At 37.8% G+C, this 56,932-nt stretch carries 60 protein-coding genes, 1 other RNA gene and 1 pseudogene (2 of these 62 running past the window's edge); 35 read left to right on the plus strand and 27 right to left on the minus strand.

The genetic code is table 11. The features are described 5' to 3' along the window. Positions 1-1,052, minus strand: partial view of a patatin-like phospholipase family protein gene (locus LEP1GSC203_RS03260; RefSeq protein WP_002972646.1) — the 5' portion only. 706 nt of this gene lie to the left of the window's left edge; the window shows 1,052 of its 1,758 coding nt (coding positions 1-1,052); its start codon is at positions 1,050-1,052; its stop codon lies off the left edge, out of view. Between the two features lie 15 nt (positions 1,053-1,067). After that, complete coding sequence (locus tag LEP1GSC203_RS03265) at positions 1,068-2,384, minus strand: MATE family efflux transporter (protein ID WP_002972887.1); 1,317 nt, start codon at positions 2,382-2,384, stop codon at positions 1,068-1,070. A 56-nt stretch (positions 2,385-2,440) separates the two neighbouring features. Between LEP1GSC203_RS03265 and LEP1GSC203_RS03270 the strand changes: the two genes are divergently transcribed. The 9 genes from LEP1GSC203_RS03270 (at position 2,441) to LEP1GSC203_RS03310 (ending at position 10,174) form a co-directional block, all read left to right on the plus strand. Further along, the gene (locus LEP1GSC203_RS03270; RefSeq protein WP_039937068.1) at positions 2,441-3,751 is read left to right on the plus strand and encodes an amidohydrolase family protein; all 1,311 of its coding nucleotides are present in this window, start codon (positions 2,441-2,443) and stop codon (positions 3,749-3,751) included. 30 nt (positions 3,752-3,781) lie between these two features. After that, positions 3,782-4,474: a hypothetical protein gene (locus tag LEP1GSC203_RS03275; protein ID WP_002972297.1), complete on the plus strand. Its 693-nt coding sequence runs from the start codon at positions 3,782-3,784 to the stop codon at positions 4,472-4,474. After that, a complete protein-coding gene (locus LEP1GSC203_RS03280) occupies positions 4,471-6,288 on the plus strand; it encodes a TrkH family potassium uptake protein (RefSeq protein WP_002972393.1) in 1,818 nt (605 codons plus the stop codon). Before LEP1GSC203_RS03275 ends, LEP1GSC203_RS03280 begins: the two co-directional genes overlap by 4 nt. A gap of 8 nt (positions 6,289-6,296) precedes the next feature. Then, positions 6,297-6,992: a potassium channel family protein gene (locus LEP1GSC203_RS03285; protein ID WP_002972885.1), complete on the plus strand. Its 696-nt coding sequence runs from the start codon at positions 6,297-6,299 to the stop codon at positions 6,990-6,992. Between the two features lie 18 nt (positions 6,993-7,010). Next, positions 7,011-7,787: a cobalamin-binding protein gene (locus tag LEP1GSC203_RS03290; RefSeq protein WP_002972167.1), complete on the plus strand. Its 777-nt coding sequence runs from the start codon at positions 7,011-7,013 to the stop codon at positions 7,785-7,787. An 85-nt stretch (positions 7,788-7,872) separates the two neighbouring features. Beyond that, on the plus strand, positions 7,873-8,712 hold the full coding sequence (locus tag LEP1GSC203_RS03295; protein WP_002972539.1) for a MotA/TolQ/ExbB proton channel family protein: 840 nt from the start codon (positions 7,873-7,875) through the stop codon (positions 8,710-8,712). Positions 8,713-8,732: 20 nt separating this feature from the next. After that, complete coding sequence (locus LEP1GSC203_RS03300; RefSeq protein WP_002972397.1) at positions 8,733-9,152, plus strand: ExbD/TolR family protein; 420 nt, start codon at positions 8,733-8,735, stop codon at positions 9,150-9,152. 1 nt (position 9,153) lies between these two features. Further along, positions 9,154-9,576, plus strand: a complete 423-nt coding sequence (locus LEP1GSC203_RS03305; protein WP_002972391.1) for an ExbD/TolR family protein — start codon at positions 9,154-9,156, stop codon at positions 9,574-9,576. A 1-nt stretch (position 9,577) separates the two neighbouring features. Beyond that, entirely contained in the window at positions 9,578-10,174 is a 597-nt protein-coding gene (locus LEP1GSC203_RS03310; protein ID WP_002972279.1) for an energy transducer TonB, read from the plus strand. Between the two features lie 103 nt (positions 10,175-10,277). Here the strand turns inward: LEP1GSC203_RS03310 and LEP1GSC203_RS20120 are convergent. After that, positions 10,278-11,115: pseudogene (locus LEP1GSC203_RS20120) on the minus strand (LBF_0142 family lipoprotein). Positions 11,116-11,251: 136 nt separating this feature from the next. Continuing rightward, complete coding sequence (locus LEP1GSC203_RS03320; protein WP_002972640.1) at positions 11,252-11,623, minus strand: phasin-related domain-containing protein; 372 nt, start codon at positions 11,621-11,623, stop codon at positions 11,252-11,254. A 245-nt stretch (positions 11,624-11,868) separates the two neighbouring features. Between LEP1GSC203_RS03320 and LEP1GSC203_RS03325 the strand changes: the two genes are divergently transcribed. Next, complete coding sequence (locus LEP1GSC203_RS03325; protein ID WP_002972721.1) at positions 11,869-12,741, plus strand: AraC family transcriptional regulator; 873 nt, start codon at positions 11,869-11,871, stop codon at positions 12,739-12,741. A 71-nt stretch (positions 12,742-12,812) separates the two neighbouring features. Then, positions 12,813-13,262 carry a DoxX family protein gene (locus LEP1GSC203_RS03330; RefSeq protein ID WP_002972289.1) on the plus strand — a complete coding sequence of 150 codons (450 nt, stop codon included), beginning with the start codon at positions 12,813-12,815 and terminating at the stop codon, positions 13,260-13,262. A gap of 75 nt (positions 13,263-13,337) precedes the next feature. Here LEP1GSC203_RS03330 and LEP1GSC203_RS03335 read toward each other — a convergent pair whose 3' ends face one another. Continuing rightward, positions 13,338-14,630 carry a malic enzyme-like NAD(P)-binding protein gene (locus LEP1GSC203_RS03335; protein ID WP_002972388.1) on the minus strand — a complete coding sequence of 431 codons (1,293 nt, stop codon included), beginning with the start codon at positions 14,628-14,630 and terminating at the stop codon, positions 13,338-13,340. 134 nt (positions 14,631-14,764) lie between these two features. Here LEP1GSC203_RS03335 and LEP1GSC203_RS03340 point away from each other — a divergent pair, with 134 nt between their 5' ends. From LEP1GSC203_RS03340 to LEP1GSC203_RS03355, 5 genes are all read left to right on the plus strand, one after another. Continuing rightward, a complete protein-coding gene (locus LEP1GSC203_RS03340) occupies positions 14,765-15,481 on the plus strand; it encodes an MIP/aquaporin family protein (RefSeq protein ID WP_039937211.1) in 717 nt (238 codons plus the stop codon). Positions 15,482-15,754: 273 nt separating this feature from the next. Then, the gene (locus LEP1GSC203_RS20080) at positions 15,755-15,883 is read left to right on the plus strand and encodes a hypothetical protein (protein ID WP_002972299.1); all 129 of its coding nucleotides are present in this window, start codon (positions 15,755-15,757) and stop codon (positions 15,881-15,883) included. 194 nt (positions 15,884-16,077) lie between these two features. Next, positions 16,078-16,659, plus strand: coding sequence for a hypothetical protein (locus LEP1GSC203_RS03345; RefSeq protein WP_002972338.1), 582 nt, complete (start codon positions 16,078-16,080; stop codon positions 16,657-16,659). A 22-nt stretch (positions 16,660-16,681) separates the two neighbouring features. Then, positions 16,682-17,152, plus strand: a complete 471-nt coding sequence (locus tag LEP1GSC203_RS03350) for a hypothetical protein (protein WP_002972220.1) — start codon at positions 16,682-16,684, stop codon at positions 17,150-17,152. 3 nt (positions 17,153-17,155) lie between these two features. Continuing rightward, entirely contained in the window at positions 17,156-17,737 is a 582-nt protein-coding gene (locus tag LEP1GSC203_RS03355; protein WP_002972645.1) for a DJ-1/PfpI family protein, read from the plus strand. Here the strand turns inward: LEP1GSC203_RS03355 and LEP1GSC203_RS03360 are convergent. The 8 genes from LEP1GSC203_RS03360 to LEP1GSC203_RS03395 form a co-directional block, all read right to left on the minus strand. Further along, on the minus strand, positions 17,724-18,587 hold the full coding sequence (locus LEP1GSC203_RS03360) for an ATP-binding cassette domain-containing protein (protein ID WP_002972930.1): 864 nt from the start codon (positions 18,585-18,587) through the stop codon (positions 17,724-17,726). The genes LEP1GSC203_RS03355 and LEP1GSC203_RS03360 overlap by 14 nt on opposite strands. A gap of 17 nt (positions 18,588-18,604) precedes the next feature. Further along, positions 18,605-19,288, minus strand: coding sequence for a molybdate ABC transporter permease subunit (gene modB, locus LEP1GSC203_RS03365; RefSeq protein WP_039937072.1), 684 nt, complete (start codon positions 19,286-19,288; stop codon positions 18,605-18,607). A 55-nt stretch (positions 19,289-19,343) separates the two neighbouring features. Further along, positions 19,344-20,153, minus strand: a complete 810-nt coding sequence (gene modA, locus LEP1GSC203_RS03370; protein ID WP_002972468.1) for a molybdate ABC transporter substrate-binding protein — start codon at positions 20,151-20,153, stop codon at positions 19,344-19,346. A 131-nt stretch (positions 20,154-20,284) separates the two neighbouring features. Beyond that, entirely contained in the window at positions 20,285-20,479 is a 195-nt protein-coding gene (locus tag LEP1GSC203_RS03375) for a hypothetical protein (protein ID WP_039937074.1), read from the minus strand. 162 nt (positions 20,480-20,641) lie between these two features. Further along, the gene (locus tag LEP1GSC203_RS03380) at positions 20,642-21,034 is read right to left on the minus strand and encodes an LA_2478/LA_2722/LA_4182 family protein (RefSeq protein ID WP_002972871.1); all 393 of its coding nucleotides are present in this window, start codon (positions 21,032-21,034) and stop codon (positions 20,642-20,644) included. A gap of 167 nt (positions 21,035-21,201) precedes the next feature. Next, positions 21,202-21,939, minus strand: coding sequence for a flagellar motor protein MotB (locus LEP1GSC203_RS03385; RefSeq protein ID WP_002972326.1), 738 nt, complete (start codon positions 21,937-21,939; stop codon positions 21,202-21,204). Continuing rightward, a complete protein-coding gene (locus LEP1GSC203_RS03390) occupies positions 21,936-22,589 on the minus strand; it encodes an FFLEELY motif protein (RefSeq protein ID WP_002972225.1) in 654 nt (217 codons plus the stop codon). Before LEP1GSC203_RS03390 ends, LEP1GSC203_RS03385 begins: the two co-directional genes overlap by 4 nt. Before the next feature lie 6 nt (positions 22,590-22,595). After that, on the minus strand, positions 22,596-23,738 hold the full coding sequence (locus LEP1GSC203_RS03395; RefSeq protein ID WP_002972612.1) for an LIC13341 family surface-exposed protein: 1,143 nt from the start codon (positions 23,736-23,738) through the stop codon (positions 22,596-22,598). Between the two features lie 97 nt (positions 23,739-23,835). Between LEP1GSC203_RS03395 and ssrA the strand changes: the two genes are divergently transcribed. Further along, positions 23,836-24,187: a transfer-messenger RNA gene (gene ssrA, locus LEP1GSC203_RS19535) on the plus strand. Positions 24,188-24,394: 207 nt separating this feature from the next. After that, positions 24,395-24,778, plus strand: coding sequence for an MliC family protein (locus LEP1GSC203_RS03405; RefSeq protein WP_002972676.1), 384 nt, complete (start codon positions 24,395-24,397; stop codon positions 24,776-24,778). Between the two features lie 29 nt (positions 24,779-24,807). Here the strand turns inward: LEP1GSC203_RS03405 and LEP1GSC203_RS03410 are convergent, their stop codons facing one another. The 5 genes from LEP1GSC203_RS03410 to LEP1GSC203_RS03430 form a co-directional block, all read right to left on the minus strand. Continuing rightward, positions 24,808-25,185: a hypothetical protein gene (locus tag LEP1GSC203_RS03410; RefSeq protein ID WP_002972839.1), complete on the minus strand. Its 378-nt coding sequence runs from the start codon at positions 25,183-25,185 to the stop codon at positions 24,808-24,810. Positions 25,186-25,313: 128 nt separating this feature from the next. Continuing rightward, positions 25,314-26,057, minus strand: a complete 744-nt coding sequence (locus tag LEP1GSC203_RS03415; RefSeq protein ID WP_002972899.1) for a methylenetetrahydrofolate reductase — start codon at positions 26,055-26,057, stop codon at positions 25,314-25,316. 45 nt (positions 26,058-26,102) lie between these two features. Further along, the gene (locus LEP1GSC203_RS03420) at positions 26,103-26,684 is read right to left on the minus strand and encodes a YdeI/OmpD-associated family protein (RefSeq protein WP_002972208.1); all 582 of its coding nucleotides are present in this window, start codon (positions 26,682-26,684) and stop codon (positions 26,103-26,105) included. 151 nt (positions 26,685-26,835) lie between these two features. Continuing rightward, positions 26,836-27,321: a GyrI-like domain-containing protein gene (locus LEP1GSC203_RS03425; RefSeq protein ID WP_002972253.1), complete on the minus strand. Its 486-nt coding sequence runs from the start codon at positions 27,319-27,321 to the stop codon at positions 26,836-26,838. Between the two features lie 52 nt (positions 27,322-27,373). Beyond that, positions 27,374-28,255 carry an AraC family transcriptional regulator gene (locus LEP1GSC203_RS03430; protein WP_002972362.1) on the minus strand — a complete coding sequence of 294 codons (882 nt, stop codon included), beginning with the start codon at positions 28,253-28,255 and terminating at the stop codon, positions 27,374-27,376. Between the two features lie 270 nt (positions 28,256-28,525). On the opposite strand from LEP1GSC203_RS03430, the gene LEP1GSC203_RS03435 reads away from it, so the two are divergent. The 3 genes from LEP1GSC203_RS03435 to LEP1GSC203_RS03445 all read left to right on the plus strand — a co-directional run bounded on the left by LEP1GSC203_RS03435 (position 28,526) and on the right by LEP1GSC203_RS03445 (position 30,577). Next, entirely contained in the window at positions 28,526-29,284 is a 759-nt protein-coding gene (locus tag LEP1GSC203_RS03435) for an SDR family NAD(P)-dependent oxidoreductase (protein ID WP_002972521.1), read from the plus strand. Between the two features lie 191 nt (positions 29,285-29,475). Continuing rightward, a complete protein-coding gene (locus LEP1GSC203_RS03440) occupies positions 29,476-30,039 on the plus strand; it encodes a dihydrofolate reductase family protein (RefSeq protein WP_002972864.1) in 564 nt (187 codons plus the stop codon). Positions 30,040-30,076: 37 nt separating this feature from the next. Beyond that, a complete protein-coding gene (locus LEP1GSC203_RS03445) occupies positions 30,077-30,577 on the plus strand; it encodes a DUF1579 domain-containing protein (RefSeq protein WP_002972782.1) in 501 nt (166 codons plus the stop codon). A 39-nt stretch (positions 30,578-30,616) separates the two neighbouring features. Here LEP1GSC203_RS03445 and LEP1GSC203_RS03450 read toward each other — a convergent pair whose 3' ends face one another. Together LEP1GSC203_RS03450 and LEP1GSC203_RS03455 are read right to left on the minus strand one after the other, a co-directional pair. Then, the gene (locus LEP1GSC203_RS03450) at positions 30,617-32,035 is read right to left on the minus strand and encodes an OmpP1/FadL family transporter (RefSeq protein WP_002972342.1); all 1,419 of its coding nucleotides are present in this window, start codon (positions 32,033-32,035) and stop codon (positions 30,617-30,619) included. A 321-nt stretch (positions 32,036-32,356) separates the two neighbouring features. Further along, complete coding sequence (locus LEP1GSC203_RS03455; protein WP_002972226.1) at positions 32,357-32,935, minus strand: hypothetical protein; 579 nt, start codon at positions 32,933-32,935, stop codon at positions 32,357-32,359. Positions 32,936-33,040: 105 nt separating this feature from the next. Here LEP1GSC203_RS03455 and LEP1GSC203_RS03460 point away from each other — a divergent pair, with 105 nt between their 5' ends. Continuing rightward, complete coding sequence (locus tag LEP1GSC203_RS03460; protein ID WP_002972860.1) at positions 33,041-33,637, plus strand: TetR/AcrR family transcriptional regulator; 597 nt, start codon at positions 33,041-33,043, stop codon at positions 33,635-33,637. Positions 33,638-33,664: 27 nt separating this feature from the next. Beyond that, on the plus strand, positions 33,665-34,525 hold the full coding sequence (locus LEP1GSC203_RS03465) for an alpha/beta hydrolase (RefSeq protein ID WP_002972779.1): 861 nt from the start codon (positions 33,665-33,667) through the stop codon (positions 34,523-34,525). A gap of 24 nt (positions 34,526-34,549) precedes the next feature. Here the strand turns inward: LEP1GSC203_RS03465 and LEP1GSC203_RS03470 are convergent, their stop codons facing one another. Then, positions 34,550-36,115 (minus strand): methyl-accepting chemotaxis protein, encoded by a 1,566-nt coding sequence (locus LEP1GSC203_RS03470; protein WP_002972738.1) that lies wholly within the window; start codon positions 36,113-36,115, stop codon positions 34,550-34,552. 606 nt (positions 36,116-36,721) lie between these two features. Here LEP1GSC203_RS03470 and LEP1GSC203_RS03475 point away from each other — a divergent pair. From LEP1GSC203_RS03475 to LEP1GSC203_RS03510, 8 genes are all read left to right on the plus strand, one after another. Continuing rightward, on the plus strand, positions 36,722-37,132 hold the full coding sequence (locus LEP1GSC203_RS03475; RefSeq protein ID WP_002972396.1) for a hypothetical protein: 411 nt from the start codon (positions 36,722-36,724) through the stop codon (positions 37,130-37,132). Positions 37,133-37,299: 167 nt separating this feature from the next. Next, complete coding sequence (locus LEP1GSC203_RS03480; protein ID WP_002972489.1) at positions 37,300-39,291, plus strand: methyl-accepting chemotaxis protein; 1,992 nt, start codon at positions 37,300-37,302, stop codon at positions 39,289-39,291. A 350-nt stretch (positions 39,292-39,641) separates the two neighbouring features. Further along, positions 39,642-41,345 (plus strand): porin, encoded by a 1,704-nt coding sequence (locus LEP1GSC203_RS03485; protein ID WP_002972264.1) that lies wholly within the window; start codon positions 39,642-39,644, stop codon positions 41,343-41,345. Positions 41,346-41,356: 11 nt separating this feature from the next. After that, positions 41,357-41,830 (plus strand): LA_3150 family lipoprotein, encoded by a 474-nt coding sequence (locus tag LEP1GSC203_RS03490; protein ID WP_002972345.1) that lies wholly within the window; start codon positions 41,357-41,359, stop codon positions 41,828-41,830. A gap of 272 nt (positions 41,831-42,102) precedes the next feature. After that, positions 42,103-43,002: a bile acid:sodium symporter family protein gene (locus tag LEP1GSC203_RS03495; protein ID WP_002972762.1), complete on the plus strand. Its 900-nt coding sequence runs from the start codon at positions 42,103-42,105 to the stop codon at positions 43,000-43,002. Position 43,003: 1 nt separating this feature from the next. After that, positions 43,004-43,969 (plus strand): NAD-dependent epimerase/dehydratase family protein, encoded by a 966-nt coding sequence (locus LEP1GSC203_RS03500; protein WP_002972878.1) that lies wholly within the window; start codon positions 43,004-43,006, stop codon positions 43,967-43,969. Then, positions 43,959-45,740 carry a Vgb family protein gene (locus tag LEP1GSC203_RS03505; RefSeq protein ID WP_002972599.1) on the plus strand — a complete coding sequence of 594 codons (1,782 nt, stop codon included), beginning with the start codon at positions 43,959-43,961 and terminating at the stop codon, positions 45,738-45,740. The genes LEP1GSC203_RS03500 and LEP1GSC203_RS03505 overlap by 11 nt, the downstream gene beginning before the upstream one ends. Then, the gene (locus LEP1GSC203_RS03510) at positions 45,737-46,936 is read left to right on the plus strand and encodes an MFS transporter (RefSeq protein WP_002972631.1); all 1,200 of its coding nucleotides are present in this window, start codon (positions 45,737-45,739) and stop codon (positions 46,934-46,936) included. Before LEP1GSC203_RS03505 ends, LEP1GSC203_RS03510 begins: the two co-directional genes overlap by 4 nt. 1 nt (position 46,937) lies before the next feature. On the opposite strand, the gene LEP1GSC203_RS03515 is transcribed toward LEP1GSC203_RS03510, so the two are convergent. Both LEP1GSC203_RS03515 and LEP1GSC203_RS03520 read right to left on the minus strand, forming a co-directional pair. Beyond that, positions 46,938-48,167, minus strand: coding sequence for a DUF2804 domain-containing protein (locus LEP1GSC203_RS03515; protein WP_002972923.1), 1,230 nt, complete (start codon positions 48,165-48,167; stop codon positions 46,938-46,940). 144 nt (positions 48,168-48,311) lie between these two features. Next, complete coding sequence (locus LEP1GSC203_RS03520; RefSeq protein WP_039937080.1) at positions 48,312-49,487, minus strand: EAL domain-containing protein; 1,176 nt, start codon at positions 49,485-49,487, stop codon at positions 48,312-48,314. Between the two features lie 210 nt (positions 49,488-49,697). On the opposite strand from LEP1GSC203_RS03520, the gene LEP1GSC203_RS03525 reads away from it, so the two are divergent. Beyond that, positions 49,698-50,411 carry an RluA family pseudouridine synthase gene (locus LEP1GSC203_RS03525; RefSeq protein WP_002972725.1) on the plus strand — a complete coding sequence of 238 codons (714 nt, stop codon included), beginning with the start codon at positions 49,698-49,700 and terminating at the stop codon, positions 50,409-50,411. Continuing rightward, positions 50,401-51,042, plus strand: coding sequence for an HAD family hydrolase (locus LEP1GSC203_RS03530; RefSeq protein ID WP_002972854.1), 642 nt, complete (start codon positions 50,401-50,403; stop codon positions 51,040-51,042). The genes LEP1GSC203_RS03525 and LEP1GSC203_RS03530 overlap by 11 nt, the downstream gene beginning before the upstream one ends. A 7-nt stretch (positions 51,043-51,049) precedes the next feature. On the opposite strand, the gene LEP1GSC203_RS03535 is transcribed toward LEP1GSC203_RS03530, so the two are convergent. From LEP1GSC203_RS03535 to LEP1GSC203_RS19955, 3 genes are read right to left on the minus strand one after another with little or no spacing between them, the layout of a single operon-like run. After that, the gene (locus LEP1GSC203_RS03535) at positions 51,050-51,979 is read right to left on the minus strand and encodes a response regulator (protein WP_002972624.1); all 930 of its coding nucleotides are present in this window, start codon (positions 51,977-51,979) and stop codon (positions 51,050-51,052) included. After that, positions 51,976-53,019, minus strand: a complete 1,044-nt coding sequence (locus tag LEP1GSC203_RS19950) for a PAS domain-containing sensor histidine kinase (RefSeq protein WP_332248517.1) — start codon at positions 53,017-53,019, stop codon at positions 51,976-51,978. Before LEP1GSC203_RS19950 ends, LEP1GSC203_RS03535 begins: the two co-directional genes overlap by 4 nt. Beyond that, on the minus strand, positions 53,006-53,593 hold the full coding sequence (locus tag LEP1GSC203_RS19955; protein WP_002972825.1) for a PAS domain-containing protein: 588 nt from the start codon (positions 53,591-53,593) through the stop codon (positions 53,006-53,008). The genes LEP1GSC203_RS19950 and LEP1GSC203_RS19955 overlap by 14 nt, the downstream gene beginning before the upstream one ends. Positions 53,594-53,693: 100 nt before the next feature. Here LEP1GSC203_RS19955 and LEP1GSC203_RS03545 point away from each other — a divergent pair, with 100 nt between their 5' ends. Together LEP1GSC203_RS03545 and rlmD are read left to right on the plus strand one after the other, a co-directional pair. After that, positions 53,694-54,767 (plus strand): quinone-dependent dihydroorotate dehydrogenase, encoded by a 1,074-nt coding sequence (locus tag LEP1GSC203_RS03545; protein WP_002972344.1) that lies wholly within the window; start codon positions 53,694-53,696, stop codon positions 54,765-54,767. Then, the gene (gene rlmD / locus LEP1GSC203_RS03550; RefSeq protein ID WP_002972502.1) at positions 54,764-55,963 is read left to right on the plus strand and encodes a 23S rRNA (uracil(1939)-C(5))-methyltransferase RlmD; all 1,200 of its coding nucleotides are present in this window, start codon (positions 54,764-54,766) and stop codon (positions 55,961-55,963) included. The genes LEP1GSC203_RS03545 and rlmD overlap by 4 nt, the downstream gene beginning before the upstream one ends. Here rlmD and LEP1GSC203_RS03555 read toward each other — a convergent pair. Beyond that, positions 55,956-56,932 carry the 3' portion of an FAD-dependent oxidoreductase gene (locus LEP1GSC203_RS03555; RefSeq protein WP_002972209.1) on the minus strand. The gene runs 577 nt beyond the window's last position, so 977 of the gene's 1,554 nt are visible here — the last part of the coding sequence; its start codon lies beyond the right edge, outside the window — the gene reads right to left on this strand; its stop codon occupies positions 55,956-55,958. The genes rlmD and LEP1GSC203_RS03555 overlap by 8 nt on opposite strands.

Raw genomic sequence — 56,932 nt, forward strand, 5'->3', positions numbered from 1 at the left:
ATCACAGCCCCCATCGATGCACCCGATACAAAATCAAAATGAATTCCTTCTCGATGTAATACTTTTAATAATCCAACATGTGCAAGAGCCCTCGCTCCACCACCGCCTAACGCCAAACCTCTCGTTTTTGCCACAAGGTATCTGGCGAGAGTATCCTTTTGGTAAAAGGTTTTGAGTGACTGGTCTTGGGGAAGATAACTTTTACGAACGCCACTTTCCATCATACGAATGGCACGGCCTTCAAAGTTGCGAATTCGACTTTTCCAAAACTGAATGATTTCTTCTTTTTCCTTGTAGAATTTTTCCGGTTCATCTTCCCAAAAAACTAAGAAATCAGATTGAACCACAAGATAATGTAAATCCATTCTGGAAGTGGATTCATCGAAATATATATGGAGTAAGGGAGTTTTGTTTCTGAGATTAGTTAGATATTCAGAAATTTGTGTGGGATCCATTCCCTTAAAGGTGGAAATTGGAATGGCGGTAGAAAGTTTTTTGGTTACTTCTCCATATTCTTCTAAGAAGGATTTTACTTTTTCACCAAAATGATATTCTGGTTCTAAAGGAATATGTACACATAACCTTCGTAAGCCGATAGAATGGTCTTTCTGATTATGATTGGATCTATCTAAGTTCTCTCGCATTCGAGATCCCATCATTTGAATGATATTTTGGGCAAAGACCTTTTCTTGTGAGGCTAATTGTAAAAATAATTTTCCATTCAAAACATAAACAAGGGAATCGATAACAGCGATAGCAGAAGTAGAATGATTAGAACTGGAAATGAGTGAGTTCTCGGCTAACACTTGGCCGGAACCCACATATACATGACTTTGACCTGCTACATTTTCAAGAAGGATTTCTCCATACCGAACAATGTAGATGGACTCCGAAGACTCTCCTTTGTAGTAGAGAGCTTCGTGGCTTCGGATTAATTTTTCTTGGACATTATTCGCGAGTCGTAACAAAACAGAGGGGGGAAGTTTTTTGAACAAATCCACAGACTTTAAAAATTTTTGTATGGCCTGCCTTTCTAATTCAGTTCGTTTCATTTTTCCCTCGCTCTATTAAATTCGTATACTTACCCACTCCTTCCTACGAAATTTTCCGACAAAAAGCACTGCCATAAGTAAAATCCAAATAAAAAACGCAGACCAGATTCCAATCGTTCCCCATGCTAGGACAATCCCGAATAGATAGGCCAGTGGTAACATGACAAGAAAGGAAACGATGAGGTAAACAAACATTACATAGTACATCATCCCCGCACTTCGAAGAGCAGATCCAATCACCATATGATAGGCATCACCCACTTGGATGAGGGCCACAATACAAAGTGCCGGGTATGCTTCTTTGATTACCGCAGGAACATCCGTAAAAAGCCCGATGAGCCAAGGGCCTGCGATGATAAAAAAGAGGCCCATACTTCCCATAACAATTGCCGAAAAAGTGGCAGAACGCATGGTTCCTTCATAAGCCAAACGTATTTTGCCCTGTCCCATGGATTGGCCAAGTATGGTTGTCGCAGCAATTCCAAAAGAAAAACCAGGCATAAAAGACAAACTAAGGCATGTTAATACGACGCTTGCGGAAGCGAGTGTTGTTGTGCTAATCATACCTGCAATTTTATAAAATCCAGAAAAGGCAAAGTTCACGAGTGTCCCTTCCAGTGCTGGTGCAAACCCAACCATACAAAGTTCTTTGATGATGGCAAAACTAGGTGCAAAGATTTCGTATTGAAAAAATTTCATTACATCTTTGCGGAAAAAATAAAACAACACGATCAGTAGAGCAGGAACAGATGACAAACTAGATGCAATGGCTGCTCCTTTGACTCCCCAAGCTGGGAATCCCCAGTTTCCAAAAATCAGTAACCAATTGAAAAAGATATTTGTTACGGCAGCCAAGATAGAAGAAATCATACCCACTTGTACAATTCCAATTCCGTCAAAAAATCCGCGTAAGGCGAACCCTACAAAGAACAAGACTGTTCCTAAAAATCGATAAGATAAATACACACCAGCAACTTCGATCACTTGTGGATCATCACCAATCCAACCCATAAATTGTGGGGCATAAAGGAATCCAAAATAGGACAATAAAGATCCTAAAACTAAGGACAAATAAACTGAATTGATTAGGGTGATTCCGACCCCTCTGTCATTTTTTTCGCCAAATCGACGTGCTACGATGATTTGAACCGCCATAGATCCACCCATAAGAAAGGCAAAGATGGAAAAATAAACCATTCCACCGAATCCAACTGCGGCGAGAGGAACCTCTCCCAATTTACCAACCATAGCTGTATCTGCAACCATGATGGCTGTATAACTAATCATCCCAAAAAAAACAGGGATTGCTAATCCAAGAATTTTCTGATTCAATCGAGTTGGCTTCAAGATGCGTCTAATTTTGTGAAGCATAGTTTTGTCATTCTTATATGTATTGCGATCTACACAACCACCTTTATGGATGTTTACCCCCCGAAACTTTGTTTCGAATTGGAAAAAATAACCCAGAACCTCGTTGGCATTTGTATTTGGATTCCTATGAAAAAGCATACGGAATAAAAATCCGACCTTCGACTTTTTTTGAAGATTATGCTGACATTCAAAAGTTTTCTAAACTTTACCACTTTCGAGAAAAGGCTCCCTTTTTACATTTCCAAGCAAAGTTCAATTTAATCATCGCCTTAGTAAAGTTTGATGAAAGAGAAATTACTGAAGTCACACATGATGTAGTGTTATCCAATAGTTTAGAAGATATTAGTTACGCAGAATATCGTTTGATGTTTGGAAAAGAAGAACCAAAAGAAAGTTTTTATACAAAACTCATGGCTTGTTTGGAAGGACTCAAAAAAGGCGAAGAATCTGCCAAAAAAGAAGGAAAACCCATCCAAGGGAAACTTGTGATGTCCTTACATAGAGATTTAAACTTTGAACGGCATTATGATTGGATGAAAAATTGGATGGAAAAAGAATCTGTGATTCGAAACGGTCTTGTGGGAATTGATTTCTGTCATATCGAAGAAGGCCATCCTCCCAAAGACAAAAAATCTTTTTTCCAATCGGTAATTAAGGACAACAAAGCAGAACCTAACACAGCGTTATCGATTCTATATCACGTGGGAGAAAGTTTCCGAGACAAAACTCCCTTCTCAGCAGTACGTTGGATTTTAGAGTCAGCAAATTATGGAGCCCATAGACTGGGACATGCATTGGCCCTTGGAATCGATTCAGATTATTTTTTAGGTGAGGAAAGGACAGAACTAGTTTCTGAAGCCAAGGACCAACTGGAGTGTGAATTAGAATCCTATGAAGAAATTACAAGTTTTGGCCCGTTTTATCCCAAAGAAGAACTCGAACTCAAACGAAAGGAATTAAAAACAAAACCAGATTCAGAACTTCTTAAAATTCCTTTTGATGAAACACAGTCCCAATACTTACATACTTTTCAAAACTATGTTATGTCTACTTTAGCGAAAACAGATGTTGTGATTGAGTCTTGTCCTTCTTCCAATTTATACATTGGAATGTTAGAATCTCACATAGACCATCCCATCACACGGTTTTTACAAAATGATTTGAAAGTTTCGATTGGTTCCGATGACCCAGGGTTATTTGGAACCACTATGCCTGAAGAGTATGGACATGCTCATACGGCAGGAGTTTCCGAAAAAGATTTAGAAATGATCCGTGAAAAGTCATTTTCCTATCGTTCTACCAAACTTTCCGGTCGTGAATTGGATTGACCCTGATACGGATAGGGTAAACTGGAATGTATGCGGAGTTTTTCTCAAGTTTTTGTTCCAATGATTGTTGTCTCACTTACTATGGGGCCACTCCTTGGGCAAACAAAAGAAGGATTTTATGACACAAATAATTACGACTTAAGAAACCTTCCTAAGTCGGATCCAGAATCCAATTTACTACAAGATGTGACTCTACCTCCCAAGTTCGAAACTCCCGTTCTTGCCACTCCGAAAAATGTAAAAACTCAATACAGTGGGATTGATTCCATTCCGGGGGCCGGTTCCTTACTCAACTCTAGAACCACATCCAACTCCAGTCAAAATGCAACTAATCCTTATAGTCTAACCGGTTCCCAAAATTTGCCAATCAATCCACTTACTGGTGAAATCAACGAACAAGCCCTTCAAAACCAATTACAAAAAAGCAGAATTAAACAAGAGTTAAAGAAAAAACAAAAAGAAGAATTTGATGAAGATGCTGTTTATGAAGAAACTAAATTCCGTAGGGCTTATATTATTTTCTTTTTAACATTGCCATTTGCAATCATTGCCTCGGCAGGAGGTGTCGCATTACTTCCTGTAGCCTTACAAAAATCAGCAATAGCCAGTGGGATTATGATCACTGGAACTACCGGTCTTTCTGGAACCAATGTCTACTTGGACAGACAAAGATTAGAAGAACACCGCGAAAAGAAAAAACAACTAGCTGAAGTTTACCCTTGAAGTTCAAACGACTTTTCGTTTTTTTCCATCGATTTTTCCTTTATCTACAATTACTACGCTTCGAAATTCGAAAGTTTTATATGGAACACCTTCGCTTTATTGGAAGGGCTCTTTATATTCTATTTGGATTTTTATCTGTCGCCATTTTACTTTTAGACTTTGGATTTTATTATCCAGAAGAATGGAAATCTTATGTGACATTCTCCATTCGTTCTCTTGTGACATTTTTTATTTTATATGAATCCATTCACTTAGTTTTCACAAACAAAAGATGGAGAGAGTATGTTTCCCTTCACAAAATAGAACTAATCATATTATCAATGTTAGGTCTTGAATTCATCTATGAAAAAAACATAGTTGCTATTCTGAAATCATATCATATCTCAGGGGATGACACTACTCTCATTTTTTTATCTGCTAACCAAGTTCTATTTCTCTTTTCCAATTTGGCTCATTTCTTTCGCCTTTCCAGAAAAAATGATTCAAAAAAGTTAAATCCATCGATTGTATTTGTATCTTCCTTTGCATTCATCATTTTACTCGGTGTTTGTTTTTTACATTTTCCAAAATCTACAAATGGAACGGTCCGTTCGATTGATATTATTTTTACAACTATAAGTGCCACATGTGTAACAGGACTTTCCACAGTAGATCTAGGAACACAGTTTACATTAACAGGACAATTGGTTGTTTTACTTCTCATCCAAGTGGGTGGGCTCGGCCTTATGACCTTAACTAGTTTTTTTTCCATCTTCCTTGCAGGTAAAGTTTCTGTAAGTGATACCATGATGATCAAAGATTTGTTATCCGAAGAAACGATGGGTCGTGCCAAAGAAATTTTAAAACAAATCACTCTCCAAACACTTTTCATTGAATCAGTTGGAGCACTTTTATTATTTTATAGTTTTCCAGAGAACTTCCCAATTGCGCTTTCCGAAAAAATTTACTATTCAATCTTTCACTCCATTTCAGCATTTTGTAACGCAGGTTTTAGTTTGATGCCGAATGGGCTCGCCACAGAGGCCTTCAAACATTCCGAAGGTTTTTTATCTGTGGTCATGTTTCTCATTATTTTAGGAGGACTTGGTTTTCCCGTTTTATTCCAAATTCGAACTAGGCTTTTCAATCCTTTTGATTTTAAGTTTCGATGGTCGGTAACTTCCAAATTAGTATTCTGGATGACCGGCTTTCTTCTGTTATTTGGTTGGATTTCCTATTATTTTTTAGAAGGTAATTCTAGTTTAAAAGGTTTAACCACTGCAGAACAAATTTTTCATTCTCTATTTTATTCCGTTACCACAAGGACTGCGGGATTCAATACCTTAGATTTAAACCAAATGGGATTTCCCATCACGTTTATATCCTTTTTCCTTATGTGGGTGGGGGCTTCCCCTGTTTCCACTGGGGGAGGAATTAAAACCACAACCTTTGCCATCTCATTACTGAATATTACCAATCAAATCCGTGGAAAAGAAAGAATGGAAATTGACCACCGAACCATTGCTAATTCCTCAATTGCCAGAGCCAGTGCGACCATCGTATTATCTTTATTTGTGATCTTTACTGCTATTTTTTGTTTGTTGTTAACCGAAAATGCAAACTTTATTGATTTATGTTATGAAGTAGTATCAGCTTTTGGAACAGTCGGTTTGACACGAAGTCTCACTCCTCACTTAAGTGATTATGGTAAAATCATTATTTGTTCTGTTATGTTTGTAGGAAGGGTAGGAATTTTAACACTACTCGTGGCTCTCTCTAGAAAAGTAGATCATATCTCGTATGAGTATCCGAAAGAATATGTGGTTGTAGGCTAAAGTTTGGTATGCAAAGAAAAAAAATAGCAGTCATTGGAATTGGAAGTTTTGGAAAGTTGTTTGTTCAATATTTATTTGAAGATGGACATGAAGTCATCGCAATAGATAAGGATCCAGTCATCATCGATTCTATTAAAGATTCTGTGACGATTGCAGTTGCTTTAGATGCTACTGATGAACATGCATTAATATCGCAAGGAATTGCGGATGTGGATTATGCAGTGATTGCACTAGCTGATGATTTTGAAACTTCCATCATCTGTGCTGAGAGTTTAAAAAAATGCGGAGTCAAAAACATTTACGCTCGTTACCAAACTCCCTTACAAATGAAAGTTTTGGAACTACTGGGAATCAAAGATCTTTTTAATCCAGAAGAAAGGGCCGCAAGGAGTATGGCCGAAACCTTTTCTTTTTCAGGAATGCGTTCTAGTTTTTTACTTTCTGATGATTACAGTGTCGTTGAAGTCACAGTCCCCAAACGTTATATCAATAAAACTATTGCAGAAGCTGACTTACGTCATAAATACAATATCAATGTGATCACAATCAAACGTCCCATCACAAACAAAGAATCTAAAAGAGCTTCCGATTCCAAAGGGGAAAAGATATTAGGAATTCCCCATGGAAACACTCTCCTTCGAGAAGACGATGTAGTTGTATTATTTGGCTCGCAATCAGACATCACACGATTTTTAGAATCATAAACTAATCACCAATTCAATATGGGTCCAGAAAGAATCATTTGTTTGACAGAAGAACCAACAGAGATGCTTTATCTGTTAGGTGAAGAGAAAAGAATAGTCGGAATTTCCGTTTATACCGAACGGCCCACTCGAGCCAAGGAAGAAAAAACAAAGGTTTCAGCCTTTATCAGTGGAAACCTTAAAAAAATTACATCACTCGAGCCAGACTTAGTCATTGGTTTTTCTGACATCCAATCCCAATTTGCCAAAGATCTCATTGAACGCGGGTTAAATGTCCTTATCTTCAATCAAAGGTCCATATCTGAGATCCTTTCCAATATGCAAATGTTAGGAAACCTAGTTGGTCAGGCCGAAAAAGCCAAAACACTCATAGGTGGTTGGCAAAAGAGTATTTCAGAATGGAAACGGGAAGCAGACGAGAAAACTTACAAACCGAAAGTTTTCTTTCAAGAATGGGATGAACCGATGATCACTGGAATCCAATGGGTGAGCGAAGCCATAGAACTTGCAGGTGGAGACGATTGTTTTTCCCACTTAAAAGACAGAAAACTCGCCAAAGACCGGATCATCACCGCAGAAGACGTAAAAGATGCCAATCCAGACATTTATGTAGGTTCCTGGTGTGGGAAGGCTATGGACTGGGACTGGGTGCGTAATAAACCCGAATGGCAAAATACAACTGCCCTAAAGAAAAACAAAATCTTTGAAATGGATCCAAGCATTATATTACAACCAGGTCCTGCATTATTTTTGGAAGGGATTCCCAAACTAAAAGAGATCTTTTCCTCCTTCTAATTCCCCACTTTGTCATACCCTTGTAATCTATTTGTAACAAGGATATTCTAGATTTGAAACATATCAATTAGATATGGAGACATTCATGAAATTCTCATGTAACCAGACAAAAGCGAAACTCACTTTGTCTTTTGTGATCGCACTCATCACAATCTTTACTCTTGCAGGAAAACTCGAAGCACAAACAGCACCTGCTGCCCCAACGACTGAAACCACACAATCTACAGAGACTCCTACGGAAACACCTGCTCCTGTTGCAGAAGCTCCAGCGGAAGCACCACAACAAGAATCCGAAATCGGACTCGTGAAGTTGTTTGTGACAGGTGGATGGTCTATGTGGCCACTCCTACTTTCTTCGATCGTAGGCTTTGGTGTAATCCTTGAAAGACTCTACTTTTTCTTCACAGCAAAACTCGTTAGAAAAGGATACAACCAAGACTTACAAGATGCAATTGATGCTTCTGGAATGAGTGGTGTTGAAGAATTCTTAAAAGCAAATGAAGGCCAAAGAATTACTGACGTATTAAAAAATGGTATGGAAATTTCTCAAAACGATCCAGAGATTTTTGCTTCTGGAATTGAAAGAGAAGCAGGCGAAGTCATGACACTTCTAGAAAAAGGACTCACTGTTCTTTCTGCTGTTTCCACTATCGCACCTCTCGTTGGATTCCTTGGAACTGTATCCGGTATGATCAACGCTTTTGATGCGATTGCAAACGCTGACCAAGTAAACGCAAAAGTAGTTGCTGGCGGTATTAAAGAAGCCCTAATCACTACGGCTGCTGGTCTGATAGTTGCGATTCCTGCCATGACATTTTACCAATACTTACAAGGCCGCGTGGGATTCTTTACTTCTGAAGTGGAAGAAGCTGCAAACAAAATTTACAAAGAATATTTAAAACTCAAAGCCGGTAAAAAAGCGTAAGTAACGGAAAGTAACTAACCATGATTAAGTTAAAGAAAAAACAAGAACTAGAGGAGATATCGGCAGCATCTATGTCGGATATTGCCTTTCTACTCTTGGTATTTTTTATGGTAACTGCTGTATTCTTTGTAAAGGAAGGTCTTAACATTTCTCTTCCTCGCAAACAATCCGAACCTCAGCCTTTTTTACGAAAGAATGTATATGAAATTTTGGTAACCCAAGACAGATACAAAATGCGTAATCCTGCTTTCGGAACTAAAGAATACACTAGTTTGCAAGAATTCCGTGATGACCTAAACCAAATGGAAATCCCGGATCTTAAAAACAAACTAGCACTCATTGTTACAACCGGTGATACCAAATATGCAAAGATGTTGGATGCATTATCAGCAATCCAACTGCGTGGATTTGAAAAAATCTCAGTGAGAAAGAAGAAATAATATGTTACGAAGAAAGAGAGTCGCACCTTCAGTTCCCGTAAGTTCGATGGCAGACATTGCCTTCTTACTTCTCGTGTTCTTTATGGTAACCTCCGTATTGGATTCGGATCCAGACCTTCCCATCAATCTACCAGACGTTCCTGGTGGAGAACAGTTAAACAAAAAGATCGCCAATCTTTACTTAACAGCTGATGAAAAGAGAACTGTCTATTTCAACTCAGTAAAAATGGAACTCAACGAAGCCATGAGTGAAATCCGTGCAAAACTTTCGACCACACCAGACCTCAAAGTTTTGATTCATGCGGACCAAGATTTGACATACGAAGAATTAGACAGTGTATTCGAAACCCTCCGAGAAATAGGGGCCTTAAAGGTTTCCCTTGTTACCAAGACCACTCAAGGTGGCGGGTTAAAAGGGAAGTAAAGTGAACGGAACAGCTGTTACACCGAGAAGATCAAAACGAGAAAGGATCCATCGATTTATCGATAGGTACCGAATCGAAACTGGTCTTGCCATTTCTGCCTTTTTACAAGCCATCATCATTCTCTTTTGGTTCACTCCTCATTTGGAAACGGACAGTTTGGATAGTCTCGTGGAAGAAGTGGCATTTATTGACAATGTCCAAATCCAAGAACCATCCACTGATTCTAAACCAACTGATGGAGACTTTGATCTAACTGACAAAGAAAAAGAAGAGAAAAAAGAAGACCCTAGGATTGCTGGAGCTTCCGACCCCATCGTTTCTGGTGCCACCTCACCGGTAGACCTTTCCCCCAATGTCCGTCCTGAATATACTTCTGATGCGAAAGCATTAGGTGTTACGGGAACCATGACTTTAGAAGTCATCATTGGAAACACTGGTGAAGTGCTACGAGTAAGATCCGTAGGGAAACAGTTAGGTGGTGGACTCGAAGAAGAAGCAATTAAAGTTTATCGTAGAAAACGGTTTTCCCCTTCTATCTTAGAAGGAAAAGCAATTACGGTAAAAGTTCTTGTCCCCATTCGATTTACATTGAACTAATTCATTGGGCGAATCCACCACTGGAACAGTGGTGGACCGGGCTCTCCGCTGCAATCTGCTTTGCAGGATTTCCGCTACGATCCCTTTCGCAATGACTCCTGCCTTATTCCCCTAACTCCAAAACCTTATCCTCTTCTTCCATTGGTTGTTTTGGAATTTCCATTTTCTCAATTCGGATTTCATGAACAAAATCAGAATCTTCAAAGCGATCTAAAATCGTAATCCTTCTCGGGTATTGTTTCTCATTCCAAGATTCATAATAACCGTATTTCAATACACCTTTGTAAAAACTAAAGAGTTCGCGGTAAGTAAATTCCATCCATTCTAAGGCACCGCTTGTTTTTTCAAAGTAACCCACATACTGGTCTGTATCAGGAGTTGCATTTGCCTGAACGGAAGTAAAATAAACCACTTCAAAATCTTGTCCTAATTTTTGGATCGGACCCGCATATTGAATGATAGAAAACTCTGTCAACCGCCAAGGCAATGTTAGGTAAAGTCTGAGTGATTCTAAATATACTCGGACTTCATCGTCGCCAGTAAAAACCTTTCCAGTGTCCGCAGCAATTTGGTAGGTATCTTTTTTGACAAGTCCAAGGATAAGACCTTTTTTTTTCACCACCGAGAAATTCAATCTCCATAGCATCTTTTTCAAAATCCAAATACACACGAAGTCGTTGTTCTGATTCTTTGATAGGAGTAAAAAAACGAACAAATTTTGAATGCCAAACATCTTTGATAACAAACTGAATTTGTTTGTACCCTTTCCAATCTCCTGGTGTGAGTTCTTTCACAGGTGGACTTGTGATCACTGACAAGCCTTTCTTTTTAAGATCAGGATTTAAACCTTCTTTTTGTAAGGTGGGGGGACGTAAGTCAGCAAGGGAACAAGAGATAAAATAAAAGGAAATACATAGGATTAAGGCACTGGAACGAAACATTGATTCCAGAATGATTGAAAAAGAATCGTCTGTCAATAGGGAAAGTGAATCGAAGGAATGAGTGGAAGTGAATTGAGATAAAGTTAGAAAAAAGAAAAAGGTCGGAAAACCCGACCTCCTCTTCTATTAGTGAAACTTATGCTTTTGCAGCACCTGTCTTTTTGATAGATTCCGCAACTTCATTGATTTTTGCTTTTACGGATTCAATTTTTCCTTCAGGCATTTTTGCTTTGATTTCTTCTGCAATTTTGTTGTAGTTTTCTACGATTTTAGAACGAGTTTCATCGTAGTTTTTTCCTGCAACACTAGAGAATTCTTTAATGTCTGTTAGGATTTTGTCAACGGATTGGCGAATCTTTACAGAGTCTTCCGTGTTATCCAAAGCACCTTTTGATACTAATTCATTATAAGTTGTTTCCAACTGAGTTTTTGCTTTCCCAAGACCTTCTTTTCCTGATTGGAAAAGTCCGATACCTGCGTTGAGAATGTCCATGATTTGTTTTTCCATAATTTAGCTCCTGGTTTTCACCTATTTGTGCGTTGCACAACACAGTTATGTGCGTTGCACAAAATCTTTCAAGAACTTTTTTATCCTATTTTCTATATTTTTTCAGATTTTTTAACGTCGCAGATGGGAGCTTTGTTCTGATAGAAAGGAATTAGTGGATGGTTGGCTTTCGCCCGAATCTCTGAATATTCTAATTTGAGGTTTAGGAGAGGATCCTTAACGCTGCAAAATGGCGAATTTGTTTTATGCAAACTGAACTAAAGAACATTCCAATCATCCACCTAACAGAAATTCAAAAGGATACCACGAATCCCTACTTTTATGTAGGTAGGTTGGAAGAATTGCCAAGTGATTTTCAGTCGTTTGACAGTTCACATAGACATTCCTATTATGCGTTGTTCTATTTCACCGAGGGAGAGGGAACTCATACTATTGATTTTCAATCCCACCCAATAACAGAAAATACATTATTTTTTCTAAGGCCAGGACAAGTGCATTCCTGGATTTTTACGAAACCAGTGAAAGGTTTTGCTTTGAAGATTTATCCTGACTATCTTTCCGAACATGGTGGATCGATCACTAGCTTTCAAAACTATCCTTTTTTCCAACTAGGAAATCAAAATTGTAATCTGACAATCGATGATTCAAAACAACTTAGAAATGATTTTGAAAGATTATTGAATGAAACAATATCTCAGTCGAATGCTTCTATGACCTATCTTTTAATTCAGTTGGTATTACAACAATCATTGAAAGAATTCAATCATTCCCAAAAGGAAAATACAAAAATTGAATCTAAGTTATACATATTTTTTAGTTTATTAGATAATCACTTCAAAGACCAAAAAACAACATCCTATTATGCAAAAGAAATGGGAATCTCTACCGGAAGTCTGAACCAGTTATGCCAAAACCAATACGGAAAATCAGCAAAAGCAATCATCCAAGAAAGATTGGTATTGGAAATCAAACGATTGTTACTGCATTCAGATTTTAATATCAATCAGATTGCTTTGACTTTAGGATTTGCTGACAATTCTTACTTTAGCAAATTTTTCAAAAGTCATACATCCGATTCACCAGAAAATTTTAGACTTCAAAAACGAAAACTACCATAAAAATCAAATTCTCTCCATTTACCAAACTTCCATTTTTTCGTAAGATAAAACCTAGAATTTAGGAGAATGGAATGTTAGAAAAATTATTCTACACAGAAGCCAGTTGGTTTTTGACTTTATTAAGATTGGTTTTAGGTTTAGTGATCCTTCCTCACGGATTACAAAAGTTACTAGGGATGTTTGGCGGATATGGGTATTCGGCTACTCTCGATTTTTTTAAATCAGAAGGGATTCCTTATGCGATTGGATTTTTAGTCATCGTAGCCGAATCTTTCGGGGCACTAGGTCTTATTTTTGGCCTATTCACAAGGATTTCTTCTTTTGGAATTGGAATCACTATGATAGGAGCCGCCATTTATGTGAGAAAAAATGGATTTTTTATGAATTGGTTCAACCAACAATCAGGCGAAGGATTCGAATACCATATCTTGGCCATTGGAATGGCTGTGATTCTGATGATTGCGGGCGGTGGTCAACTAGCGGTTGATAGTTGGATTTCGAATAAAATCCAATCTAATTGAGTGGGAATCGTTTCACTATCCATCTAAAGACAGCCGTTCATTTGCAAAAGAACTGCTTGTTCGATTTAGATGGGTTTAGATTTCTAAAACGCTAATAGGTTCTTTTTGTTGGGCCATGATCGATTCCAAAAATTTCACATAAGCCTCACGACCAGGATACTCTACTTGGTTCACACCGGTTTTTACGGCAGCTTCTGCCACAGCCGGTGCAACATGATAAAGAACACGTGAATCTAATGGTTTTGGAATGATATAATCGGCCCCAAAACGAATTTCTAATTCGTTGTAAGCTTCGTTAACTTCTGTAGGAACTGGAAGTTTAGTCAGTTCACTTAACGCATAGGCGGCAGCTAACTTCATCTCCATGTTTACTACCTTTGCACGAACGTCTAGGGCTCCGCGAAAGATAAAAGGAAATCCGAGTACGTTATTGACTTGGTTAGGATAATCACTGCGACCAGTGGCCATAATGAGATCTGGTCTTGCACGTTTTGCATCGGGATAAGGAATTTCGGGATCTGGATTGGAAAGAGCAAACATAATCGGCTTTTCTGCCATCGTCTTTACCATAGCTTCCGTTACCACATTGGCAACAGACACTCCAATAAAAAGATCGGTCCCAGGAAAGATATCTTCTAAAGATTCCGCATCAGTTGTGCGAACAAAAGGTAACTTTGACTCATGTAAATTGGTTCGTTTGTGATTAATCACACCACGAGAATCCAACATATAAATGGATTCATGTTTGACTCCAATATGAGTTAACATCCCTGCAATAGAAATGGCTGCCGCTCCTGCTCCATTGATTACTACTTTTAAGTTGCCAGCTTTTTTACCAGTGATCTCAAGTGAGTTAAGTAAGGCCGCGGTAGAAATGATAGCAGTTCCATGTTGGTCATCATGAAACACTGGAATCTTCATACTTTCATCTAAAGTTTTTTCAATATGAAAACATTCCGGAGCACGGATATCTTCTAAGTTGATCCCACCAAACGTTGGTTCAAGGGCCTTTACAATTGTAATAAATTTTTCTGGATCGGTTTCACTAATTTCGATATCAAACACATCAATGCCGGCAAATTTTTTAAATAAAACTGCCTTTCCTTCCATCACTGGTTTTCCAGCGGAAGCTCCAATATTACCAAGTCCTAAAATAGCAGTTCCGTTGGTGATGATTCCAACTAAATTTCCTCGGTTGGTATACTCATAAACGAGATCCGGTTGTTTTTCAATTTCGAGGCAAGGGTAAGCGACGCCAGGTGAGTATGCCAAGGACAGGTCATAACTGTTCTCCGTTGGTTTTGTCGGAACTACTTTGGTTTTTCCTTTCGGAAACCTAGAGTGATACTCAAGCGCGCTATTTTTCATGGTCTATTTTCCCACGATTTATGATTCGATGGAAAATCCTAGAATAAATTGGTGGAAAGCCCATTCAAAAAGGGTTGATGGAAGTCCTATGTCCCTTTAGATAAAGTCCTTACGAAATGCCAGAGGGGGCAAATTTGGAACTTATTGGTGAATTTTTTGGAACGGCGGTTCTCATTCTACTCGGTGATGGTGTTGTTGCAGGTGTTTTATTAGAAAAGTCGAAGGCCAAAGACAGTGGTTGGATTACGATCACTACAGCTTGGGCTCTTGCCGTTTGTTTTGGGGTTCTGGTCGCAAAGGCCTTGGGAAGTCCAGGGGCTCACTTAAATCCTGCAGTCACACTATCTGTTTGCATCCAATCGGGTGATTTTTCGATTTTTCTCCCCTACAGCCTAGCCCAAATTGCCGGAGCTATTCTTGGTGCCACTCTCGTTTATTTGCACTATCTTCCTCATTGGAAAGAAACCAAAGATTCTGGAACCATTCTAGCCGTATTTTCTACATCACCAGCCATCAAACATACCGCCTCCAATATGATCAGCGAGGGCCTCGGAACCTTTATCCTCATCATAGGAATTCACGCCATCTTCTCTCCGTTTAACGGTGGTGCCACGGGAGTTGTGGGAACTGGATTTGTAGGATTACTCGTTTGGGCCATTGGTTTTTCGCTAGGTGGAACTACTGGTTATGCGATTAACCCCGCCCGCGACTTAGGCCCAAGGATTGCCCATTGGATATTACCGATTCCTAATAAAGGAAACTCAAATTGGAAATATGCTTGGCTTCCCGTGGTCATCCCGTTAGTCGGTGCGGCGATAGCAGCGGTTGTGATTCGGTGGGGGATAGGGTAACTGGTGTAAGGGGTTTACAAGGAAATTGGGGGATGGGATAGTGGTGGAGTGGGGGTAGGGAAGTTACGGTTAACGACGCGCTTCAGAACTTACATCCCTGCAAGACAAACTCTCCTGGTGCTCCCTTACTTGCGCAAATATTGTGGCCAGTCTAACTTCCCCTCTGGACTCATGGCCAGCATACGTTCTTTAGTCTGATTTATCATCTTCCATTTTTAACATTTACTTTCTTAAAGAAAAAATTGACGAATTAAACACAAAAAGAGTAAATCAATGAAACGACTCAATTATATAATTCTAATGATCCTATTGATCAATACTTTAAATTGTCTTTATGGGATTGGTAGGATTGCGCCAACTAAACATGTTGGTGGAAACTTTGAAATCACTGATAAAAAATAAGTATTGAAACATCCGACAGACTTTCGCAATCCACCTTCCTATTCCTATTCTCATTCTTATATTTCCTAATGGTTTTGATGAAAAAAGAATCTACTTTATTGATGATCTTTAGTCAGCTCGCTTAATTTTTTATTTTTCTGTGAAACAAATCAGTTAGGTGAATGTTAATATAGTAATACGGAATCCTAGAAAAAATGAAAGCTAAACTTTTACTGATTGCCTTACTTGCCTTCCCTTTCCTCACGATTTTCGCTACAGAATCGGATAGTTCCGATATTTTCCGCGGAATTGATTTCTCTATTACTGAAGTTCAAAAAGTAAAGGCTATGACCATTACAGTTCCCAAAATAGCAAAAAGATCCGACTCCATCCATATGAAAGATAAGTTCCCTATTGCTTTCTTCAAAGCTGATTGCACTCAAGAAAAAGAATGTTTTTCGCTACTGATTGGCGTATCGGTCGTTCCTGAATCATTAAAATCGTTTGAAACTTTAATTGAAGAGTCAAGGGCTACTGACTTCGGCAACCCACCTTACGAAGTAAACAAATGGGTCGAACTTCTGACATTTAAAACTGATAAGACAAAAATCTTAATGGGGCCAGGGGAATTACTCGGAACCAAGATTAACGCTTTCTATTACGTAAAAGAAACAAATGAAACTTATAAGGTTTCGATAAACCTAATCTATCATCCAAAGTTTCCAGAGGAAGAATGGAAAGACATTTTAATGCATTCATTTCTCATTCTAAATAGCACCAACATTGAATCTAAATGAATTTGTATTAAAAAGAGAATCTATGATTCAATACGAAGCAATTCTCAATCAAGTCATCGGGGAATATAAAATTCTTTATGGCAAATCGGCAAATGTAACTATACCATTTGAAGGTCAGAAAAAAATCCAAAAGAACATTCGTCTTTTCGATTGGTTTCAAATGAGTAAAAATAAAAAAATCGAATTCTATGATCGGTTTGGTGACATTGATGAAGAAAATGTTCTCGGTAAATACATCATTGACAATGGAGACGATGAGATATTTTCACCGGAACTAAAAGAAGGAGTCATTCCTTTCGCTTACATTGTCGATGATGGTGCCACTGGAAACGATTACCAAGAAGAAGGAATTTTGATGTTAGACCTTCGCGTCGCAAAACTTCCCGTTCTTATTGCCGAAGTGGATGGTACCATAGATGGACAAACTCCATTTAAAATTGTATCGTTTGAATCCTTGGGTATTAAAGCCGGCAAAGTCAAAGTAGAGGATTAGAGTATGAAAAAAGTTCTACTCCTACTCGCAAAAGGCTTCGAATCTTTTGAAGCCAGCGTTTTCATAGATGTCATCGGCTGGAACTTAGTAGAAGGAGACCAAACAACAAAACTCTATTCTTGTAGTTTCGCAAAAGAAGTCCAAGGATCTTTCGGCGTTAGATTCAATGTGGATTTTCTAATTGGTGAAGTGAATGTAAATGACTTCGATGCTTTAGCGATTCCTGGCGGGTTTGAAGAATACGGTTTCTATGAAGAAGCCTATCTCCCTAAATTTCTAGAGTTGATTCGGGATTTTGACCGACAAGGTAAAACCATTGCTTCCATCTGTGTTGGAGCATTGCCAATCGCTAAGTCAGGAGTTTTGAACAAACGAATGGCTACTACATACAATCATAAAAACAGCATTAGGCAAAAACAACTTCAAGAAATGGGAGTGAATGTACAAAATACGCCAATAGTTATAGATAAAAACATTATCACAAGTTGGAGTCCTGCTACAGCAACAGGCGTCGCCTTGCTTCTGTTAAAAATGATCACTTCTGAAGAGAATGCCAATAAAATCAAAGAAATTATGGGTTTTTAATCTCGTCTTCCCCAAATGAAAGCTTTGTGGAAATCCTATCCCCTAACTTAAAATTTTGTTTTTTATCTTTTGGTTCCAGGACAGCTAATGGATTTTTAAACCAAACAGCCGCTTGGTTGGTTGATGAGTCGATACTAATCACTTCTCCTTCCAAAGAATTCGGTTTTCCTTTTGGATTAAAGATTTCAAAGGGATGTCCGCTAGATACAATCTGTCCTTCGGAAATTAGAAACACTTTTTTCGATAATTGGATGACCTCTGGAATTTCATGAGTAATGAGTATGATGGTCATTGCAAATTGATTTTGTAAAGAAAGGATCATGGAATACAATTGGCTTCTAATCCGTTGGTCTAAAGAAGAAAATGGTTCGTCCAACAAAAGAATTTTTGGTTTTTGCACAAGAGCTCGTACCAAAGCGATTCTTTGTCTTTGTCCTCCGGACAAACCTACAATTTTTTTATTTAAAAGATCTTCGATTTCAGCTATTTTAATGAGTTCATTCAAAAACTGTTTGTCTTCATTCCCTTTACGAAAAGCAAACTCTAAGTTTTGGCGAACATTCATATTTGCGAGTAAAGAAGAATCTTGAAACAAAAATCCAAGGGATCGCGAAACAATTGGGAGATTGATTTTATTTTCGGAATCAAACCAAACTTGACCATCCACAGAGATGTTACCAAAATCAGGTGTCATTAAACCAGATAACATTTTCAAAAGTGTTGTTTTTCCAGCACCCGATTCTCCAAAAAGAGAACTAATCTGGTTTAATGGGATTTCACATTGATAATTTAATTCTATTGGTTTTGTTATGCGAGAGACAAATTTTTTTTGAATATCTATTTTTATCATTCTCAACTCTATAGAATTTAATCTTTCTCAGCGAATACCATGGAAACACTACGTTTGTAACGAAAGAGAACTAAGAGTACAATCATAGAAATTACTATTAATACCGACGCATATATATGTGCGGAATGATAATTCATCGCCTCAACTTCTTCTAAAATGGCTATCGAAGTAACCTTTGTTTTTCCAGGGATACTTCCACCAATCATCAATACCACTCCAAACTCACCAATGGTATGTGCAAAAGTTAAAATCATACCTGCAAGGATTGCTGGTTTACAATTTGGAAGTATCACACGAAATAATATCTCTAACTTTGATTTTCCAAGTACCTTAGCCGTGTTTATATGGGTTTTCGGTATGGAAGAGAAGCCTACTTGTAATGCTTGTAACATAAAAGGCAAACTGAATAAAATTGAACCAATGAGAATTCCAAAAAAACTAAAGGCTATTCGGAAATGAAAAAGCTTCTCGATCCATCCACCGAACCAATGATTTGGACTAAAAACTAAGAGAAGATAAAATCCAAGCACAGTCGGTGGTAGAACCAGTGGTAAGTTAAGTATGGCTTCTATGATAAAACGGTATCGAAATGAGGAAAAGGTAAGCCAATAGCTTATCGGTATTGTGATCAGTGTTAAAACAAAGGTTGTGAGAATGGCAAGTTCAAGAGTCAACCATATAGGATCAAAACTGAGCATCATACAATAACATACCTGAGGGAGAAATTACGAACCAACTTTAATCACCAAACAAACATTATTTGTCAGGAATTTTATATCCATACTTTAGTAGAATTGATTTTGTTTCAGAGGAAAAAAGAAAGTCAAATAACTTATTTATGGTTATTTTTTCTTCCTCCGATTTTGTCTCTTTGGTATGAATAATAATCAGTCCTTGGTGAATTGTGGAATAAGTAGTCGAGTCCACTTGTTTCCAATAGCGGAATGTATCTTCATTTCCATATAAAGTTGAAAATGAACTAAATCCAACATCTGCAGATCCAGTCGAAATGAATTGATTTACCTGAGTGATACTTTCTCCAAACACAAACTTATGTTTTAACTTTTCGTATATACCCAAGGATTGTAAAGTTTCCACCGCAGCCTTACCATATGGAGCAGTCTTTGGATTTGCGATTGCTATGAATTTAATATTATCACTTAATAATAGTTCAGAAATGGACTTAAGTTTATCGATTTCTTTTTGTGAAAAAAGAACCAGCACTCCCACAGCATACACTTTAGGTTGGTGCAAACCATATCCATCCTTATATAGAGCCAAAGGAAAATCCATATCGGCAGAAAGGAATATATCTACCGGTGCTCCATTCTGTATTTGATTCGTGAGTTGGCCGGACGCACCGAAAATTAATTTTATATTAGCTTCTGGATTTAGTTTTAGGAAAGCTAATCGGATCTCTTCCATTGGGTTTTTAAAATTTGCTGCAACCGCCACAACAATTTCCATCTCACTCTTTGGATTTTTAATTGGCGTTATTGGATTTTCTGCAAAGACTTCCATCACAAAAAGTAAGGAAAGTAAAATGATGATTTTAATGTTTTTCATAACCGGCTAACCGTATCCAGAAAATTACAAATGTCCTGAATCATGCCATTCTTTTTTGGATCATTCGGATTTCGATTTTTAGATTAGAATCACAATGTATAAAAGGAAATTCTTTTCAAGATTTCCATGATTTACTTAACGTTACTTAACTGAGTCAAACTTCCATTTAATTTTCCTTGATGATTGGAAACATCGATACCTCGAATCGGATATTTCTCTTCGGAAGGATAAACAAACCATATCAAACCTAAATCAAGTGCTTTGAACAAAACTAAAGTAAAAATAAAGGCTAATAAACTAATTATTGTAATTTTTTTAATCATCATCTATTTCACTGTTTGTATCTCTATTTGGTATTTTATATAAATATAATACTTGTTAGTGTAGAAAAGAAACGTATTGCGTTTACTCAGCATAGGAAGTAGAACCATCACGATAGATAGAAATAATCCGCCTTCTCCCTATTCCAAAAACGGGTTTACGATACGTTAATTTCCGCTCTGGATCTTTTGAAACGAAACACAGGAAGGAATTGTTTCCATCTTTCCTTCTTGTAAATCTTTACAGCTAAACTTTAAAAGGTGCGAATGGCATTCTTTATAGGTTGTTTGAATTGTTAATGGATCTGCTCCAATGAGTTTGTATGCATTACTTTCGCGAAACCGTTTTTGGCATTGCGACTCTTCTAATCGTCCTTCAGTAAATTTTTTTAAATTCTCTGGGATGGACATCCATTCTTTGTCAGCGCATTCTCTATACTTTGCGCAAATCTCTGCAGTTAAACTTAAAGATTCATTTTGCCATTCCAAATTAAAAATGCCTTTGTCCTTTTTACAAGATACTGCAAAAACAAAATTCAAACTGACTAAAAAAATGATCAATCCTGACTTCCAGTTTAATATTGAAGGTAGATACAAATTTTGGAAGTTATTCGTAATTCGATTAAAAACGAATATAACTCGTGTGAAGCTGGTATATCGTTTATTTCCCCGGATTGAACGCGTGTTTATTCTATTCTGTAAGTTCATTGATTCTAATGATTTCCCTTTTATTTCGAATTTTCTAAAGTATCTTTTTTACGAATGAGTATTTCGATTCGTTCTTCTTTGGCTTTTTTTTCTGGTGTGTCCGATTCTTTTGCTTTTTGAAAGACCGCATAACCTTGGACAGACACTTGTTCTTTGGGGATCCCATATTCGTTCACCAATTTTTCAGCAAGTAAAGAAGCCCGATGTGAATGATAGTCCCATGAATTTTGGAATTTCGATTTATCAATTTGTGATTCATAGGGAATTTGAACACGAACCACTATATCAATATCCATACCTTTGGATAAAACAGCCAATTGTTCAAAAGCAAATTTTAGATCTGGATCTGCCTTTAAAATATCATCAGAAGCCAAATCAGAACCTGCGAAAGTTAATTTGAGTTCTTCTGTTTCAGCAAGTCCAAGTTTTAACTTTGCTTTTTCTCTTAGTGTCTTTAATGCAAAACCGATCCGTTCCCAAAGGCGAAACACTTGAGACTTTGGTTCCATTGTGTCATCTTCTAATATTCCGGATCCACCTTCTAAAATAGCACCCACCGAACTGACATTCAATCCAAACCCTCGTTTGATATCTTTTGCTACTTCAGTGAGTCGATTAGCATCGACTTTGCTTATGGCATAGAGGATAATAAATAGTCCAAGTAATAAGGTGATCATATCGGCATAGGTCAATAACCAACGATCATGTGCCTCGACATGTTCTTCTTCTTTAGATACAAACCGGGATCGTCTTCTCATATTTCCTCTTTGAGCGTTGGAAAGGCTTTATATAAAAACTCCCATTCCTTTTCCTTTACTTTCACATAGAACTCGTTAAATAAATCTTGGCCAACGGGTAAAGTTGCATAGTAACCTTGTTCCACTTTTTTAAATAAAGGATAAACACCTAATAAACGAGACATCATAGCAGCTGGTTTTATAATATAAGCACTCACTGGTTTGTGCGCCAATTCATAGAATTTTTTAAGATTAAAGAGTACAACTTCTAATTGTTTTTTTCGCGTCTCTCTTTCATCTAACTCGCAAAAAAGTGTGAAGTATTCTTCTTGATCGATTTCTCTTCCCGGCTTCCATCCTTTGGCGAGAAGAAGTTTGGCCATTAGAATGTCTAAATCGTCTGTTATGGTGTTAAGTTCCATTAGACGTTCCACACTTTCTCTAGTGCCTTCTTTCATCATGTTTTTGACTTTATCGTAAGTAGTAAAAGCCAAAGTTTCCCACTCTTCTTTTCCATCTAAATTATAAACAGTTTCAAAGAAGAATTTTGCCATCTCAATAGTTTCTTTACGGTGAAAAAAATCATAATAATAGAGATGAAATCGATCCACTTGGACACGAACAATCTCTCTTCTGGCAAGTGTGACTTCTTCCGTCAATTGGTGTTTCATTTACTTTTAGTTAGTTGAAACTCCCAAAAGATAAGAAGGAAATCCTTGTTGGTCACGTTCAAATGGAGCTATCGAAAACTGATTAGGAATAGATACTATCTCATGATAAAACTTATAAGTAGAACGAAATAAAATTTTTGGAGTTACCGATTCTTTTGGTGTATATAAGAATTTGATTCCATAACGAAAGTTATTGGCCCAACCTTCTTTAGTTACTTCTAACAATGGGTATTCAGCAGGAATTTTTTTATTAGAGACAACATTATAAACTATATCGCCTTTTTTATACACCCGAACTCCTTGTGTTTCTCCCGCGAGTCGAACGGATCCTGCTTCTGGGAATGACAAGGACAAATAGGTAAGACTTACATAGTTTCCACGATTCTTAAGTTGCAAAGTCACTTGCGATTCTTTTCCTATCTCAAATTTAGGCGTTACTTCTAAAGATACAAAAGAAGGTACTGGCTGCATGGGAAGGTTAGCAAGCATCTCCCAACCATTATAAACAAATTCTTGGGAATAATTTGGATTGGATGGAAAGATACGAAATGATTTGTCTTTGGTACTATATTCAAAATCCACTCGTTTGCTTCTTTTTAACTCTTCATGTTCTTTGAGTTGGAATCCGTCCCAAATTTTTTTCCCTTTGCGGTAACCCATGGGAACAGAAAATAAACCTAACGGTGGTTCTTCGGCGAGCACTTCAATAAAAACAGAATTAAAATTATCTCCAGGAAGTTCCGCAACAACGATCCTTCGGAGACAATCTCCCGCAAAGGTAGATTTTTCTTTTCCTGGCGCGGAACCCGAAACCCAAGAATTTAATTTCGCATCATAAAACATTGGCCCCAAGTTTTGTAAAAAATATTCCAACTTCCAAAGAAAGGTCCAACTGGTTCCTTCTTTTCGAAATGCCGCAATAACCTCACTGGTCCCCGACTGGAATAAAACCAAAGTTTCCATTTCCGGTGATTCGTCCAAATTGATCTGCTTTTGGCCTAAAACACGAACGGATTGTCCAGAATCCTTTCCATAAACCGCCTCCCGAATTTCCAAATCCGAAGGAAGTTCCTTTTGAGAGCAAGAAACGAAAGAAACTAGTGCAAAAAGGAAAGTCACTGGAAAAAGAAATCGATTGGATAAATTCATAGGAATTCTTTCATTCCAGCATACCAAAACTCCAATTCAACCTTTTTTGCTTTTCCTTTCGAACTCTCGTGTTTTACTCGTCTAAGTAGTAAGAATTGGGGACGACATTGGTTTCGACTGTTGTTGGCTTGGATTCAGTGGCACGTAGGGGTGAGGGACCTCTTAAAAACCTTCAAAACAATAACTGCAAATAACGAATTTGCTCTAGCAGCTTAGTTTTAAGCTCTACGGTTTCCATGGCTGTTTCCTTAGGTGGCCAAGAAACCGACACCTCTCTAAGGACCTTTCGGATCTGTCGCCCGCTTCGGGCCGAATTGAACTCTAAGTAGGATAGGAATTAGTCCCCCGTTTGTAGGGTAAGTCTTTCCGAAATTTATTTGCAAACTAAACGTGTAGAAGCTGCATTTGAGGGCGATAGGACCCGGGTTCGACTCCCGGCGTCTCCACCATTCAGGCATTCATTGTGCAGCGTTCGCCTGGCCCTCCGTGGCCAGAGCTCCCGCCCACGTCCATCCATGGACGTTGTGCACAACAAACGCCTTCATCAGGTAATTAGCTAAAGTTTACTAAAATTCCTTTTAGTATTGTTTCTAAGTATCATCTAACAAAAGATTTACAACGGGAGTCCAAGGTAGGAAGTCAAAGACTGAGTAACATTGCAAACATCTAAGCACTCGCAATTTATCTATATTTTTAATTTAACCATAACAACCGCTATTTGCATCATTTCTTTCGATTGTTCACCCGCTTATGAAGAAATTGAAATTGTTTACCAAGCGGAAGATGGCCAAAGGATCACGGCTGTTTATCACAATCCAACAAATGATGTAGACAAATTCTCTGTAACTCTAGAAATACCTCGTGGGCAACCGATCACCTTAAATCAAGGAGCTGCTGCCTCAGGAGTTCGTTATACGGATGACAAAACTTTGGTTTGGTGGACTAAATCTAACGTTGCGTTTATGATGAAACCAGATGGAAAAGGTGATTGGCAAATAACTGACAGATATAAAGAAATTTTATTAGATCAGAATCGTTGATAAAGTATTTGCAACTCTATATGATTTCATCAAATAAAAGATTCAATTTTAATCTTTGGCCAGACACCGAACCAAGTATGATAATAAAGCATATAAATTCCAAATGATATCCCGCATAAGATAAGAAAGACGGCCGTTTTGCGAAAGACCAAAAGATTTCCTATATCCACGGTCATTTTCAAAACAATCTTTGTTAGCTTATCTATGATGGAGAACAAAAAGAAAAAAAGCAAAAGGATCACACCCATACCAATCAAAGTTACAACGGGTTTTTCATATATACTCGTCAGACCCAATACCCGTCCATTGATCAAAGTTACCACCAAATCAACAGCTAGTATACAGAGCAGGCGAAAATAAAAACCTAAAAACCAATGAAAGAGAGATTGTTTCGGTGAAGAGGACATGGGGTAATGTCTATGTGTCCGAACTATATTTGCAAGCATGATTTCTCAAAAAAACTTCTTTCGCCGAGTTAAACCCTTGTTCTACACTGCCACAGGCACAATTCTGTTGTTATGTGAGTATCAACTGTTTATTTGAATAAATTGTTTAAATAAGCTTCAAGATTAAGGCGAATTGGCATCAAATACATGTTTAATTCATTTTGTGAGCAATAAGCAATTACCTCTTTCGCAAACTGTACATTCCAATCCATGGTAAGTTTAAAATCTTTTGGAAAGTAAGCTCTATTCCTCGATTCCCAATAACTTTGTGATTTTTCAGTAACCACGGGACTGATTCCAATATATACTTCCATTCCTCTAAGTTTTTCAGTAAAAATATCTATCAGTCTTAAATCAAAAAAAGGTTGAGTAAGGAATCCATCGGCCCCAGCATCTTTTTTCATTTCAATATAATCAAATTCGTCTTTTATCCCAACACGATACTGATCAACGGCAGCATAAACTTTTAAGTGGCTAATTTCTTTTTTTAGTTTCTTAATCATTTTAATTGAAGTTGTTGGATAAACTCTTTTAGACATATCCGTTGGCGGATCACCCTTTATTACAACAACAGAAGACACTTGGTTATTTTGTAAATATTCTATAATATCACCACAGTTATCCAAATCAAAATCAATGGCCCGTAAGTGGGGAATTACATTCGGAAAAATATTTTTAATCTCTGAAGCAGCAACCCAACTTCTAGTTTCAAATCGTAACAAATCTGGAATGTTAATGCCAGATATTTGACTAAAATTATTTTTTACAAAGTTTACTTCACTCAATAATGTATCTATATCTCTTGGTACAACTTCTAGCAGAATTTTAGTCATTTAAATCCCTTTTATTATAATTGATTTTGGTGCTGATTAAATAGTTTAGTGTATTTTTTTTTGATTCTTCATCATTGCGAGAAGAGCATTCATTCGTTTTTCTCTGGTCTCTTGAGTTTTTGCAGTTTGTAGTCTCCAAGCAATTGCAAATAAGTTTGTTTTATTCAGTGTTTTAAAGAATTCGTATGCTGGTTTGTCTTTTGCTATTATAGTTAAAAAATCTGAAGGAATTTCCATTTTACTGGGAGAATCATATGCCTTATCCCATCTTCCATCTTTTTTTGCAGTTTCAATTTCTTTTAATCCAGAAGGTTGCATTCGTTTTTCTTTGATAAGCGAAATAACTCGTTCTCTATTTCGTTTTGACCATATGCTCTTTGGTCTACGTGGAGTAAATTTTTGAAGCCAAGAATTTTCATCATACGTTTTTTTCTGGCTATCGATCCAGCCAAAACAAAGTGCTTCATCTAATGCCTCATCATAAGTTATCGTTTTTTTACCTGAATCTTTCTTATAAATTTGTAACCAAATACCTTTATGAAAATTGGAATAATGTATCTTAAGCCATTCCTTCCATTTATTTTGAGAAGAAAACGATTTTATGGGAATCTCGTCATCTTTATCCATAGAATTTCAATCTCTCCTAAGTATATTCTGTCGCATGCATTGAAGATCAAATTAGAGATAGAAATTCGAATCAACTAAGAAATCGACTACTACCAGTAAGATTTAAATGCTGCATGGCTTTAGATCAATCAAATGTTTGTTAGGATGACTATTACTTCATTACAGGAATAAAAATCATTTCTTCAGAACTCGGATCGTTATTTCTGTATTTGTCTCCCATCACTTCAAAATGAGGTCGTTGGTCCAACCTATATCCCGACCTTGGAAACCATTCTTGAAAAATTCTTTGGTAAAAAGGACCAGCCTGACTTGGTAAACCATGATACAAAAATCGAACATAAAGACCTGATGGAATTTTTATGATTTCCAAATCTTCGGATAACGTTGCCTTTTCAAAAACCTCACTCACCTCGACACCTGCCCATTTCATAAATCGGTTGGATGGATTAAAATTTTGAAAGTAGTCAGAAGTATAAACAGCCATTGAAATTAAATTGGAGTCCAATCGATTTGAAATATCTTTTGATTTTGGGATAAATTTTTGCCACAATGTTTGTGTTTGATTCTCCATTAGAGACATTTCTAATTTCATTCCAATAATAATTTTTTGATCAATTTCTACTATTTCTGAATTCATAAGTAAAACATGGAATTATAATTATATTTTGCAATATCTTATTACTAAATCCTTATATCCCCATTTCTTTTAGTAATTTCGCATCACGAGCGGGAGAGGCTCCAAAAAAACGAGAGTATTCCCTATTGAATTGAGATACACTTTCGTAACCTACATCTAACGCTGCATCAGTCACCGAATAGCCACTATAGGTTAAAAGTTTTCTTGCTTCCAAAAGCCGTAACTGTTTTTGAAATTGTATGGGACTTAAACCTGTGATGGATTTGAATTGCCTATGAAAGGTTGTGATTCCCATACAAGCTCTATTTGCCAATTGATCTATTTCAAAAGTATTTGTAAAATTTTGCCTGACCCATTGGATAGCTTGGTGAATACTCGATCCTTTTTGATGGGAATGAAATAATTGCCGAAGACGCCATCCCTCCGGCCCAATCAACACATGATATAAAATTTCTTTTTCATAGAGTGGCGCTAAAGCAGCTATATGTTCTGGTGTTTTCATTAACCGCAACATTCGTAACCAAACTTCTAAAAATGGTGCTGTGGCAGGACAGGAAGAAAATTCATTATGATTATTTTTACCATCCACCGTATTCGGTGTATCTTTTAATAGATCCAGTAACACTTTTTGATCTAACTGAAGAGCCACTGATAAATAGGGACGACCATTGGCAGCTTGTCTCACATAACCTGTTGCAGGCATTTCCGTTGGAATGACAAAATACGACGGACCTTCCAAATGTACAACTTGTGTGCCAATCGATATTGTTTTGCCACCTTGGACCACAAGGCCGATTAACGGTTCATATACGGCTGCAAGTTGGTGTGTCGGAACTTCCCCTTGAATCATAAGCACACGCGGAAGTCCTGTTTTTGTAGGTTCCGTTGTGGCACTACTACATAGTTCCGCGATTTCATTCAGTATTTTCTGCACCACCCCATCCTAACATAAAAGAGGCTTTTAGGCATTCGATTCTTCAAAAAAATGAATAATTCCTATAAAATATTTCATTCAAAAAATTAAAGAAAGGTAGTTTTAGGCAATAATTTGGTAAAATCGGATCTTGTGAAAAAATTTCCTTAGGCTATATTTCCTATAACGAAACTTGCAAACAATGAATCTGTTTTGAAGTGGAAAAGAACGAATGCTCTTTCTTCCATTTTAAAAACTTATTTTTACTCAAGTTCAAAATAGGAGAATATTATGAAAATAGCAATCGTCACTGGCGGAAGTAACGGTATAGGGAAAGCAACAGCCATGGAGCTCGGTAAACGAGGAATAGGTGTGATCCTTACTTACAATTCCTACAAAGATCGAGCAGATGTTGTCGTAAGTGAAATTGAGAAGATAAACCCAGGAGTGCGCGCCGTTGCATTGAAGTTAGATCTTACAAAAATAGAAACTTTTGAAAAGTTTGTAGAAGATGTAAAAGGCAAACTCGCTGAAATTTGGAACCGAAACAGTTTCGACTATTTAGTAAATAACGGTGGCGTCGGTGGACCAATGCTCTTCGCAGAATTAACAGATACGTATTTTGAACAAATCCTTAATACCAATTATAAGGGACCGATCTTTCTTACCCAAAAACTTGTTAGTTTTATAAAAAATCATGGTGCAATTGTTAACACTTCTAGTTCATCCAGTACTAAGGCATTTGTTGGGTATTCCATTTACGGATCATTAAAAGCTGCTCTAACAACATGGAGTCGTTATTTAGCAAATGAATTAGCTGCTCGCAAAATCCGTGTTAATACAGTATCTCCCGGACCAACACATAGTAATTTCGGAGATGGAGTATTTGACAAATATCCTGAATACATCAAACCTTTAGCTGATCAAACTGCTTTTGGTCGTATTGGATTACCAGAAGATATAGGGAAAGTCATTGTGAATTTACTCTCTGATGATTTCGGATGGGTCACAGCTCAAGACGTTGAAGTATCAGGTGGACATTTGCTTTAAGACGTTTCAAAACAAACTACAAAAACCAACGAGTGCATTAAGAATCTTAACTATAAAATTTTCCAATTCACTTCGTTGGTCTTTTCAAGTATAAACAAAAAAATTTATAATAATTCTCTTGATGAAACGGAGAATCTGTTTTTTAAATAGGATAGATTTGTTTGTTTAATTCCGTATAGAAGGAAAATCATATGAGAAAATTGATTATGTGGAATGTGATCACCCAAGAAGGTTTTTTTGAGGGTACAAAAAACTGGGACTTGAGTTTTCATGGCCTTGTTTGGGGCAAAGAGCTGGAAGAATTCAGCCTCGTTCAATTGAGATCTGCCGACATGCTTGTCTTTGGTTCGACTACATACAAAGGTATGGCTGATTACTGGACTAATGCAAAAGAAGAGGAAGGCGAAGTCGCCAAATTCATGAACACAATCCCCAAAGTGGTATGTTCCTCAACCCTTGTTACAGCCGATTGGAATAATACTGCCATTGTAAAAGATGCTGTATCAGAAATTTATAAATTAAAAAAGGATGGCAATGGCAATATGTTCGTGTTTGGGAGTGGTAAGCTTTCTGAGTCTTTGATGAAAGCAGAGTTATTTGATGAGTATCGTCTGTGCCTGGCTCCCGTTTTTTTAGGAAATGGTAGACTTCTGTTTCACGAGGGACTTCCTTATCAAAAACTCAAACTATTGGAAACAAACCCTCTCACTACTGGTGGTATCATCCTTCGTTATGCACCAATAGGAAAAGAATAAATCAACAGCTCAAGTTAGCAGGTATAGATATACATATATGACAACAAACAAATTCGAACAGTCCCTAGAGAATGGCCCACACAACCAACTACAAAAACTCATCGGCCTTTGGAGTGGAAAAACCAAAACCTGGTTTGAAAAAGATGTTCTAGCAGATGAATCAGATGCACAAGCATCTATCACTAGTTTGTTGGAAGGGAGATTTATTTCTATCGATTATCATAGTAGTTTGGATGGAAAACCTTTTGTAGGAAAGATGATTGTAGGTTTTGACATTCCCTATCAAAAATTTACAAGCTCCTGGATCGATAGTTTTCATATGGGATCTCAAATTATGTTGTCTAGTGGAATATCCACGGAAAAAGGATTTTCTGTGACAGGCTCTTATGGAAACCCAGAGTATGGCGAAAAACTCTGGGGTTGGCGAACAGAATTTCAATTTATCAGTGAATCTGAATTTTCCCTGACTGCCTATAACATTTCTCCAGAAGGAGAAGATGCCAAGGCAACGGAAACTTTCTATAAAAGAGTTAGTTAGAATTAAGGATTTTTGTTTTTAAAATCCAAATTTTTTAATTCAATCAAATGATCGACTAGCACCTAAGGTTACATTTACGAATGAAGATTCGGCATTGTAACTATATCCTAAACCATTAAAAGAAGTGGGGCCAGTGCGAATGTAGTGGGATAAATCCCAATCTGTTCCTTTGGCACCAGTGATTTTGTTTCTTGGACCGTTGTAGCTAATCCCAAAATCAATACTCCATTTATCAAAGAGATAACTAAATCCAGCAGCAACTACATGGTGTAAGGAAAAGAATCCTCCTGTTGATCCGCCTAATCCATTGCTCTTGATAGGAAGGGTATTGTAACTATACCCCAATCGGTAAATCCAACTTTCTGATACTTTGTGTTCCAGTCCAATGAGAGCCGCAAACTGGTCTCTGAAATTCAACTGCGCATCCCCTGCTTGCACGTTGCCAATGGGTGTAGCAAGCCAAGGGTCTTCTAGCTTCTGTGTTACTTTTCTTAAGTATGATCCGTAATTTGTGTAAACAAAATCCAATCCAACTTTTAAATTTTCAGCACCGAAGGCAAAACCCAAGGAATGTTTTTCTGGCATATTGAAAAAATAGGAAACACCTGTCGTTCTGTAATAAGCAGGATTGTTAATTCCCACCGTATAATGTCCGTTCATTGGTATAGAGGCGTGCGCTTGGTAAGAATAGGCAATTCGTAACCAATCGTTTACTTTATAGTTTAATCCGAAAATTCCCCCTAGGGCAAAGGCTTTTTTACTACTTTCATAATAAGATCCGGTTCCAGGAACTTCTATCGTTCCTGTTAAATCATAATACTTTTGGTTCAATCTTTGGTATCCATACAATCCTTCAATACTGATACCAACAGAAAGTTTACCAAAATCATAAGAGATTCCATTGACTAATCTGGCAATGGCAAACTCATTTGAATTGGATTCTTTGACCTGAGGATTGTCTCCGATCCCAGCAGGTAGATTCAAACCACCCCAATCATTTAACGTCTGTCCTGTGGGAGTATTTCGAGTAATTTTATCGACACCTCCTTTGGCACCACCTGAAACATAAAAAGCTATCCCGTAATGTAAGTTTTCCGTGACTTGGGTTTTAAATGCGATGTAAGGTGCAGGCGCATTGATGGCCGATTTTTTATCGTTTGAATAAACATACTGAGGATTAGTATCTAAAAAACGATCTTGGTATCTTGTGAAAATTGTTGAATTCGTGGCTCCAAATTCTAAGAGTTTGCCTTTTTTTAAGGAAAGGTTTGCGGGATTGAGGGCCACATCAATCGCCGAACCACCTAATGCTGTATTGGTTCCAGCAAGTCCCTCGTAACGTGCGTTAAATGCATTTCTAGTAAGGCCGTCAATGGCTTCTAAGCGAGTTCCTAGAAAACTAAGAAATACCACAAAGGTCCAGGAAAAGGTGTAGATTCTATTTTTTTGTTTGTTCATTGCATTTCCTTGAGAGACAAAATGTACAGAAACAAATTATCACCTAGGGAAAGAATGAAGTCAGGACCTCTAATTTAAAGAAATAATATTCAATATAGCAGATATATTGTCGTATTTATCTTTATATATTAAACAAAATGATGAATATCGTGACGTTGAAAGGCATCTATCGATGTGAAACTATTCTTATAAAAAAAATTTCAGGATTGTTCAGTGCATCCGCCTCCGACCAACACCATCTAACGATGGCAGGCGACTAAGCTCTTTGCCCCGTAATGTAAAGAAGACTAACCAATACAAATTCCAAAATTAAGTTTAACTTTAGTTTTGTCTTCCTTCAATGATTTGTAATAAGATCACAATGGCTATCCCCAGTTTCCTATCCAAGGCATTTACAGTATCAGAGGAAAAATCAATGTTGAATTGTGGCACAAATGGATTAAAGGTTTGTTTGAGTAATCCCACTTGTTTGTTCCCTAGCGAAATGAAAAATGTTTGGGGAATTAAATTGGTTAAAAATCGTCGAAGTATTGCTTTGAATACACTGTCTTCATCAATAGAACCAATGACTTGGTCTTTTGTGTCCAATATTTCCCAAGCGTCTTTTAAGATTGATTTAAAACCTTTTCTTCGAAGAGCACCTATCGTTTGGTTTGTAGAAACATCTATTACATCATAAATAGCAGAAAAATCAATTACGCTTCGAGCTTTTATTTTTAAGAGTTCTTTTGTTTTTGTTTCATCTGCATAAACGGTAATATCTTCTTTTAATTTGAAGGCCTTCTGTTTTACAAAAAATAAAAGGTTACTTTTCGTTTCATCAAAGATACGGATTTCTCCACCAAAGATTTTTAAGAAACTTTTTTTGGCAAAATATTTGTTAAGTGTGAACTGTTGCATAGGCCACGATTGTTTCCATTCTCAGAGTAACTCAAGTTAAAAAAATCTGAATTCAGTCTAAAAAAAGTTCTTTACAAATCAAAACGAACGGTCGTACTTTTATTTATGAGCAAAGGTGAGGATACAAAATCATTGATTTTGGAAAAAGCAGTCCAAGTGGCAAGTGTCCAAGGTTTACAAGGACTCACCATTGGAACCTTAGCCGATGAGTTGGGCATGTCCAAAAGTGGCCTCTTTGGCAAATTTGCTTCCAAAGAAAACCTTCAAATCGAAGTGCTCAGAGTCGGAAGTGAACTCTTTCGACGAAATGTAGTTTATCCAGCTCTAAAAACAAAACCTGGATTACAAAGACTCAAAACAGCCTTTCAGATGTGGTTGACCTGGGCTAATACATCTGAATTACCCGGTGGTTGTTTGTTTTTATCTTCTAGTTCTGAATTTGATGATAGACCTGGCATCGTCAGAGACCATTTGAAAAAAACACAACTCAGTTGGCAAAAGACTCTAAAACAATTTGTCCAAGATGCAAAAGATACTTTAGAGTTAGATGAGAACACAAACGTCGATAAGATGGTGCAAGAAATTTGGGGACTCATCTTAGGCTTTCATTTTTACAACAGACTTTTAGAAGACAAAAATTGCGAAAAAAGAACCAAACAAAGTTTTAACGAATTAATCAAACGATTTCAAAATGAAGATTAGAAGGATTCACTAAAAGAGGAATTAGTAATGAATACAAATAGCACGATCGTTCGTACTTTAAATAGAACCTACCCCATCCCTATGGAAGAAAAATGGGCCTTTGCCAGAAGAAAACCTATGTTTTTTGGTTATGTGGCTGCCCAATATTTTTTATCTACCCAGAAACAAAAACCATCTCGTAAAGAATTAGATGTGTTGGCATTGGCAGAACAAAAGGAATTCCAAGAGAACGAACACCGCATTCAATACTTTCATTGGAAAGGAAAAGGAGAAACCGTTCTTCTGGTTCACGGTTGGAATGGAAACACTGGCAATTTTGCAAGGATAGTCCCTGCACTTTTAGAAGACGGTTATAATGTGATCGGCATTGATTTGCCTGGTCATGGGTATTCTTCTGGAAGGTATTCCAATATTGTTCTTTCAGCAAAGATGGTAAGAAGACTTGTTTCCGATATAGGTAATCCAAATTTTATCATTACACACTCTTTTGGTGGGGCTGTGGCAACCGTAGCACAAGAATTAGGTGTAAATGCGAGTAAGTTAGTTTATATCGCACCACCCTTACGATTAGAAATTTTAAGAAAGAGTTTTAGTGATTATTACCAACTGACTGAAGTAGAACAAGAATCTATGCGTTCAGTTTTAGAGCGAAAGGTAAAACAACCTTTAAGCAGTTTGGATTTGGAAGCAGCTGGCCCTAAATTCAACAACTCACTTCTAGTCATTCATGATGAGGATGATGTAGAAATTCCGTTTTCGATGGGCCTTGCGGTTTCTAAGGCTTGGAAAAATTCCAAATTAGTGCCAACCAAAGGACTCGGTCACAAAATGATTTTGCGAACCGAGAGTGTTAAGGAAGAAATCTTAAACTTTTTAAAAGAGGGTTAAGAGTCTAAGGGCCGGAGTTATAAACTAACTCTGGCTCATAGAAGCCAGTTTATTGGCTTCCGATTTAATCATTTCAATATGTTCTTCTAGATCTTTGGAGGCACGGCTGATTTCGTTGACCTCCATTTCTAGTTGGACAATTCCTTTGGATGCTTCTTTCTGGCCCAGTAATTGTTCTTTGGTCGATTCGGAAATTTGTTTGGAGAGTTCTCGAATTTGTCCTAACTCCAACAAAATGGCAGATAAAGTATTTCTTTGTTCGATATAGAGACGATTCATGTCTTGGATTTCGAATAGTGTTTGGTTCAATCTGTCAATTTGAGATTTTGCCAATTCTCCCGTTTCTTTGGAAGCATTTCTAGCATTTGCAATGATTTCTTTGGAACTTTTGACTACTATGGAAATTCGTTTTACGTTGTTTTTTGTAAACTCCGCGAGTTTACTTACTTCGTTAGCAACTACGGCAAATCCTTTTCCAACATCGCCAGCTCTTGCTGCTTCGATAGAAGCATTTAACGCAAGTAAGTTTGTCTTTTCACCAATTTCAGCAACTATATTATTGATTTCATTGACTTGGTCAAACGAAGATTGAATGGATTCCAGGTGGTTTGCCGTCTGGTCAGCCACTTCTGTAACAGACATACTTTCTTTTTTATTGATCTCTGCAATTTCTACGAGGCGTTCACTTTGAACAAGAATTTGGTCTACAGTTTCTTTTAGTACTTCTGTATCGGAAACCATTCCTTGCACTTTATTGTTTTGTTCTTCAATGGAAGATCCATTAGATTCAAAAGAACTGGAAAGTTCCGAAATGACGGCGGTAATTTCTTCTAAGGACGCGGCTTGTGATTCCAGTTTCAAAGATGTCTGTGAAACAAAGTTACTAAAGTTGGTGATGGAACTTTCTAGTTTTACTGCCGCATTCGCAGATATTTTATTTCGTTCTTTGGTTTGGTCTAACAGAAGTTCTGCTTCATCCGCTTTGATCTGGGCAAGGGAGCTAATTTTTGTTAACAGCTGAACAAGCAAACTCACAATGTAGCCTGCGATCATAATAAAAATTGGTTTCATCACTTCACCAGCTAAACCTACATACCCCAACTGACGTGATAATTCTGGATCAACTGACAGTTTGATTCCAGCAATGTTGACGGCACAATAGAGAGCAATTGCCGAAGTCATCGCACCGATGAATGAATTTAACAAAACAAATTTTCGATCACCTAAAAATCCTGAATAAATTGCGTTGAAGAAAAAGATAAAATAAACAACAGCATTCGCAAGGGCCGCTTGTGCTTCTTTTAAGCTTAAAGTACAGTCCATGATGATGGTTCCGCCAAGAACCAATGTATCAAGTAAGATCAATGACTTGTGAAACCAAGTGGGTGGGTTTGTTTTTCTTTCTAAGATATAAGCAATCGCACAATAGAAACCCATAGTGCAAGTTCCCACCATGTGGATCACAAACATCTTTGGTTGGAACTCGTCCTTGGCACCGATCATAGCCAGGAGAAATAAAAGAACCAATCCAAATCTGATTCTGTTGATTATGATTTTCCCTTGTTTCCAAAGATCAGCAATTGTTAACACTAAATACCCTCAATTCAATGAAATCACCACAATGGCAATTAGGTGCAATATTTTATTGGTCGTATTCATCGACGGATCAAAACATAAGGAAATGATCGGGATTTTTCAAAAAAATCCTAGAAATTTGCATTTTTAGAGGAGAACGAACAGTGCGTATTTTAGTTCCCCCGCATAGCGGGAGAATTTAGAAGAAATCTATCTAGAGTTATCGATTAAACTCGAAGAAGTACGAGGCGAATCACTCATTCAATGGTTCATTACATAGAACATCTTTTGGATTTTCAAATTTTACTCTAGCTTCTGAAAAATCTTTATTCAAAATCGCATTGCCAGGAAAACGAATTTTAATCATTTCTCCTGCGGTCCAACACTGGTTGTCTACAGATTTACTTTCAAAACAATCACAGCCACATTCCGATCGAGTATAATTTAGAAAGACAGTATATTCCTTTTTCTCTTTGTTATATTTTTGGTACCAAGAATCAAAGTTATAGAAAGAATGTATCCAAATTTCGGTTAATTAAGTTTTGGTAAGCTGATTGGATTTTAAAACTAACAGTATTTTGTCGATAATATTAAAAGATTTTATATTTGAGGGAGAAATTGATGACAGCAGGATATTCAGGAAAACCACTCGTAGATAAATTGGGGATCAAAGAAAACATGATCCTTTATTTTCTCAACCTTCCCTCTAAAGATTTCATGAAGGATTGGGGAACTCTTCCTAAAAATATTCAAATTTTAGACAAACCAAAATCTGGATTGGATATGATTCATTTCTTTACGCTTTCATCTAAAGAGTTTCAACTAAAATTACCGAAACTTATGGGGTTCATCAAACCTGCAGGGATGATCTGGATCTCTTGGCCAAAAAAATCATCCAAATTTCCTACCGACATGAATGAAAATTTGATCAGAGATTTTGCTTTAGAACTAGGACTTGTTGATATTAAGGTTTGCGCTGTCGACGATGTTTGGTCTGGACTGAAATTAGTCATCCGAAAAGAAAACAGATAGAGAACTGACTTTACGTATTTCTCCCCAAAAGGCTAGAACAAAATGTCCGGAAGTGTTTATTTGCAAGTGGGAGGATTTCAGTAGTTACATCCCAATATGTGGTTTGACAAATCCAAACAAGATATCATGACATATGATTCTATTTGTTTTTGTTAGGACAGGATGAAATGAAATTCAATAGCCTTAAGACTGTGATTGTCGCCCTGAGCATTGCCGTAATTATGGTGCTTACCTTTGGGATCTCCTCATTTGCTTACATCATAGGTAAAACATACATCGTAGATGCCTACATTGGGGAAATGAAAAATGTCGCTAGGCTCTCCGGTAGGCAAATTCAGAATTTTTTTGACCAACAATTTCTTTTGGCCGAATTTATAGCCACCAACCCAGAATTTGCCGAACGATGCATTAAAAAAGATCGTAAGTATCTTGATCCACTCCTAGCCAATTTAAGCCAAAAATTTGGAATCTATGAAAATGTTTTTTTATCCACTGCAGAAGAGAACCCTGTTGTTTTTTCCGATGCAACAGGCAAAGCCATTGGGTTTCGTTGGGGGAACACTGGATTCAATGAAAATATAAAAGCAGTACTTTCAGGAAAACCTCTCTTAAGTAAGGTGAATCGATCTCCTGTCACACAGGAACCTGTTGCGGTCCTAACAATGCCTGTATTCCAAGGAAAACAAGTTGTAGCAATCTTTGCATTTGCGATTTCGTTAAACCACCTTACAGATGAAGTAGTGAAGGATGTCAAAATTGGAAAGGAAGGTTTTGTTGCCATCACAGATAGAGAAGGACAAGTCATTGGACATCCTGATAAATCATTAATTTTAAAACTAGACCTCCAAAAACTAGATTGGGGGAAAAAGTTACTCGCTCTAAAATCAAATGAACATATGGAATATTTTTTCGGGAAAGAAAAAATCGCTACTGTATTCGATTTAGGGCAATACAATATCCGATTGGCAACCATTGCAACGAAAGGAGAGATTCTAAGTGTTGTTCATGATATGTTGTTAAAGATTGGAATCTTTGCTATTGTCATTTTGAGTATTTCCATTTATGCACTTTCAAAACTCATCACACAGAGACTAAAACCCATTTCGGGCCTACGTGATCTTTTCAAAAAAATGTCTGCCGGTGATCTTAGCCAAAATTTAAAAATCACACATGATGATGAAATTGGTGAGCTCAGCGGTGATACAAATTTCTTTTTACAAAGTCTTAGAAAAATTGTCTCCGAGATTCAATTTATATCACAAGAACTTGCATCGAGCGCGGGGCAACTTTCTTCTAGTTCAGATAGTTTTTCTGGAGGTGCTCAGGCAACTGCAGCTTCCACCGAACAGATGTCAGCAACGGTAGAAGAAATGTCTGCCAGTATGGAAAACATCACTGGTTCTATCGATATCCAACACAATAATATCTCTCAATTTCAAATTAAAATTCAAGAGTTAGCAAATAGTGTAAAACAAGTCGCTGATGAAATCAACCATACGATAAACAGGATGAAATCGATTTCTAATCAGGCAAAAGAAGGAGAGCAGTCTCTCACTGGTATGAATGAAATGATTAGCAATATATTGAAATCATCAGATGAGATGAAAGCAATCATAGCCATTATCAATGAAATCTCAGACCAAACACAACTTTTGGCATTGAATGCAGCGATTGAAGCTGCTCGTGCAGGGGATGCAGGTAGAGGATTTGCTGTCGTGGCAGAAGAGATATCCAAACTTTCCATCCGGACTGCCTCTTCTATCAAATCCATTTCAGAAATGATTGGCAAAAACTCGAAGGAGCTAGATGGAGGTGCTAAAAGTATCCAGTCATCAACTTCCCTCATCCAAGAAATCATTAAAAACATCAATGATGTTTCCCGAGCAATGGATTCCCTTTATAGTATTATGGGTTCTCAAGCAGAAATCAACCAATCGGTTTTGGAAAACTCTGGTGTTGTCAAAGGGGAGTCGGACCAAATCAAGGTCGCAGCGGATGAACAAAGGGGAGCTGTTCGAGAGATTACTGATGTCATCACTCAAATCAACGAACATACCATCAACACAGCTGCAGGCGCAGAAGAGATGTCATCCTCGGCAAAAAATCTTTCGAACACCGCAGATAAATTGAAAGGTATCTGCGACCAGTTTCAATTGTAACATAACCTTGCGGAAGGGATCGCAGCGGAAATCCTTTCCGAAGGAAAGATTGGAGCGTAGAGCCCGGTCCGTCGCAGGCGGATCTGCCCCAGAAAGCAAAAGGATCTTCCATTTCCACCTAATTGCATTCGTGATGATTTTGTAATAAAATACCCTTTCTATTATGACAAACCGAGATTTTGGGAAAAAAATGTATAAAAACAGGGCGAATCCTGACCTTGTAATCAATTTGTAACAATACTGTCATCGAAACCCAACAGTACTTCAATACGTTTGTAACTAGACTGAAACATTGAAACGGAAGTGTCCTTCTGTTTGTAATAAATCCAAATCAGTCGTAACCAAAACAAATGAAGACTATCTCCCAAGCCATCTTGGCCATTCTATTCTTTGTTGGGGCAGTTTCTGCAGAATCCGAAGCTCCTCAAACGAAAGAACAGGTGCCGTCGGGAACCAACCCCACAGAAGCCAAAGAACATAAAAAAGAATCAAAAGAACCACAAGCGAAAGTTTACCGAGAACTCTATGAGGATACGGAATCAGGCCAAATTTTTACAAAACCAGGTCCGAACCGAGTGAAGGTGGAATACAACCGTCCCCTCAGCAATGCTAATACAACTACCCTTCCTGATGCCTTTGCCCACAGACCCGATGATACCGCAAAAGAAAAATTAACAATCACCGGGCGGATGCAGTTTCGAGGTGTTTCTGGATCCGAAGACTCACTTTTCAATAATGGACATCGTGATTTTAATACCGTCGATTGGAACTTTCGAAGGCTCCGGTTAGGTGCCCAGTACGAAAACGATTGGTGGGGTGCAAACATCCAACTTCGTTTGGAGAATATGTTGAATAGACCTGATGTGGTTCAGACAACAAACACATTGAATTATTTGGATGCGAATGGAAGGGCTGCCAGTACAACTTATGTAAGTAACACTAGGATGAAGGATAACCGTGGTTATATCCATGAAGCCTTTGCGTATGCAAAAATTCCTTATGGTGGATTACGATTTGTGTTCGGTCAATTGCCAACTCAATTCAGTAGAGAATATTTGCAATCCTCTGCTAACTTTGTGACTTTAGAACGTAGTATGATTGTGAATGCCATTCCTCAGTTTGACAACGGGGTGATGATCCAAGCAACTCCTCTCAAAGAAATTGATCATAAATGGGAAAGATACTTACAAGTATCCTTAATGGTAGGTAACGGGAAAGGGGGAGGTGGAGATTATGGAACAGGTAGACGCCAAGACTTAACTACTGCTAACCGATATGGAACAGTAAATACTTCTCCTATCTACTATGCTCGTGCACAAGTGAATGTGTTTGGTGGACTCAAACGGGAGTCTGATGGTAAGATGGTGAACTGGCAAGAAGGGGAAGAAATTTTCCAACGAGAACTAAAATGGTCTGTCGGTGCGGGTTATGTACAAACACAGAATTTAATCACCCCAGCACTTTATGTTCCCGAATACACACCCGGAACAACAAGTGGAATTCAACTCCTCACAGCCCAAGGGTCCAATCCGGATCGTGGGAGTTTAGATTCCAATGGAAATCCAAATTTTTTAGTCCAAAACTCAGTTCCTACATTGGGTAGGCCAAAGATGGGACTCATTGGGCATACCTATGATAGTACCTTTACTTACAAAGGATTTTATTTATCTGGCGCCTATACCACATTTGGTGGTGCAGCTTCCAATGATTTATTTGGTTATCATGGGACTATAGGATATAACATCCCGATTTTAGATAAATACTACATTATGCCAGTATTAAAATATGAATACATCCAAGGAGATTTTAATCGCAATGGGAAAGTGGATCCAACCGACTCTTTACGAGTGTATTGGGCAGGTTTAAACCTATTCGGTGACAAACACCATTTTAAAGCCCAACTTTATTACCAAGTTCTTGGAAATCAATTTGATGTGAATCCAAGTACTGGAAACGCAATGCCCATTGATGATAGAAGAGTTTACCTACAATTCCAGGCAAACTTTTGGACCGGAGTTGTTTCTCCTGAAGCTTACAGTTACAGACCAAACTAAGAGGAACCCGTATGAATCTAAACCAAATGAATCGATTGTTAATTATAATGATAGTTTCGATCTTTCTTGGAAATTGCCAATCCAAAGAACAGAGCAGAGAAGATATCTCCTCATTAGTAATCAACAATTTACTAAATGGAGTTGCTGACAGAAACAAATCCTTGGTGGTGATGGAAGTTGCTGATCTAGGTGGATCGTTTACTGGATCTTGTTATGACACCTTCCAACTGAACGGGGGAAATGTGGGACCCACAGCATACTTCAACACTCCTCCCGGTGGTGCTGGTGGACTTCTTAATACTAATATCAAAAAATATGCAGTATCCACTTCGTCTTGTTCGGATTTAGGATTTGCCAGTGGTACTAATTTTGGATCAAGCTCACAAAGACCTAATCCAGATGATGTGTTCACTTTTAAAATGTTTACTTGTGATCCGAATAACAACCCTTGTGCGAGATCAGCCATCACAGCGGCAGGTTTTTGATTTGATTTTTAGTTTTCATTAAGACTCTTTTCACAAAAGGATAAAACCACTATCCTTTTGTGAATTTTGTAAGGATCTCCACTTCGTTTTTTGTATCAATGTCCCATCGAAAAGAAGTTAGTGTTCAGAAATAACTTCCAATCCTCCTTCGCTTCATTCAAAAAAAGATAGAACCTAATTTTCCTTAGAAGAAGATAACGTCCTGCGAACCATCTTTTTAGCAAAGGTGTGTTCTTTATTGGATACGTTTTGTTCTAAAGGAATTAATGAGGATGAATTATAATAACGACTATCAAATCATTTTAGGTCTTGTTTTGGCCCTGATGATCTTCGGTGTTGCTTTAGAACTTAGGTTCATCGCTTTTAAAGCAGTACTACAACGTCCGGTCTCGGCTCTAGCTGGGCTCATTGGTCAGACAATTTTTTTACCTTGGATCACTCTACTCATCACACTAGTTCTCGACTTACCCGCTGGGATTGAGTTGGGTATGTTGTTAGTTGCTGCAAGTCCTGGCGGAAACCTATCCAATATCATTACCCATTTGGCCCATGGAAATACAGCACTCTCTGTAAGTATGACAGCAGTTTCCAGTGCTTTTGCTATTATCACTTTACCACTTAACTTTACTATCACGGCAAACTTGAATCCAGTCACACATGCCATGATTTCTGGAACCGGTGAACTTCATATTGATAACATTGCGATCATTAAAGGTCTCGTGGTTCTGCTTTTATTTCCTTTGGCTCTTGGAATGGCGATTGGTAATTTTGCAACAAAAGCGGCCCATAAAATCACTCCGTTTTTCAAACAGATTTCTTCTGTCGCCTTTCTTTTGTTTGTTGTTGTGGCAGTTGGCGGAAACTGGAAGGTGTTTGTCGACAATATGGGATATATTTTCCTAATCGTTGTTTTTCATAATTTAGTAGCTCTAACAATTGGAAATATAATTGCAAGAGTGTTTCGCCAAGACCCTTACAATCGAAGAGCCATTACCATTGAAGTGGGTATGCAAAACTCAGGGCTTGCCCTTGGATTAATCCTAACACAGTTCCAAGCAGAACCAAACATGGCTTTGGTGGCTGCCTTTTGGGGAATTTGGCATATTGTTTCGGGACTGCTTCTCGTTTTGTATTGGCGAAAGTTTGCCCCAATCGAAGGATCTCAAGTTTGAGATGAGAGTATTCATCACTGGCGGAGCTGGATACATTGGCACCTCCCTGATCCATCATATAACAAAAACCTTTCCCGATTGGAAAATTCTAACCACCGATATCAAACCTCTGAAAGGTTTGGATCATACATCCAATTTAGAATTTAGAGCTTTAGACATTAGCCAGAGAGAAGAGGTGGTAAATCTTATACAAGAATGGAATCCCAATTCCATTGTTCACTTAGCATCCATCTTAAATCCGCCACCAGGGATGAGCGAAGAAACACAGCACAAAATTGATGTAGAAGGCACTAGAAATGTGTTAGATGGAGCAGTTCAGGCAAATACAGAACAAATCATCATCACAAGTTCTGGCGCGGCATATGGCTATCATAAAGAAAATCGAGATTGGATTGAAGAAACAGATCCCATTCGCGGCCATTCTGCCTTCGCATACTCAAGACACAAAAAGGAAGTAGAAGAAATGCTTTCCGAATACCGTACACATCATCCTAAGTTAAAACAATTAATTCTTAGACCGGGAACTATTTTAGGAGCCACCGTGAATAACCTAATCACTGATATGTTCCGTAAACCATTTGTTTTTGGGATCTTGGGCCACAAAAGTCCCTTTGTATTTATTTGGGATGAGGATGTGATTCAAATCATAACCAAAGGAATTTTGGAAAATAAAGAAGGACAATTCAATCTTGCAGGGGATGGAGCCTTAAGTTTGAAAGAAATTAGTTCTATGATAGGAAAACCATACATAGCCATACCTGCATTGATTTTACAATCGGCACTTTTTCTGTTACGGATCTTTCGACTGACACAATATGGTCCCGAACAAATTGATTTTTTACGTTATCGACCTGTATTATCCAACAAACAACTAAAGGGTGAATTTGGTTACACTCCAAAATACTCATCCAAAGAAACATTTATCTTATATTTAAAAGCCAAAGGAGTTCCTTACCATGAAAACTAAACTAATCCTCTTTTTAATTCTTTTCACCTACTTTCCGTTATATGCTTTTGAAATTGAAGTAAAAGATGCTAAAGGTAGACCTTTAGATTTAGTGATGGTCACTGTCAAAGCAGAAAAACCACAAGTGGCACCACGAGATGATCATGGATATCCACCAGAAGGTTTGGTTTTTACGATCACACCAGAAGTAACTATGTTTACCAATCCCAATGGCCGAGTGCAAGTTCCCTTTCCTTACTCCCCTTCTGTGATAGTACGTTTGCGTAAGATTGGATACAAAGACCAAAACTTACGAAGTTTTCCTTCTGGATCGAGTCAGTCCTTTCGAATGGAAAACGTAGTGGATAAGAATGCACTAGTAGCTCAGTACCCTTCCAATAGTTGGGTGGCCGCTTTAGATTTTGGGGAAGATAAGAATTTAAGAAAAACTTACTTAGAACAATGCGGGTTCTGTCACCAACAAGGTAGTTTTTTTATGCGCCGAGCTTTTACAGAAGGAGATTGGGAAGAGATCATCAATCGTATGATGGGGTATGGCGCAAGGCCTCATGGCAAAGCCAAAAAAAAACTCCCAGCCATTCTTTCACATGCTTATGTAGATTTGCTGAAACATCCTGAACGTGTGCAACCTGGCAGACCTTGGGGGAAAGAACTTCATGGTGCAGTGATTCGAGAATGGCCTATGGGTGATAGTTTTTCTCAGATGCATGACCTTTTGTATCATAAAAAATCAGGTCTCGTGTATGTGGGTGACAATATCCAAGATAGACTTTGGGAAATCGATACAAACACAGGTAAGACGGTTGTTTATAAAGTTCCGAAACAACCAGAGGATGAACTAGGAGGACTACTACCAGGAAGGTTACGTTCCTTCCAAAAACATGAAACCTACGTGGGCCTTCATTCCTTAGCAGAGTCTCCAGTCGATGGACATATATTTATCACACCTTCTTTACAAAAACGCATCACTGAATTTGATCCAGTGACAAAAAAATTTACGGATCATATGTTTGCTGATGGGTTGTATCCTCATACGGTTCGTATAGATGATGAAGATAGAGTTTGGTTTACACTCGCACTTTCAAACCAAGTAGGAATGTTTGATCGTAAAAAAAATACATTCAAAAATTACAATCTTCCCGCAAGGACTACGAAAGAAAGTTTTAGTTTGTGGATCAGTGGTTTCATTGTCAAACTGATGAACTGGGGATTCCCCATGCATTTATTGCCAGTGGATGAACGTGTGAGTGGAATGCCACTTCCTTATGGTATCGATATCGCACCTAACGGAAATGTATGGTTCACTCGTTTACATGCAGATACCATTGGAGTCATCAATCCCAAAGATGATAGTTTTAAGTTGATTGAAACTCCTTTCCAAGGACCACGACGATTGCGAATTGATAAAGACAATCATATTTGGATCTCAGCCTTTCCCGAAGGTTCTATTGCAAAATACACTCCTGAAGATGGAAAATTCAAACTCTATCCACTGCCCACAGCCGTTGACGGTGTAGAAACACCTTACTCTCTCAATGTAGATCGAAAAAGAAATCTGGTTTGGGTGAATGGCACTTCCTCAGACAACCTGATGGCAATGGATATCAAAACGGAAGAATGGAAAGTGTATCCCATGAGCAGAAAAGTTACTTTTACTAGAGATGTTGAATTTGCTACTGATGGAAAGGCTTATACTTGTAATGGAGCATTTCCTAGTTGGCATATTGAAGATGGACAACCCACACTTATGGAAATCAAACAATCAAAATGAATCCAAAAGAAAACTATAACCAAGGCCAAATCATTCGTTTTTTATCGGCATCTTTTTTAGGATTTTTAGCAGGCCACCTAACAAACTATAGTGTTATTTTGTATGCCCAAGATGTTTGGAATGCAGATGCATTAGCAGGATTAGGATTTGGTTTGTGTTTTGGAGTGCCACTGATCCTTGGTTGGTTTGCCGGCGCCTGGTGTGATTCTTACTCTCCACAAAAATTGGCGCAAGGCGCTCACTTATCCTTTTTAGTTTCTCTTGGTTTGCTCCATCTGTCTTCTCGAATCGAAGGAGAGTTATCCGTTATCTTATATCTCTTAGGTGCAGGCTTTGCCGGTGTGGGTTGGTCTGTTCTTGCACCTGCACGTATGTCTTTACTTGGAAGACTTGCAGGGGAACGCCAAGTAAAGTTAGCAGTTGTCTTTAATATTCTTGTGATGCTTGGTTTTGGGGCCGCTCCTCCCATCCTTGCCTTCTGCCGAAAAATCAATTCTTGGGAAATGGTCCACCAAACGGGCGCTATTCTCTTTTTAATTGCAATGTCTCTTCTCATTGGCATCAAAACTGATGGACTCGGAAAATCTTCCTCTGCATGGGATCGAATTTTGCGTGGAGTATCTTATGCAAAAAACCATCCCCTCCTCAAACAAACCCTACTTTTTTCCATAGTGATCTATTGTTCTATGGGTCCTGTTCAAGTTATGATGCCTAGATATGCCAAAGGAGTTTTGTTACTGGGAGAACTGGAACGTGGCTTCTTTTTGGGAGCTCTGGCTCTTGCTTTGTTAGTTGGTGGTGGAGTCTCCTTAAAACTCGCAAAAACGGTGGGTTACGGTAAGATGATCCTCCTTTCTGGATTCATTTGTGGATTGGGATTTATAGGCATTGGATTTAGTACCATTGTCTGGGTATCTGTTTTATTTTTACTATTCAGCGGATTTGGAGCCGGGGCCAGCATCAGTCTTATCGTGGCAATCCTGCAATCAGAAGTGACTACTGAATATAGAGGTAGGCTTGTGAGTTTGTATACAATCACAAGCCAAGTGGTTCCTGCTGTATCCGGACTTTTATCTGGACTACTTCTGGTTAAGATACCAATAGCAACTGCAGTCCTCACTGCGGGAACCGCAATCACTCTGATTGTGGTTTTAAGCACAATCAGATTAGATATTCTTAGAAATTATGAACGATAATTTACCACTGCTGGTACATTTGTTCTGCAAAACCAGCAAGGTCTTTCACTTCTAACTTGGTTCCATTGTCCAATATCACATAACCATTGTAATGTCCAAATGCTTTATTTAAATAGGCTTCTGTTTTGAGTAGGTCTAAAATTTCAGAGAAAGTGAAGTTTTGATACAATTGTTTTAAAAAACCTATCATACCCATTAAATCAATGTCTGAATGCAATAGGTAAACTGGTGTAAATTCCAATTCCAACCGCCCTTCGTTACTGATGAATTTCCATGGTTTTTTATAATCTGTGATATCATACTTCCAAGTAACTTTATCGAGTTTATGAACTTTACCTTTGTAAACAATTCCATTCTCGGTGGCATTGGTTGAAATTCCAAAACCATAACCCAAATTTAGACTGAGTAATTCACCTTGGACAAGGCCAGCACCGGCAGCCCAAAGCCATTTGTTTTTTTCAGGCCAGGTCCCTCTTCCCCAATCGAGCACCGCATAACTTTTGTCATTAAATTCATAAGTAATATTGTTGTATTGGATGGAGCCTTTACAAAGTAAACTAGGCATTTTATATTCATAAAAAAATGTAGATTCAGAAAAGGGAGTGATGACAGCCAGAGCCTCCGGTGCTTTTTCTTCTAACTCAAAATTACCCTTAATGAATTCAGAACTAGAATCACCGACAATGGAATATTCAATGATTCTTTTGTCTTTTAGTTTTATAATTCGAATGAATTGATTTCCTTTTTTAAATTCAATCGGATCAGTTGTGTTGGTTGGAAAAAATATTTCCCCTGGTCTCACTAATTCTGTTTTAGAAAAAAGAACTTTCCCAGTGGCAAACTCTAAAAGTTCGATGCTACCCATCGCTAAATTTCCAATATCCGTGATGGTCACTGCCCCACCAAACTTTTCATTATAAAATGTGTAATGTTCCCAACGTTTGTATCGTTTTGGATCCGCTTTTATAAAAGATTCGTTGATTTGAAAATGAGGATATCTCGACCAACCAGAGACATTTAAATTTCCATCTGCTAATAAAAGTGGAATTGAACTTTTGATTTCCTTTTGAATGGTAGGATTTGCGCCAGGTTCGGGAATTAAGATGATGGTTTTTCCGTGTTGGTCTACAACTTGACCTGGTTCTAGTTTAGCATTAGAACAATTGAATATGCAAAAACAAATGTATATAATTCCTAAGTTGTTTAGCAGATGTGGTTTGATTCGAAACATAGATGTTCTCCAAAAAAACAAATCCTAGGCTTAGATTCATTCAATGTCAATCACTCTTGTGATTGGATTCCAATTTGTTTCAAATACTGTGCTAAATTTCTAGAAAGGTTCGAAAATCTGAACCAATATCTACTTAATTCTATCTCAATCTAAAGTTAAGTCCACAAAAAAGGAATAACCCATTTCGTTCACTCGAGATAATACTATTACGTTCTTTTTTAATTCTTTATCCCAATAAGGATCGCTGACTTGCCAATTTTCAGAATCTCTAAATACTTGTTTTACATGTTTATAAAAGAATGGCATATAAGACCAGTTTTTCTGAATTAATTGAAGGTTTTCTGTAAAACCCATCTCACTTGTCCTTTCATAATAAGGCGAAACTTGTGTACCCAACCAATCAGTCACATAAACTCTTTGGACATGGGTATCAATTTTGAAGAAAGAATTTGGATCAATAATCACTCGATTATCCAATTTTATTGTTTTTAAATTGATTGTATTGAGTTTTGATTTTATTTGTTTTTCAAATTCGATTTCAGTAGCGACCTCTTTTCGTTTCCTTTCATGATATATTTGTAAGTGTGGTACTACAGTATCACAAATACTTTGTTTATCATGATTTAGATCTGATGGTCTTCCTAAAAAATAACCTTGTAAAAGACTCGCCCCAGAACCAATGGCACGATACAATTCTTCTTCTGTTTCAATTCCTTCAAATAACAATTGAGAACCAATACTTAATGAAATTTGTTTTAAATATTCTAAAATGGATTGGAATTCTCTCTTTTCGATGGATTTTTTTAATAAATTCAAATCGATTTTGATGATGTCAGGTTTAATAGCACCTAATCGTTCTAAGTTGGAAGATTCAGATCCTACGTCATCCAATGCAATTCCAAATCCTTGTTCTCTTAAAAGTTCCACTCCAGCAGCCAATACATCAGTTCCGTAACTTCCAGATTTTTCAGTGATCTCAATCACGATTCGATTTAAAGGAATCCCATAACTATTTACCAAATCTGAAATTGGTAATGTATTAGAACGGCTTTCTTCATATTCCAAAATGACTTGGTCGGGAGACATGTTTACAAATAAAAGATCATTCGTTGATTGTATTTTAGTTAGTGCAAGTCCAAGTAACTGTCTATCGATAACACTCATCCGAAGTGCTGATACATGAGGATCGCTAAACTCTGGAATCGAAATTAACTTCCCACTTTCTTCTCGTATGCGGCCCAGTGATTCGTACGCAACCACCGTCTGTTCCTCTACGGAAAAGATGGGCTGAAATAAAGGGACATAATGATTCACTTGCATAGATATTACTGTAGATTCCAAAATCGTTTAGGTTCCTTGGAAACCATCGTCTGTTTTAACGGAAATAAATTCAATAAATTAAACTAATCCAGTTCTTTACGCGATTCTAAGGCCAATTTTCAGAGAAATGGACAAGTCTTGACCCCTTTCGCACTTTTTCTTAGACTCCTATGAAGGGTATGGATTCCCCCTTCCCCTACTTAAGTACGAATGAAACAAAAGACCAATACCCGTTTTTTACCCAAAGGCCTTACCATTTTACATGAAGACCGCGACATTCTCATTGTAGACAAACCGGCGGGACTGCTCACAATCGCAACCGAATCTGAAAAATCAAAAACTGCCTATGCTGCCCTTATGGATTACGTGAAAAAAGGGAGCGATCGTTCTAAAAATAGAATCTTTATCGTTCATAGGTTGGATCGGGAAACATCGGGGATTTTGGTTTTTGCAAAAACAGAAACAGCAAAACAAACTCTTCAAGAATCCTGGGAGAAAACAAAAAAAATCTATCTTGCAGTTAGCCATGGAGTTTGGAAAGAAAAGGCAGGCACCATCCAATCTTTTCTTGTAGAATCCAAAGCACACCGTGTTTATTCTACCGACGAACCTGAGTTAGGAAAACTTTCCAAAACAAAATTCAAAGTATTAAAAGAAACCAACTTATATTCTTTATTGGAAATAGAACTACTTACTGGTCGCAAAAACCAAATTCGTGTCCACTTCTCAGACAAAAAACATCCCATCGTCGGCGATACAAAGTATGGAAACGATACAAAATCTTATCCTCGAATGGCATTACATTCTTTTTCAATCCAATTGACTCATCCGTTTTCCAAAGAATTACTTACATTTGAAACAAAAATCCCAAGTTTTATCTCAGGTCTTGTCGGTGGGTATGAAAGGAATGTAAATGAAACATAAAGGATTTATCTTCGATATGGATGGAGTTGTTGTTGATAACCATTCCTTTCATTTCAAAGCTTGGATGGAATTTTCTAAAAAGTATGATTTTCCACTAGATGCAGAAATCTATAGAGATACATTTAATGGCAAAACCAATGCTGACCTTTTCCGAATGATCTTTGGAAATATATCAGATCAAAAAATCAAACAGTATGGCGATGAAAAAGAAAGTTGGTACCAAGAATTATATAAAAACGAAATGAAACCCCATACTGGTCTTCTAGATTTTTTAAAATTTTTAAAAGACAATCATCTAAAGATTGCTCTTGGAACCTCAGCTCCCACAATGAATGTCAACTTCACGTTAGATTCTTTATCTCTTAGAGATTTTTTTGATGTGATTGTAGATGGACCAATGGTAAGTCAAGGCAAACCCCATCCGCAAGTCTATGAACTCTGTGCAAAAGGTTTGGGACTAAATCCTAAAGATTGTGTAGTGTTTGAAGATTCTCTAGCAGGTTTACAATCAGGGAAATCGGCAGGATGTTCCATTATTGGTGTGGCCACATCCCATACGGAACAAGAACTAAAAAGTCATGTAAGCCAAATCATCCGCGACTTCAATGATTCCACTGTCTTTCATTTATAAACAAATGTTATTCTTGAAAGTCGGTGAGTAAATTTCCTTGTTTGTTGGATAGGTCAATGCGAATGACGGCAGTCCTTCCTTCGTCAGTGTAAGAAAGATCATCAAATGACAATTTACGAGCCATAAAAATCCCACGACCATGCGTTTTGAAGGCATTTTTTGTCATTGCTTCCACCGACAAATACCTTTGCCAATCAAACCCTTTGCCTTGGTCACTCACACGAATTTCTATATGATGATCATTTTTTTCAAAAGTAACTTTAACAAATTTATCTTTGAATTCTGGAGTTTCTAACCTTCTAAAAATTTCTTCCATAAGTTTGTCGTTATCATGGAGTTCCGATTTTTCTTGATAGGATATACCCAAATTTCCATGTTCAATGGCATTGTTTAAAATTTCCATGATCCCAGTTAACACACGTTCGGGATCTGGACATGCATTGGCAAGAAGTGGTGCTAACTCATGTGACTCTCGAATGGAACGAATTCTAAACTCTCCAGTGATCATATGCCTAAGAGCTCCCATTCCTTTATGGAGGTCTTCTTTTGCACGTTGGAGTTTGATAAAGTGTTCTACTGCTGTTTGAACAATTCGAACCAATAAAGTTCTTGAGTAAGGTTTGGTAAGGTAATAAAAAGCTCCTGCATCCAATCCTTCTGTCATATCGGTGATGGAACTCATAGCAGTTTGGAAAATAACAGGAATGTCTTTATACTTTTCAGAGCGTTTGATTTTTTTTAAGAGTTCAATTCCATCCATCTTTGGCATGAGCCGATCCAAAATAATTGCATGAAACAATGTAGAATCAGAACTGAGGATTTGAAATGCTTCTTCCCCGTCTTTTGCTTTAACAACATTAAAACCTTTATCAGAAAGCGACTCGTCAATGATCATCAAATTGATCATTTCATCGTCTACTGCTAGTAAGTTAATCATCTGAGTCCTTCACGAGAACAAGGAATTAACATAGTAAAAATTGCTCCCCTTTCTTCATGGTTCTCGGCATACAACAACCCGTGGTGGTCATTGACAATTTCTCTGGAAATGGACAATCCGAGTCCCGTTCCTTTTGTTCCTGCTTTCACTTGTTTGGACTGGATGAACTTTTCAAAAATTTTATCCAAATCTTCTGGAGGAATGCCTGGTCCAAAGTCACGAATTTGTATTCCGATACCGTTCACATATGACTGAGTTTTTCTCGGAATAAATTCTCTTCGAACCATACTAATTTCAATATTAGTGTCATTTGGAATGAATTTTAATGCATTTGATAAAATATTTCGTATTACTTGTTGGATTCGCTCATAATCAAACTCTGCTTCCCAACGTTCTTCCTTATCTAGTAAAACAACTGTGATCCCCCTTTTTTCCAGGATTACACGCATTTCGTTGATTACAAATTTTGTAGTCTCTTTCAGGCAATTTTTTTCAAATAGATATCGCATTTTACCAGACTCTAGTTTGGCAATATCTAACAGATTTTCCAATAAACCTAACAATCGTTTTCCTGAAGAATCGATGATTTGAAAGTATTCTTTAATTTTTTCTGGTGGGACGGAAGCTGATTTTTCTTCCCCCAGTTCTGCATAACTCAAAATTGCATGGATAGGTGTTTTTAGTTCGTGAGAGATATTGGCGAGAAAAAGTGATTTCATATAGGATGCTTCTTCTGCAATATTTTTGGACATTTTTAAGTCCATAGTTTGGCTTTCTACCAAATCTTCTAAATGATTTCTATATTGATAAAGTTCTTCTTCTTGTTGTTTCCGAAGACTAATGTCACGCAAAATTCCCGTAAACATTTTCCCAGTTTTGGTTTTGAATTCACCCACGGACAATTCACAAGGGAATATTTCACCTGACTTTCGTTGTGCGACTAGTTCCCTTCCCACACCAATGATATGTTGTACACCTGTTTCTTTATATCTTTTCAGGAAAGTATCATGTTTGTTTCTATACCCATCAGGAATAATAATCGTAACATTTTTTACCGATTACTTCTTCATGACTATAACCAAATGTTTTCTCAGCAGTTTTATTAAAAAATTGAATAATTCCTTCATCGTTGATAATGATAATGGAATCGGCAGCATTCTGTGCCATGGAAAGAAATCTAGATTCACTTTCTAAAAATGCATTTTCTAATCGTTTTCTTTCTGTGATGTCCCGATGATTGGACATGATGTATCCTTCATACAAAACCACAAATCGAACTTCCACATGACGAATGTTTGGTTCAACTCCATAAGAATACTCTTTCCAAAACACCTGACTTTTTTTCTCAGATAAATAAGCCAGAGCTTCTGCAGTGATTTCACGAAGGTATGTGGGAAGGCCTTCATCTATATGTTTACCTAAAAGGGTCTCAGGTTTGTCTCCAATGTTCACAAATCGGGAAGTTTTATAATCAACAATGATTCCATCGCGATTGATTTTAAGCCAAAAGTCTGGATTGGACCGGAGAAGGTTTTCCAATTCCCGTAACACAGCTTCCGCTGGAAAGTCGGAAGGATTCTGCCAAATCCGGGAAAATGAAGAATTAAGTGCCATTCTGTAAAGTCCTGATAATGAATCTCTGAAAGATCGCTATTTTCGGAAAGAAATTGTAAGAAATGACGGTGAAAAAAGAATCAACGTAAGGATTCTCCTCTTGTTCTACAATCACCTCATCAAACCAATCCTGTTTCATTTAGATCCAGAATCGGCACACCATCTTGTGTCAGGTTTCCTTTCGCTTTCCCAAAAGATTCCATTTTTCCATAAAACTCTTTCCTCTCTTTTTGAATACAAATCAGAAAGATTAAAACAGACCATCCAAGGAATTCAGTTTCCCAATCCATTAGGACTTGCAGCAGGATTTGATAAAACTACGGAACTTTTTCCCACAATGATCCATATGGGATTTGGATTCATCGAAGTGGGTACCATCACTGCGAAAGAACAACCAGGCAATGAAAAACCTCGTCTCTTTCGTTATCCCACACAAAAGGCACTCATCAACCGGATGGGATTCAACAACCCTGGTGCCGATATGGCAGAATCCAATTTAAAGAACCAACAAAAAGACGGAGTTCGTGGGATCAATGCTGGCAAATCCAAAGTCACAGAATTAGAAAATGCGGTAAGTGATTATGTATATACTTTAAAAAAATTAGTTCCTTATGGGGACTATGCTGTGATCAATATTAGTTCACCGAATACTCCAGGATTACGTTCTCTCCAAACCAAAAAAAGTCTCATCGAACTCATCGAAGGAATCCAATCTGCATTTGAAGGAAAATTTCCCATTCCTTTGTATTTAAAATTTGCTCCTGATTTGTCAGAAGAAGAGTTAGTGGAAAATCTAAAAGTTTGTTTGGATTATAAAATTAATGGTGTCATTCTCACCAACACTACATTAGATAAAAAAATACTCAGGGAAGATAATCCCCCAGAAGGAGGACTCTCCGGTGGACCACTCTTCGAAAAATCCCTTCGCTTTGTATCCATTGCTTACAAAACTCTCAAAGGAAAAATTCCGATTATCGGTGTGGGAGGAATTGACTCTGGAGAAAAAGCTCTCCGAATGATGGAAGCAGGTGCCAACCTCATTCAAATTTATACTGCTTATATTTATGAAGGACCATTCCTACCTTACCAAATTTGTTGTTACCTAGACAAAGCGGTGAAAGAAAAAGGTCTCTCCCATATCTCCGAACTTATAGGAACCGGAAACTCATTATGACAACAACAAAACCCGGTGGAAAAATCTGTACACACTTCGGAACATGCGGTGGATGTAATTACTTAGATATTGATTACACCAAAGAACTTCGAAAAAAAGAACAGAACATTAAAGAACTTTTTAAAACCTATCGCCACTTAGAATTTCGTACCATTGTTCCCAGTCCCTCTCCTGAATTTTACAGGCACAAAATCCAACTTCCTTTTGGAAGGAGGATTATAGGAAACAAAACCCTTCTGACTTTAGGTCTCTTCAATAAAGAATCCACATTTGTCCTAGACCAAACTGAATGCGATATCCAAGATCCAGGTCTTACTGAAATTGCTCTGGCCGTCAAACAATGGGCTAGGCGAGAAGGTCTTCTCCCTTATAACGAAAAATCCAAACGGGGAATGATGAAGTATCTTGTAGCAAGAAAATCCTTTTCTACAGGGGAAATCATTCTTGGACTTGTGACTGCTAAGGAAGACCTTCCCCATGCTAAAGATGCTTCCAAGAGACTCCACACAGCCATCCAGAACCGCATTGGAAAAACTGGCAAACTCGGAAAAATTGTTGGGATCATTCAAAATATCAATACGCGACATACTACAATGGCATTAGGCCGCGAAGAACATTTGTTATGGGGTAGACCTTATATCCATGAACATTTTGGAAAACATAAATTCCGCGTTGGCCTTTCCACTTTTTTACAAGTAAACCCCATCCAAACTCCGAGTTTATACAACTTAGTACTCGATGAAATTGAACCAGAAGCCAGAGTGATTGATGCTTATTCCGGAATTGGAACCATTTCCTTTTGGATTTCAGGAAACTGTAAAGAAGTAATGGGGATCGAAGAAAATCCAAACTCTCATAGAACGGCTCTCGAATCGATTAAATACAATCACGTACATAACGTACGGTTTCGCAAAGGGAGAGTGGCCGAAGTATTGCCTTCCCTATTTGGAAAAAACTACGACACCTTAGTTCTTGACCCGCCACGTAATGGCCTCGGTGCCGAAGTGGCCGAAACCATTTTAGGAATGGGATTTAAAAAAATTGTCTATGTATCTTGTGATCCAATGAGTCTGAGAGAAGACACAAATTTACTGGCAAGACAGTACTTTTTAAATTCTGTTCAACCAGTTGATATGTTCCCAAGAACTGATCATGTGGAAACAGTAGCAGTATTTAGAAATAAAAATCTCACATAACATCCATTACAAATTCAGAGGCTTTTTTACTAAAAGCCATAATGGTAAAACTGGGATCCACACTCACTCCTGTAGGAAATACAGAAGAGTCAGCTACAAACAAATTTTGAAATCCGTGGACTTGGTGGCGAGAATTCACCACTGAATTTTCTGGCGAATTTCCCATCCGACAACCTCCCGCTGGGTGAGGAGCTGCCATCGGAAATTCAGCAGGCCGCCATGCAAGGGCATCGATTTCTTCTTTTTTAGGTAGTTTAGAATATTTCCTTAGTTTCATCCCAGCAAGGAATACTTCTTTCGCTCCGGCTTCAAAGTTTAACTTCATTTGTTTATAAGTAAGATCGCTAAAGATTTGTTTGGTGATTTTTCCGAACGGATAATGAATTTTACGTTTTCCAGAAAAATCCACTTCGATGGAACCAAGTTCACCATCCACATCATCAATCCAGCCGATTGTTCCGCCTAAATGTTCCATTTGTTTCATATAATGAAAGTGTTCTTTTCCAAAACTTGGTATGAGGGCTGCAAGTGTTGCCGGTTGCAATTGGTTTGGCATAAGCATATACCCACCTTCACGGTATTTTCCATTTTGGTAACGTGCCAAACGAAATCCTTCCACTCCATAGGCCGCCGGAATATTACGCCACTGGATGATAGGTTCTTCATATAACGCATGTACCATGGGAGATGGATTGATCGCAAGGAATTGTCCGAGTGCGGGTAATCGTTTCTTTAAACCGTTACGAAGTAAAAAAGTAGAACTTCCAAAACCTCCAGCGGAAACACAAACGGCTTTTGCTTGAAAGGAAACTCTTGTGGCCGTTGGTCTTAAGGTGCGCCGATCGATGACAACGGCTTCAAGCCCAGTGACTTTTTGGCCAACATATACTAATTTTTCTGCCCGAAGGTCAGTATAAACATCAGTTCCTAGTTGTACTGCTCTCGGAATATGAGTTACTAGCTGCGACT

It is taken from the genome of Leptospira terpstrae serovar Hualin str. LT 11-33 = ATCC 700639 (assembly GCF_000332495.1).
GTDB lineage: Bacteria > Spirochaetota > Leptospiria > Leptospirales > Leptospiraceae > Leptospira_A > Leptospira_A terpstrae.

What these genes read in the sequence shown, in the direction of transcription:
- LEP1GSC203_RS03285 (WP_002972885.1), top strand. Translation starts at nt 6,297, where the DNA reads ATGCAAAGAAAAAAAATAGCAGTCATTGGAATTGGAAGTTTTGGAAAG.
- rlmD (WP_002972502.1), top strand. Translation starts at nt 54,764, where the DNA reads ATGACAACAACAAAACCCGGTGGAAAAATCTGTACACACTTCGGAACA.
- LEP1GSC203_RS03390 (WP_002972225.1), bottom strand. Translation starts at nt 22,589, where the DNA reads ATGAAACACCAATTGACGGAAGAAGTCACACTTGCCAGAAGAGAGATT.
- LEP1GSC203_RS03290 (WP_002972167.1), top strand. Translation starts at nt 7,011, where the DNA reads ATGGGTCCAGAAAGAATCATTTGTTTGACAGAAGAACCAACAGAGATG.
- LEP1GSC203_RS03535 (WP_002972624.1), bottom strand. Translation starts at nt 51,979, where the DNA reads ATGATTAACTTACTAGCAGTAGACGATGAAATGATCAATTTGATGATC.
- LEP1GSC203_RS03435 (WP_002972521.1), top strand. Translation starts at nt 28,526, where the DNA reads ATGAAAATAGCAATCGTCACTGGCGGAAGTAACGGTATAGGGAAAGCA.
- LEP1GSC203_RS19955 (WP_002972825.1), bottom strand. Translation starts at nt 53,593, where the DNA reads ATGGCACTTAATTCTTCATTTTCCCGGATTTGGCAGAATCCTTCCGAC.
- LEP1GSC203_RS03480 (WP_002972489.1), top strand. Translation starts at nt 37,300, where the DNA reads ATGAAATTCAATAGCCTTAAGACTGTGATTGTCGCCCTGAGCATTGCC.
- LEP1GSC203_RS03460 (WP_002972860.1), top strand. Translation starts at nt 33,041, where the DNA reads ATGAGCAAAGGTGAGGATACAAAATCATTGATTTTGGAAAAAGCAGTC.
- LEP1GSC203_RS20080 (WP_002972299.1), top strand. Translation starts at nt 15,755, where the DNA reads ATGAAACGACTCAATTATATAATTCTAATGATCCTATTGATCAATACT.
- LEP1GSC203_RS03350 (WP_002972220.1), top strand. Translation starts at nt 16,682, where the DNA reads ATGATTCAATACGAAGCAATTCTCAATCAAGTCATCGGGGAATATAAA.
- LEP1GSC203_RS03270 (WP_039937068.1), top strand. Translation starts at nt 2,441, where the DNA reads ATGTATTGCGATCTACACAACCACCTTTATGGATGTTTACCCCCCGAA.
- LEP1GSC203_RS03515 (WP_002972923.1), bottom strand. Translation starts at nt 48,167, where the DNA reads ATGTTTCGAATCAAACCACATCTGCTAAACAACTTAGGAATTATATAC.
- modB (WP_039937072.1), bottom strand. Translation starts at nt 19,288, where the DNA reads ATGATGCTCAGTTTTGATCCTATATGGTTGACTCTTGAACTTGCCATT.
- LEP1GSC203_RS03300 (WP_002972397.1), top strand. Translation starts at nt 8,733, where the DNA reads ATGATTAAGTTAAAGAAAAAACAAGAACTAGAGGAGATATCGGCAGCA.
- LEP1GSC203_RS03505 (WP_002972599.1), top strand. Translation starts at nt 43,959, where the DNA reads ATGAAAACTAAACTAATCCTCTTTTTAATTCTTTTCACCTACTTTCCG.
- LEP1GSC203_RS03525 (WP_002972725.1), top strand. Translation starts at nt 49,698, where the DNA reads ATGAAACAAAAGACCAATACCCGTTTTTTACCCAAAGGCCTTACCATT.
- modA (WP_002972468.1), bottom strand. Translation starts at nt 20,153, where the DNA reads ATGAAAAACATTAAAATCATCATTTTACTTTCCTTACTTTTTGTGATG.
- LEP1GSC203_RS03440 (WP_002972864.1), top strand. Translation starts at nt 29,476, where the DNA reads ATGAGAAAATTGATTATGTGGAATGTGATCACCCAAGAAGGTTTTTTT.
- LEP1GSC203_RS03415 (WP_002972899.1), bottom strand. Translation starts at nt 26,057, where the DNA reads ATGACTAAAATTCTGCTAGAAGTTGTACCAAGAGATATAGATACATTA.
- LEP1GSC203_RS03425 (WP_002972253.1), bottom strand. Translation starts at nt 27,321, where the DNA reads ATGAATTCAGAAATAGTAGAAATTGATCAAAAAATTATTATTGGAATG.
- LEP1GSC203_RS03520 (WP_039937080.1), bottom strand. Translation starts at nt 49,487, where the DNA reads ATGCAAGTGAATCATTATGTCCCTTTATTTCAGCCCATCTTTTCCGTA.
- LEP1GSC203_RS03345 (WP_002972338.1), top strand. Translation starts at nt 16,078, where the DNA reads ATGAAAGCTAAACTTTTACTGATTGCCTTACTTGCCTTCCCTTTCCTC.
- LEP1GSC203_RS03530 (WP_002972854.1), top strand. Translation starts at nt 50,401, where the DNA reads ATGAAACATAAAGGATTTATCTTCGATATGGATGGAGTTGTTGTTGAT.
- LEP1GSC203_RS03330 (WP_002972289.1), top strand. Translation starts at nt 12,813, where the DNA reads ATGTTAGAAAAATTATTCTACACAGAAGCCAGTTGGTTTTTGACTTTA.
- LEP1GSC203_RS03485 (WP_002972264.1), top strand. Translation starts at nt 39,642, where the DNA reads ATGAAGACTATCTCCCAAGCCATCTTGGCCATTCTATTCTTTGTTGGG.
- LEP1GSC203_RS03355 (WP_002972645.1), top strand. Translation starts at nt 17,156, where the DNA reads ATGAAAAAAGTTCTACTCCTACTCGCAAAAGGCTTCGAATCTTTTGAA.
- LEP1GSC203_RS03295 (WP_002972539.1), top strand. Translation starts at nt 7,873, where the DNA reads ATGAAATTCTCATGTAACCAGACAAAAGCGAAACTCACTTTGTCTTTT.
- LEP1GSC203_RS03305 (WP_002972391.1), top strand. Translation starts at nt 9,154, where the DNA reads ATGTTACGAAGAAAGAGAGTCGCACCTTCAGTTCCCGTAAGTTCGATG.
- LEP1GSC203_RS03320 (WP_002972640.1), bottom strand. Translation starts at nt 11,623, where the DNA reads ATGGAAAAACAAATCATGGACATTCTCAACGCAGGTATCGGACTTTTC.
- LEP1GSC203_RS03360 (WP_002972930.1), bottom strand. Translation starts at nt 18,587, where the DNA reads ATGATAAAAATAGATATTCAAAAAAAATTTGTCTCTCGCATAACAAAA.
- LEP1GSC203_RS03475 (WP_002972396.1), top strand. Translation starts at nt 36,722, where the DNA reads ATGACAGCAGGATATTCAGGAAAACCACTCGTAGATAAATTGGGGATC.
- LEP1GSC203_RS03275 (WP_002972297.1), top strand. Translation starts at nt 3,782, where the DNA reads ATGCGGAGTTTTTCTCAAGTTTTTGTTCCAATGATTGTTGTCTCACTT.
- LEP1GSC203_RS03500 (WP_002972878.1), top strand. Translation starts at nt 43,004, where the DNA reads ATGAGAGTATTCATCACTGGCGGAGCTGGATACATTGGCACCTCCCTG.
- LEP1GSC203_RS03495 (WP_002972762.1), top strand. Translation starts at nt 42,103, where the DNA reads ATGAATTATAATAACGACTATCAAATCATTTTAGGTCTTGTTTTGGCC.
- LEP1GSC203_RS03450 (WP_002972342.1), bottom strand. Translation starts at nt 32,035, where the DNA reads ATGAACAAACAAAAAAATAGAATCTACACCTTTTCCTGGACCTTTGTG.
- LEP1GSC203_RS03420 (WP_002972208.1), bottom strand. Translation starts at nt 26,684, where the DNA reads ATGGATAAAGATGACGAGATTCCCATAAAATCGTTTTCTTCTCAAAAT.
- LEP1GSC203_RS03445 (WP_002972782.1), top strand. Translation starts at nt 30,077, where the DNA reads ATGACAACAAACAAATTCGAACAGTCCCTAGAGAATGGCCCACACAAC.
- LEP1GSC203_RS03385 (WP_002972326.1), bottom strand. Translation starts at nt 21,939, where the DNA reads ATGAGAAGACGATCCCGGTTTGTATCTAAAGAAGAAGAACATGTCGAG.
- LEP1GSC203_RS03410 (WP_002972839.1), bottom strand. Translation starts at nt 25,185, where the DNA reads ATGTCCTCTTCACCGAAACAATCTCTCTTTCATTGGTTTTTAGGTTTT.
- LEP1GSC203_RS03395 (WP_002972612.1), bottom strand. Translation starts at nt 23,738, where the DNA reads ATGAATTTATCCAATCGATTTCTTTTTCCAGTGACTTTCCTTTTTGCA.
- LEP1GSC203_RS03490 (WP_002972345.1), top strand. Translation starts at nt 41,357, where the DNA reads ATGAATCTAAACCAAATGAATCGATTGTTAATTATAATGATAGTTTCG.
- LEP1GSC203_RS03375 (WP_039937074.1), bottom strand. Translation starts at nt 20,479, where the DNA reads ATGATGATTAAAAAAATTACAATAATTAGTTTATTAGCCTTTATTTTT.
- LEP1GSC203_RS03510 (WP_002972631.1), top strand. Translation starts at nt 45,737, where the DNA reads ATGAATCCAAAAGAAAACTATAACCAAGGCCAAATCATTCGTTTTTTA.
- LEP1GSC203_RS03335 (WP_002972388.1), bottom strand. Translation starts at nt 14,630, where the DNA reads ATGAAAAATAGCGCGCTTGAGTATCACTCTAGGTTTCCGAAAGGAAAA.
- LEP1GSC203_RS03325 (WP_002972721.1), top strand. Translation starts at nt 11,869, where the DNA reads ATGCAAACTGAACTAAAGAACATTCCAATCATCCACCTAACAGAAATT.
- LEP1GSC203_RS03455 (WP_002972226.1), bottom strand. Translation starts at nt 32,935, where the DNA reads ATGCAACAGTTCACACTTAACAAATATTTTGCCAAAAAAAGTTTCTTA.
- LEP1GSC203_RS03465 (WP_002972779.1), top strand. Translation starts at nt 33,665, where the DNA reads ATGAATACAAATAGCACGATCGTTCGTACTTTAAATAGAACCTACCCC.